Origin of the sequence: Pseudomonas cuatrocienegasensis, assembly GCF_900110925.1 — a bacterium.
GTDB classification, from domain to species: Bacteria; Pseudomonadota; Gammaproteobacteria; order Pseudomonadales; family Pseudomonadaceae; genus Aquipseudomonas; species Aquipseudomonas cuatrocienegasensis.
The window spans coordinates 451,464-508,772 of the sequence record NZ_FOFP01000001.1 but is presented as its reverse complement, the minus strand read 5'-3'; the positions used below and the strand labels follow the sequence as shown (position 1 = coordinate 508,772).

51 protein-coding genes, 1 other RNA gene and 1 pseudogene (2 of these 53 running past the window's edge) are annotated in these 57,309 nt (G+C 62.2%); 33 read left to right on the top strand and 20 right to left on the bottom strand.

The features are described from left to right. Positions 1–566: the 5' portion of an ATP-NAD kinase family protein gene (locus BMW49_RS02415; RefSeq protein ID WP_069516947.1), read on the bottom strand. The gene continues 550 nt to the left of window position 1, outside the view; the window shows 566 of its 1,116 coding nt (coding positions 1–566); it begins with the start codon at positions 564–566; its stop codon lies beyond the left edge, outside the window. Positions 567–716: 150 nt separating this feature from the next. Here BMW49_RS02415 and BMW49_RS24760 point away from each other — a divergent pair, with 150 nt between their 5' ends. Further along, on the top strand, positions 717–884 hold the full coding sequence (locus BMW49_RS24760; protein ID WP_167362771.1) for a PA1571 family protein: 168 nt from the start codon (positions 717–719) through the stop codon (positions 882–884). Positions 885–891: 7 nt separating this feature from the next. Here BMW49_RS24760 and pdxB read toward each other — a convergent pair whose 3' ends face one another. Then, entirely contained in the window at positions 892–2,037 is a 1,146-nt protein-coding gene (pdxB, locus tag BMW49_RS02410; protein ID WP_069516692.1) for a 4-phosphoerythronate dehydrogenase PdxB, read from the bottom strand. A gap of 486 nt (positions 2,038–2,523) precedes the next feature. Between pdxB and BMW49_RS02405 the strand changes: the two genes are divergently transcribed. Continuing rightward, on the top strand, positions 2,524–3,915 hold the full coding sequence (locus BMW49_RS02405) for an MATE family efflux transporter (RefSeq protein WP_069516693.1): 1,392 nt from the start codon (positions 2,524–2,526) through the stop codon (positions 3,913–3,915). A gap of 65 nt (positions 3,916–3,980) precedes the next feature. Beyond that, positions 3,981–5,048: a DUF3080 domain-containing protein gene (locus BMW49_RS02400; protein ID WP_069516694.1), complete on the top strand. Its 1,068-nt coding sequence runs from the start codon at positions 3,981–3,983 to the stop codon at positions 5,046–5,048. A gap of 3 nt (positions 5,049–5,051) precedes the next feature. Here BMW49_RS02400 and tusA read toward each other — a convergent pair whose 3' ends face one another. Together tusA and rlmM are read right to left on the bottom strand one after the other, a co-directional pair. Beyond that, complete coding sequence (tusA, locus tag BMW49_RS02395; RefSeq protein WP_069516695.1) at positions 5,052–5,303, bottom strand: sulfurtransferase TusA; 252 nt, start codon at positions 5,301–5,303, stop codon at positions 5,052–5,054. A 69-nt stretch (positions 5,304–5,372) separates the two neighbouring features. Continuing rightward, complete coding sequence (gene rlmM, locus BMW49_RS02390; RefSeq protein ID WP_069516696.1) at positions 5,373–6,425, bottom strand: 23S rRNA (cytidine(2498)-2'-O)-methyltransferase RlmM; 1,053 nt, start codon at positions 6,423–6,425, stop codon at positions 5,373–5,375. Positions 6,426–6,581: 156 nt separating this feature from the next. Between rlmM and acnA the strand changes: the two genes are divergently transcribed. Both acnA and BMW49_RS02380 read left to right on the top strand, forming a co-directional pair. Continuing rightward, positions 6,582–9,320, top strand: coding sequence for an aconitate hydratase AcnA (acnA, locus tag BMW49_RS02385; protein ID WP_069516697.1), 2,739 nt, complete (start codon positions 6,582–6,584; stop codon positions 9,318–9,320). 175 nt (positions 9,321–9,495) lie between these two features. Next, positions 9,496–11,061, top strand: coding sequence for a methyl-accepting chemotaxis protein (locus BMW49_RS02380; RefSeq protein ID WP_069516698.1), 1,566 nt, complete (start codon positions 9,496–9,498; stop codon positions 11,059–11,061). A 930-nt stretch (positions 11,062–11,991) separates the two neighbouring features. On the opposite strand, the gene BMW49_RS02375 is transcribed toward BMW49_RS02380, so the two are convergent. Then, positions 11,992–12,678, bottom strand: coding sequence for an alpha/beta family hydrolase (locus tag BMW49_RS02375; protein ID WP_083251665.1), 687 nt, complete (start codon positions 12,676–12,678; stop codon positions 11,992–11,994). Between the two features lie 256 nt (positions 12,679–12,934). On the opposite strand from BMW49_RS02375, the gene ccoN (BMW49_RS02370) reads away from it, so the two are divergent. The 14 genes from ccoN (BMW49_RS02370) (at position 12,935) to hemN (ending at position 26,627) form a co-directional block, all read left to right on the top strand. Next, positions 12,935–14,374 carry a cytochrome-c oxidase, cbb3-type subunit I gene (ccoN, locus tag BMW49_RS02370; protein ID WP_069516700.1) on the top strand — a complete coding sequence of 480 codons (1,440 nt, stop codon included), beginning with the start codon at positions 12,935–12,937 and terminating at the stop codon, positions 14,372–14,374. Continuing rightward, positions 14,374–14,982, top strand: coding sequence for a cytochrome-c oxidase, cbb3-type subunit II (gene ccoO / locus BMW49_RS02365; RefSeq protein WP_069516701.1), 609 nt, complete (start codon positions 14,374–14,376; stop codon positions 14,980–14,982). Before ccoN (BMW49_RS02370) ends, ccoO (BMW49_RS02365) begins: the two co-directional genes overlap by 1 nt. 3 nt (positions 14,983–14,985) lie before the next feature. Continuing rightward, positions 14,986–15,171, top strand: coding sequence for a cbb3-type cytochrome oxidase subunit 3 (locus BMW49_RS02360; RefSeq protein WP_069516702.1), 186 nt, complete (start codon positions 14,986–14,988; stop codon positions 15,169–15,171). Then, on the top strand, positions 15,168–16,115 hold the full coding sequence (gene ccoP / locus BMW49_RS02355) for a cytochrome-c oxidase, cbb3-type subunit III (protein WP_069516703.1): 948 nt from the start codon (positions 15,168–15,170) through the stop codon (positions 16,113–16,115). Before BMW49_RS02360 ends, ccoP (BMW49_RS02355) begins: the two co-directional genes overlap by 4 nt. Positions 16,116–16,491: 376 nt before the next feature. Then, on the top strand, positions 16,492–17,934 hold the full coding sequence (ccoN, locus tag BMW49_RS02350; protein ID WP_069516704.1) for a cytochrome-c oxidase, cbb3-type subunit I: 1,443 nt from the start codon (positions 16,492–16,494) through the stop codon (positions 17,932–17,934). Continuing rightward, positions 17,934–18,542, top strand: coding sequence for a cytochrome-c oxidase, cbb3-type subunit II (gene ccoO / locus BMW49_RS02345; RefSeq protein ID WP_069516705.1), 609 nt, complete (start codon positions 17,934–17,936; stop codon positions 18,540–18,542). The genes ccoN (BMW49_RS02350) and ccoO (BMW49_RS02345) overlap by 1 nt, the downstream gene beginning before the upstream one ends. Positions 18,543–18,547: 5 nt before the next feature. Continuing rightward, positions 18,548–18,733, top strand: a complete 186-nt coding sequence (locus BMW49_RS02340) for a CcoQ/FixQ family Cbb3-type cytochrome c oxidase assembly chaperone (RefSeq protein ID WP_069516706.1) — start codon at positions 18,548–18,550, stop codon at positions 18,731–18,733. Continuing rightward, positions 18,730–19,719 carry a cytochrome-c oxidase, cbb3-type subunit III gene (ccoP, locus tag BMW49_RS02335; RefSeq protein WP_069516707.1) on the top strand — a complete coding sequence of 330 codons (990 nt, stop codon included), beginning with the start codon at positions 18,730–18,732 and terminating at the stop codon, positions 19,717–19,719. Before BMW49_RS02340 ends, ccoP (BMW49_RS02335) begins: the two co-directional genes overlap by 4 nt. Before the next feature lie 136 nt (positions 19,720–19,855). Next, positions 19,856–21,268 (top strand): cytochrome c oxidase accessory protein CcoG, encoded by a 1,413-nt coding sequence (ccoG, locus tag BMW49_RS02330; RefSeq protein WP_069516708.1) that lies wholly within the window; start codon positions 19,856–19,858, stop codon positions 21,266–21,268. A 15-nt stretch (positions 21,269–21,283) separates the two neighbouring features. Beyond that, positions 21,284–21,790 (top strand): FixH family protein, encoded by a 507-nt coding sequence (locus BMW49_RS02325; protein WP_069516709.1) that lies wholly within the window; start codon positions 21,284–21,286, stop codon positions 21,788–21,790. A gap of 39 nt (positions 21,791–21,829) precedes the next feature. Beyond that, positions 21,830–24,229: a heavy metal translocating P-type ATPase gene (locus tag BMW49_RS02320; RefSeq protein WP_069516710.1), complete on the top strand. Its 2,400-nt coding sequence runs from the start codon at positions 21,830–21,832 to the stop codon at positions 24,227–24,229. 38 nt (positions 24,230–24,267) lie between these two features. Then, positions 24,268–24,477: a cbb3-type cytochrome oxidase assembly protein CcoS gene (gene ccoS / locus BMW49_RS02315; protein WP_069516711.1), complete on the top strand. Its 210-nt coding sequence runs from the start codon at positions 24,268–24,270 to the stop codon at positions 24,475–24,477. Then, positions 24,470–25,153, top strand: coding sequence for a sulfite exporter TauE/SafE family protein (locus tag BMW49_RS02310; protein ID WP_069516712.1), 684 nt, complete (start codon positions 24,470–24,472; stop codon positions 25,151–25,153). Before ccoS ends, BMW49_RS02310 begins: the two co-directional genes overlap by 8 nt. A gap of 91 nt (positions 25,154–25,244) precedes the next feature. Beyond that, entirely contained in the window at positions 25,245–26,627 is a 1,383-nt protein-coding gene (hemN, locus tag BMW49_RS02305) for an oxygen-independent coproporphyrinogen III oxidase (protein ID WP_069516713.1), read from the top strand. A gap of 57 nt (positions 26,628–26,684) precedes the next feature. Here the strand turns inward: hemN and BMW49_RS02300 are convergent, their stop codons facing one another. After that, on the bottom strand, positions 26,685–27,137 hold the full coding sequence (locus tag BMW49_RS02300) for a hypothetical protein (RefSeq protein ID WP_069516714.1): 453 nt from the start codon (positions 27,135–27,137) through the stop codon (positions 26,685–26,687). A gap of 132 nt (positions 27,138–27,269) precedes the next feature. On the opposite strand from BMW49_RS02300, the gene fnr reads away from it, so the two are divergent. The 6 genes from fnr (at position 27,270) to BMW49_RS02270 (ending at position 31,935) form a co-directional block, all read left to right on the top strand. Next, positions 27,270–28,004, top strand: a complete 735-nt coding sequence (gene fnr / locus BMW49_RS02295; protein ID WP_069516715.1) for a fumarate/nitrate reduction transcriptional regulator Fnr — start codon at positions 27,270–27,272, stop codon at positions 28,002–28,004. Between the two features lie 53 nt (positions 28,005–28,057). Next, entirely contained in the window at positions 28,058–28,606 is a 549-nt protein-coding gene (locus BMW49_RS02290; RefSeq protein ID WP_069516716.1) for an adenine phosphoribosyltransferase, read from the top strand. Positions 28,607–28,608: 2 nt separating this feature from the next. Continuing rightward, positions 28,609–29,424: an ion transporter gene (locus BMW49_RS02285; RefSeq protein WP_069516717.1), complete on the top strand. Its 816-nt coding sequence runs from the start codon at positions 28,609–28,611 to the stop codon at positions 29,422–29,424. A 66-nt stretch (positions 29,425–29,490) separates the two neighbouring features. Next, positions 29,491–29,940, top strand: coding sequence for a MarR family winged helix-turn-helix transcriptional regulator (locus BMW49_RS02280; protein WP_069516718.1), 450 nt, complete (start codon positions 29,491–29,493; stop codon positions 29,938–29,940). 494 nt (positions 29,941–30,434) lie between these two features. Continuing rightward, positions 30,435–30,863, top strand: a complete 429-nt coding sequence (locus tag BMW49_RS02275; protein WP_069516719.1) for an organic hydroperoxide resistance protein — start codon at positions 30,435–30,437, stop codon at positions 30,861–30,863. A 55-nt stretch (positions 30,864–30,918) separates the two neighbouring features. Further along, the gene (locus tag BMW49_RS02270; RefSeq protein WP_069516720.1) at positions 30,919–31,935 is read left to right on the top strand and encodes an alpha/beta hydrolase; all 1,017 of its coding nucleotides are present in this window, start codon (positions 30,919–30,921) and stop codon (positions 31,933–31,935) included. A 157-nt stretch (positions 31,936–32,092) separates the two neighbouring features. Here BMW49_RS02270 and BMW49_RS25475 read toward each other — a convergent pair whose 3' ends face one another. Genes BMW49_RS25475 through BMW49_RS02255 form a run of 3 tightly spaced genes read right to left on the bottom strand, consistent with a single transcriptional unit; the run spans position 32,093 to position 33,584 of the window. After that, the gene (locus tag BMW49_RS25475; protein WP_425272737.1) at positions 32,093–32,362 is read right to left on the bottom strand and encodes a putative quinol monooxygenase; all 270 of its coding nucleotides are present in this window, start codon (positions 32,360–32,362) and stop codon (positions 32,093–32,095) included. A 30-nt stretch (positions 32,363–32,392) separates the two neighbouring features. Beyond that, positions 32,393–32,836, bottom strand: coding sequence for a carboxymuconolactone decarboxylase family protein (locus BMW49_RS02260; protein ID WP_069516722.1), 444 nt, complete (start codon positions 32,834–32,836; stop codon positions 32,393–32,395). Between the two features lie 10 nt (positions 32,837–32,846). Beyond that, positions 32,847–33,584: an SDR family oxidoreductase gene (locus tag BMW49_RS02255; RefSeq protein ID WP_069516948.1), complete on the bottom strand. Its 738-nt coding sequence runs from the start codon at positions 33,582–33,584 to the stop codon at positions 32,847–32,849. A gap of 305 nt (positions 33,585–33,889) precedes the next feature. On the opposite strand from BMW49_RS02255, the gene BMW49_RS02250 reads away from it, so the two are divergent. Both BMW49_RS02250 and BMW49_RS02245 read left to right on the top strand, forming a co-directional pair. Beyond that, positions 33,890–34,798, top strand: a complete 909-nt coding sequence (locus BMW49_RS02250) for an AraC family transcriptional regulator (RefSeq protein ID WP_069516723.1) — start codon at positions 33,890–33,892, stop codon at positions 34,796–34,798. A gap of 369 nt (positions 34,799–35,167) precedes the next feature. Beyond that, entirely contained in the window at positions 35,168–35,380 is a 213-nt protein-coding gene (locus BMW49_RS02245) for a cold-shock protein (protein WP_069516724.1), read from the top strand. Positions 35,381–35,455: 75 nt separating this feature from the next. On the opposite strand, the gene BMW49_RS02240 is transcribed toward BMW49_RS02245, so the two are convergent. The 4 genes from BMW49_RS02240 to dnaX form a co-directional block, all read right to left on the bottom strand. Beyond that, a complete protein-coding gene (locus BMW49_RS02240) occupies positions 35,456–36,604 on the bottom strand; it encodes an acyl-CoA dehydrogenase family protein (protein WP_069516725.1) in 1,149 nt (382 codons plus the stop codon). A gap of 128 nt (positions 36,605–36,732) precedes the next feature. Next, positions 36,733–37,332: a recombination mediator RecR gene (gene recR / locus BMW49_RS02235; protein ID WP_069516726.1), complete on the bottom strand. Its 600-nt coding sequence runs from the start codon at positions 37,330–37,332 to the stop codon at positions 36,733–36,735. 252 nt (positions 37,333–37,584) lie between these two features. Next, positions 37,585–37,911 (bottom strand): YbaB/EbfC family nucleoid-associated protein, encoded by a 327-nt coding sequence (locus BMW49_RS02230; RefSeq protein WP_058762856.1) that lies wholly within the window; start codon positions 37,909–37,911, stop codon positions 37,585–37,587. A gap of 18 nt (positions 37,912–37,929) precedes the next feature. Then, positions 37,930–39,975, bottom strand: a complete 2,046-nt coding sequence (gene dnaX, locus BMW49_RS02225) for a DNA polymerase III subunit gamma/tau (protein ID WP_069516727.1) — start codon at positions 39,973–39,975, stop codon at positions 37,930–37,932. Between the two features lie 445 nt (positions 39,976–40,420). On the opposite strand from dnaX, the gene BMW49_RS02220 reads away from it, so the two are divergent. Then, positions 40,421–40,642, top strand: a complete 222-nt coding sequence (locus BMW49_RS02220; RefSeq protein ID WP_069516728.1) for a hypothetical protein — start codon at positions 40,421–40,423, stop codon at positions 40,640–40,642. A gap of 66 nt (positions 40,643–40,708) precedes the next feature. After that, positions 40,709–40,996, top strand: a complete 288-nt coding sequence (locus BMW49_RS02215) for a DUF3509 domain-containing protein (protein ID WP_069516729.1) — start codon at positions 40,709–40,711, stop codon at positions 40,994–40,996. Between the two features lie 134 nt (positions 40,997–41,130). Here the strand turns inward: BMW49_RS02215 and ffs are convergent. From ffs to BMW49_RS25465, 3 genes and pseudogenes are all read right to left on the bottom strand, one after another. Next, positions 41,131–41,227, bottom strand: an RNA gene (gene ffs, locus BMW49_RS02210) — signal recognition particle sRNA small type. A 395-nt stretch (positions 41,228–41,622) separates the two neighbouring features. Beyond that, positions 41,623–42,357: a methyl-accepting chemotaxis protein gene (locus tag BMW49_RS25470; protein ID WP_425272736.1), complete on the bottom strand. Its 735-nt coding sequence runs from the start codon at positions 42,355–42,357 to the stop codon at positions 41,623–41,625. A gap of 123 nt (positions 42,358–42,480) precedes the next feature. Further along, a pseudogene (locus BMW49_RS25465) lies at positions 42,481–43,257 on the bottom strand (MCP four helix bundle domain-containing protein); the annotation flags it as partial. A gap of 226 nt (positions 43,258–43,483) precedes the next feature. On the opposite strand from BMW49_RS25465, the gene BMW49_RS02200 reads away from it, so the two are divergent. Both BMW49_RS02200 and BMW49_RS02195 read left to right on the top strand, forming a co-directional pair. Beyond that, positions 43,484–43,762, top strand: coding sequence for an HU family DNA-binding protein (locus BMW49_RS02200; protein WP_069516731.1), 279 nt, complete (start codon positions 43,484–43,486; stop codon positions 43,760–43,762). A gap of 120 nt (positions 43,763–43,882) precedes the next feature. Next, positions 43,883–45,598, top strand: a complete 1,716-nt coding sequence (locus BMW49_RS02195) for an OPT/YSL family transporter (protein ID WP_069516732.1) — start codon at positions 43,883–43,885, stop codon at positions 45,596–45,598. Between the two features lie 28 nt (positions 45,599–45,626). Here BMW49_RS02195 and ligA read toward each other — a convergent pair whose 3' ends face one another. The 4 genes from ligA to BMW49_RS02175 form a co-directional block, all read right to left on the bottom strand. Next, positions 45,627–48,056 (bottom strand): NAD-dependent DNA ligase LigA, encoded by a 2,430-nt coding sequence (ligA, locus tag BMW49_RS02190; protein WP_371850852.1) that lies wholly within the window; start codon positions 48,054–48,056, stop codon positions 45,627–45,629. 105 nt (positions 48,057–48,161) lie between these two features. Continuing rightward, positions 48,162–48,986: a cell division protein ZipA gene (gene zipA / locus BMW49_RS02185; protein ID WP_069516733.1), complete on the bottom strand. Its 825-nt coding sequence runs from the start codon at positions 48,984–48,986 to the stop codon at positions 48,162–48,164. A gap of 229 nt (positions 48,987–49,215) precedes the next feature. After that, on the bottom strand, positions 49,216–52,704 hold the full coding sequence (gene smc / locus BMW49_RS02180; RefSeq protein WP_069516734.1) for a chromosome segregation protein SMC: 3,489 nt from the start codon (positions 52,702–52,704) through the stop codon (positions 49,216–49,218). A 2-nt stretch (positions 52,705–52,706) separates the two neighbouring features. Next, positions 52,707–53,372: a GntR family transcriptional regulator gene (locus tag BMW49_RS02175; protein WP_069516735.1), complete on the bottom strand. Its 666-nt coding sequence runs from the start codon at positions 53,370–53,372 to the stop codon at positions 52,707–52,709. A 382-nt stretch (positions 53,373–53,754) separates the two neighbouring features. Between BMW49_RS02175 and xdhA the strand changes: the two genes are divergently transcribed. Both xdhA and xdhB read left to right on the top strand, forming a co-directional pair. Next, positions 53,755–55,200, top strand: a complete 1,446-nt coding sequence (gene xdhA / locus BMW49_RS02170; protein WP_069516736.1) for a xanthine dehydrogenase small subunit — start codon at positions 53,755–53,757, stop codon at positions 55,198–55,200. After that, positions 55,193–57,309 carry the 5' portion of a xanthine dehydrogenase molybdopterin binding subunit gene (xdhB, locus tag BMW49_RS02165; RefSeq protein WP_069516737.1) on the top strand. Its footprint extends 259 nt past the window's final position, so 2,117 of the gene's 2,376 nt are visible here — the first part of the coding sequence; it begins with the start codon at positions 55,193–55,195; the stop codon falls past the right edge of the window. The genes xdhA and xdhB overlap by 8 nt, the downstream gene beginning before the upstream one ends.

The window sequence follows — 57,309 nt, the reverse complement described above, 5'->3', positions numbered from 1 at the left end:
GAGGCGACCCGGCCGTCGCGCAGGGCCGCTTCATCCAGGTCGCGCACCTCACCGCTGGCCAGGCGCACCAGCCCACCCTCGACCAGCCGCCGGGTAAGCTCGCCAGCGGCACGCGGGCTGATGGCGTAGACCCCCGACTGGATCTTCACCCCGGCCGGAATGCCCAGCACCGGCTGACCTTCGCTTACCGCTTCGGCCACATCGCGGGCAGTGCCGTCACCGCCCGCGAACAGCAGCAACGCCACCCCGGCCTCCTGCAAACGCTGCACCGCCAGGCGCGTATCGCTGGCGTGGCTGACCGCACCTGCAGAGATGCCCAGCACCTCATGGGCAAAGCCCATTTCAGTCAGCAACTCCGCGCCCATGGCACCGGCGAAGGTGCGGAACAGCAAACGCTCACGCAGTGGCAGCAAGACCTCCAGCGCCGTGCGCGTACGCTCCGCCGCACGTGGCTCGACACCCGCTGCCAGCGCCGCCTCGGCCATACCGTCACTGCCCTTGAAACCGGCAGGGCCACCCACACCAGCCAGCGGGTTGACGATCAAGCCAATGTGAAACAACGGCATAAGCACCTCATTCGAAATCATCAGCCGTTCTTTTCAAGTCCCGGCTTTTTTTGGCACAGTGGCAAACCAATGCCCACCAGTACGCAGCCACCAGGCGGCTTATACGGGCATACGACATAGCAAAAAACGTCCCCCGCAGAGGATTAGCCCATGACCCCGTCCACTCCACCCACTGATAACTGGACCTCGCCCCTGCCCCCGGATGCCCCACTGGGCGGCGCGATCATCGACGAGCAGGGCCGCGAAATCCCTATCACCGAAGACATGGTGCAACGCGCCTGCAGTGAACTGGAGCAGGACGCGCCCGCAGCCGACTGACAGGCCGTCAATCAGCAATAGTGCACCGAGCGCCGAGAGCTTCAACCAGCGCCTGCAGCTTTGGCGACTGCCCCGCGAGTACCATATTCAGCCCGTCGGTCTCGCGGCGCATCGGGTAGTGCTTGCGCAAACGGTCGAATGCCGCACGCCGCTGCGCGTCATCCCCAACCAGGCTGCGACGAAAATCCGCATCGTCGCGCCGTGGGTCATACACCGCACGACACAGGGTGCTCAGCGCCCAGGCCGGATCAGCATCACCGCTGAGGCCGATCTCGCCGAGCCAGGGCGCAGGTAGCTCCGGCAACACCGGCGCAGGCTCGCCCAGCACCTCACAGTAAGCCTGCAGAATCTGCAATGTGCCGCGCAGCTTGCCGTCCAGGCTGTAGCCGGCAATATGCGGGGTCGCCAGTCGGCAGCGCGCGGCCAACTCAGGATCGGCCAGTGGCTCGCCCTCCCAGACATCCAGCACCGCACGCAGGTCGCTGCGCGCTTGCAGGGTGGCGCAGAGTGCCGGGTTATCGACTACCGCACCGCGGCTGGCATTGATCAGCCAGGCGCCTGGCCGCAGCCTTGCCAGTTGTTCGGCACCCAGCAGATGCCAGGTCGGCCAGGCGCCTTCACGGGTAAGTGGGGTGTGCAGGCTGATCACATCGCAGCTCGTCAGAATTTCCTCCAGCGCGACAAACGCCCCACCCTCAGCCGCCTGACGCGGCGGGTCACAGACCTTGACCGTCCAGCCCAGGCCTCGCAATACCTTGGCCAGGCGACTGCCGACCTGCCCGGCGCCGACAATCCCGTAAGTCCGTTCAGCCAGGTCGAGTCCTTCGTCTTCGGCCAAGACCAGCAAGCTGCCCAGCACATAGTCGACCACCCCCCGGGCGTTGCAGCCCGGCGCACTGGCCCAGGCGATGCCAGCCTGCTCCAGGTAGGCCAGATCCAGATGGTCCGTGCCGATGGTGCAGGTACCGACAAAGCGTACCTGGCTGCCTTCGAGTAGCGCCCGGTCAACCTGCGTCACCGAGCGCACCAGCAACACCTCGGCATCGCCCAGGGCGGCTCGGTCGATGGTACGACCGGGGTGCCGGCTGATACGGCCGAAGCGTGCGAAGCAGGCCTCGAGCAGGGGAATGTTTTCATCGGCGACAATGTGCATGGCAGGCTCCGTAATCCGGGCGATGATTCTAGGGTCTGTTCCCGTTTCGTCGCTAGCCGCGTTGCCGCGAAAAATTTCGCCAGGCCGGGCGGCGCTCCGCTAGGCGGAGGACGCAGGGAATGGACTCGCCGTCCACGTCGTTCCCTTGCCAAGTCCTCCAACAACGCATGGCGAGATTTTGCGCACAACCCATAGGGCCGGGCCCGTTTTAGCGCGATGCTGCGTTTCTCGATGGCTCATTTAGCCCACTACAAAAACGCCAGGAGCGTTTTTGCGCGTAGCCCCGAAGGGGTGAAGCACAGGGATGTGCTGAGCAAACCTCGCATCTCGTGCCTTGCCTCGCGCTAAAACTGGCTCCGGCGCGGCCGCGAACGAAACGGGAACAGACCCTAACGCCGCCAGCTGCGCCCATGGCTGCTTTGCATGCGCCGCTTTCCTGACCGGCGCGTCAGGGCGTAGACTTCGCGGTTTTCCGAGAGCACCCGGATGCCAGCCGCACTCCTCACCCGCCCAGCCCGCGTTCGCCAGGAGCTCAGCAGCCTGCTGCGCCTGGCCACGCCGATCATCATCGCCCAACTGGCCCACACCGCCATGGGCTTTGTCGACACCGTCATGGCCGGCCGTGTCAGCGCCCGCGATCTGGCCGCCGTGGCCCTGGGCAACTCGATCTGGGTGCCGGTGTTTCTGCTGATGACCGGCATCCTGCTGGCCACCACACCCAAGGTCGCGCAGCGCTTTGGCGCCGGCCAGCACGCCGAGATTGGCCCGCTGGTGCGCCAGGCACTGTGGCTGGCCCTGGCGGTCGGCATCGCCGCTGCCGCGTTGCTGTGGAATGCGCAGATCGTCCTGCAGGCAATGAATGTCGATCCCAGCCTGATCGAACCAGCCATGGGCTACCTACGGGCAGTGGCCTGTGGCTTCCCCGCGGTGGCGCTATATCACGTACTGCGCTGTTTCAGTGACGGTCTTGGCCATACCCGGCCGAGCATGGTCCTGGGCCTGTGCGGTTTGCTGCTGAACATCCCGCTCAACTACATCTTCATTTACGGCAAGCTCGGCCTGCCGGCCATGGGCGGTGTGGGTTGCGGCTGGGCGACCAGCCTGGTGATGATCTGCATGTTCCTCGGCATGCTCGGCTGGGTGAAATGGGCGCCGTACTATCGCCCCACGGCGCTGTTCAACCGTTTCGAGCGCCCGCAATGGGCGGTGATCCAGCGCCTGCTGGCGATTGGCGTGCCGATTGGCATCGCGGTATTCGCCGAATCGAGCATTTTCGCGGTGATCGCCCTGCTGATCGGCGGGCTGGGCGCATCGGTGGTGGCCGGTCACCAGATCGCCCTGAACTTCAGCTCCATGGTGTTTATGATCCCCTACTCACTGGGTATGGCGGCCACGGTACGGGTCGGCCAGGCCCTGGGCGCCGGCAACTACCGCCAGGCGCGTTTCGCCGCCGGCGTCAGTATGGGCGCGGCCCTGGGTTATGCCTGCCTGTCGGCCAGCCTGATGCTGCTATTGCGTGAACAGATCGCGCAGATCTACACCGCCGACCCGGTGGTGATCGCGCTGGCTTCCGGGTTGATCGTCTACTCGGCGCTGTTCCAGTTTTCCGACGCCATCCAGGTCACCGCCGCCGGCGCCCTACGCGGCTATCAGGACACCCGCATTACCATGCTTCTGACCCTGTTCGCTTACTGGGGCATCGGCCTGCCGGTGGGCTACGCCCTGGGCTTGTCCGACTGGCTCGGCGAACCGAGCGGCCCGAGCGGGTTATGGCAAGGCTTGGTGGTGGGCCTGACCTGTGCTGCCGTGATGCTCGCTATCCGCCTGGCCCGCAGCGCGAAAAAGCGTATTCGTCGCGGGCAGCGCCAGCCCGGCTGAAGGCGTTGACCAACGCCCAGCGTGCCGCAGTAGACTGGCCAACCCGTCACCTGCCTGGGAGCACCATGACCGCACGCCTGCTTATGCTTTGCGCTCTGCTGAGCCTCACCGCCTGCACGCCGAGTGATGATGGTCTGGCCTTGCAGGCCGACTATCTGCAGCGCCTGGGCAATGTTCTGGATAGCCCCAGCGCCGAAGCCTTCGACCTGACGCACGCGGGTATCTACCGCATGCCGCCACGCCGCGAACGCCTGCTTGAGGTGCCCGAGCTGCGTATCGGCTTGCTCGACCTGCTTATCGATGTGCGCCGCTGCGCCGACTTGCAGCAACTGATCAGCCAGCGCAACAGCCTGTTGGGCAAACAGTTGATGGCCAGCAGCCGCCTGGCCTACGAGGGTGACTTGCTGCGCGCCCTGGACAGCTGCATCGCCCGCCTGGATGGCAGTGACGACGCCGACCTGCGTACCCGCTTGAGCGACCTGGCCACGCAGAAGCGCGCGCAACTGCCGGCGGTGTTCTGGAATGCCTTCAATGGCAGCAACGAGGTCGAGCGCTACCTGCGTTTCAGCGCCCAGGCCTTGCCGGCCACCCCAGGGGAAGACGGTGCAGCACTGGACGCTCTGGAACAGCTCGCGGGCCTCGCACAGCGCTTGCCCGAGCAACTGCCGCCGCCAGCCGAGCAGCTTGAGCCGCTGTTCCAGGCCTTGCATGCCAGCGCCCAGGGCGGCGAACTAATCACCAGCCTGGCCAGCCTGCGCCATACCCTCGACCACGGCACGGCGCTGCTGCGCCAGCGCCTGGCCAATCGCCCACTCTGCCCGCAAGGCCTGCCCACCGAGCGCGGGCGCATCCTGCAGAACATCTTTGTGAAGTACTACGCCGGGCACCTGCAGCCCTACCTGAGCCAGGTGCACCAGCGCGGCGAGCGCTGGCAGCGGGCGGTACAACACCTGGCTGCGCAGGATGCACCGGCCGCGACCCATGACTACCTGCTGCGCCTGGCGGGTACCCAGGACTCGTTATGGCAGGCCTTTGTGACGGCCACCGGCGAGCATGTCAGCGCCTGGCAGGACAGCCTGCGCAGTTGCGGCCTGGCACCGGGCCAGGCCGGCTGGCCAGCGCCACAAGGTTGAGCCTCAATCGGCTTTTTTGCGGATCCAGTACAAATAGGTACCGTCCTGCTCAAGCTGCTCAAGCAACTCATGCCCCAGGAACACGCAGAACTTGGGAATATCGCGGCGGGTCGAGGGATCAGTGGCGATGACCTTGAGCAGGCCACCGGCAGGCAAGTCGCGCACGGTGTTGTGCAGCATCATCACCGGCTCCGGGCAGTTGAGCCCGCTGGCGTCGAGGGTGGCATCAAGGGCCGTGTCAGGGTGCAAAGGCATGGCTGGGCTCCAAAAGGGCCGGCTATTTTCACTCAAAGCCCGCGCCCTGGCCAACGGATCAAAAGGCGTTCAGCGTAAACGGCGCAGGTGACAGGTCACCTCTTCGCGGTCGTGGTAAAGCTGTTTGCAGGCGATCGAGACCTTGATCTTGCGCGCGGCAAAGCCATCTTCAAGGCGTTGCAGCAGGCGCCGCACCTCGGCGTAACGCTGCTTCATCGGCAGTTTCAGGTTGACCACCGCTTCGCGGCACAGCCCCTCGCCGATCCAGGTTTCCAGCAACGCCGCACTGCGCGCGGGCTTCTCGACGATGTCGCAGACCATCCAGTCCACCGGCTGCTTGGGCTTCCAGGTGAAACCATCGACCATCAGGTGCTGCACCAGACCGGTGTCCATCAGGCTTTCGGCCATCGGCCCGTTATCGATCGCGGTGACCAGCATGCCGCGCTTGACCAGTTGATAGGTCCAGCCACCTGGCGCGGCGCCCAGGTCGACGCCGGTCATCTCGCCCGACAGGCGCTCGTCCCACTGCTCACGGGGGATAAAGGTGTGCCAGGCTTCCTCCAGCTTGAGGGTCGAACGGCTCGGCGCCTCGCGGGGGAACTTCAGGCGCGGAATCCCCATCGGCCACAGCGCCGAATTACCGGGCGGCGCCACACCCAGGAACACCTCGCGGCCGCTCTTGAAGGTCAGTAGCAAGCGCAGCTTGGTTGGGTCCTCGACCAGCTTGCCGGCCTTACTCAGGGCATTGCGCAGGGGCGCCTCGAACTTTTTGCAGAAGTTCGACAGCTCCTTGCCCTCGTTGGTGTCCAGCACCTCAAGCCATAGGCTGCCGAATACCGGTGAATCCGCCAGATGAGCGAGCAGCACACTGATACGGTCCAGCTCCGGCAGGTCAATAAAGCCGCCCTGAGCCCACTGCCTGGCAAAAATCAATTGGTTGAAGCGCACCCCGCGCATCAGACGCTCGGCTTCACCGTCTTCGCTGCAGACGAACTCGGCACAGGCACTGGCCGGCCGGGCCTTGGCATAGCCAGAAACCTCAAGGCGCGCAGCGTGTTCGCTGATCTCCGCGCACACTTCATTCTCGAATCCGGGACGGCAATGCAGTAACAAGGTATTCATCAGGCTTCTCCTCAAGGCGCGCATCATAACGGCTTCGGGAACCCGGCGTGCTCTTGACCGGTCCAGACCCTAAGGCCATTACCAATAAGCAGGACTAGAATTACTGATCCTGTCGCCCCATCGGCTCGTACCGTGTGAGCCCCAAGGAGAGAACCCATGCCGTCCACCGACAGCCTGAACTGCCGCCGCACCCTTAACGTTGGCGAACGCACCTACACCTATTTCAGCCTGCCCGAGGCGGCAAAAAACCTCGGCGACCTCGACCGCCTGCCCTTCTCGCTGAAAGTGCTGCTGGAAAACCTGCTGCGCTGGGAGGATGGCAAAACGGTGACGCGTCGCGACCTGCAGGCCATTGCCGACTGGTTGCACACGCGCAGCTCGGACCGCGAAATCCAGTACCGCCCTGCTCGCGTACTGATGCAGGACTTTACCGGCGTACCGGCGGTGGTCGACCTGGCCGCCATGCGCGATGCCATGGCCAAGGCCGGCGGCGACCCGCAGAAGATCAATCCACTGTCGCCCGTGGACCTGGTCATCGACCACTCGGTGATGGTCGACAAATTCGCCACGCCAGAGGCATTCGGCGAAAACGTCGAGATCGAAATGCAGCGCAACGGCGAGCGCTACGCTTTCCTGCGCTGGGGCCAACACGCGTTCGATAATTTCAGCGTGGTGCCGCCAGGCACGGGCATCTGCCACCAGGTCAACCTGGAGTACCTGGGCCGCACAGTCTGGACCAAGGACGAAGACGGTGTGACCTACGCCTTCCCCGACACCCTGGTTGGTACCGACTCGCACACCACCATGATCAATGGCCTCGGCGTGCTCGGCTGGGGCGTCGGCGGCATCGAGGCGGAAGCCGCGATGCTCGGCCAACCGGTGTCGATGCTGATTCCCGAGGTGATCGGCTTCAAACTCAGCGGCAAGCTCAAGGAAGGCATCACCGCCACCGACCTGGTGCTCACCGTCACGCAGATGCTGCGCAAAAAGGGCGTGGTCGGCAAATTCGTCGAGTTTTACGGTGATGGCCTGGCCGAGCTGCCCCTGGCAGACCGCGCCACTCTCGCCAATATGGCCCCGGAGTACGGCGCCACCTGTGGTTTCTTCCCGGTCGACGAAATCACCCTGGGTTACCTGCGCCTGTCCGGGCGGCCCGAAGAGGCCGTCAAGCTGGTCGAGTCCTACTGCAAAGCCCAGGGCCTGTGGCGGCATGCCGGCAGCGAGCCGCTATTCACTGACAGCCTGGAGTTGGACATGGGCCAGGTCGAAGCCAGCCTGGCCGGCCCCAAGCGCCCGCAGGACCGGGTCGCCCTGCCTCAGGTCAGCCAGGCATTCGAGGACTTTCTCGGTCTGCAACTCAACCCCACCGCCAAGGAAGAAGGCCGTCTGGAAAGCGAAGGTGGTGGCGGTGTGGCGGTCGGCAATGCGGCACAAAACGACATCCACTATGAGCTGAACGGCCAGCGCCACCCGCTGCGCGACGGCGCCGTGGTGATTGCCGCCATCACCTCCTGCACCAACACCTCCAACCCCAGCGTGATGATGGCCGCTGGCTTGCTGGCGAAAAAGGCCGTGGAAAAGGGACTGCAACGCAAGCCTTGGGTCAAGAGTTCCCTGGCGCCGGGCTCCAAGGTGGTGACCGAGTACTTCGCTGCGGCTGGGCTGACCGAATACCTCGACACGCTCGGCTTCGACCTGGTCGGCTACGGCTGCACCACCTGTATCGGCAACTCCGGGCCGCTGCCCGATCCTATCGAGAAAGCCATTCAACAAGGCGATCTGACGGTGGCGTCGGTACTGTCCGGCAACCGCAATTTCGAAGGCCGCGTGCACCCATTGGTTAAAACCAACTGGCTGGCCTCGCCGCCCCTGGTGGTTGCCTATGCCCTGGCCGGCAGCGTGCGGATGAATATCGCCGAAGAGCCGCTGGGCGAGGACCGCGACGGCAAGCCGGTGTACCTGCGCGATATCTGGCCGAGCCAGCAGGAAATTGCCGAGGCGGTACAGAAAGTCGATACAGCCATGTTCCGCAAGGAATACGCCGCCGTATTCGAGGGGGACGCGCAGTGGCAGGCGATTGGCGTGCCCGAAAGCAATACCTACGCCTGGCAGGCCGACTCTACCTACATCCAGCACCCACCATTTTTCGAGCAAATCGACCAGGCGCCGCCCCATGTTGGCGATATTCATGAAGCGCGCATTCTCGCCCTGCTCGGCGACTCGGTCACCACCGACCACATCTCGCCAGCCGGTAATATCAAAGCCGACAGCCCGGCGGGGCGCTACCTGCGCGAACAGGGTGTAGCCTCCACGGACTTCAATTCCTACGGCTCACGCCGAGGCAATCATCAGGTAATGATGCGCGGCACCTTCGCCAATATCCGCATCCGCAACGAGATGCTCGATGGCCAGGAAGGCGGCAACACCCTGCACGTGCCAAGTGGCGATCAGCTGTCGATCTACGACGCGGCGATGCGCTATCAGGCCGAAGGCACTCCACTGGTGGTCATTGCCGGCAAGGAATACGGCACCGGCTCAAGCCGTGACTGGGCCGCCAAGGGTACCAACCTGCTCGGGGTCAAGGCGGTACTGGCCGAGAGTTTCGAGCGTATCCACCGCTCCAACCTGGTCGGCATGGGCGTGCTGCCGCTGCAGTTCAAGGATGGTCTGGACCGCCGCACGCTCAAACTGACAGGCCGGGAAACCCTGGCCATTACCGGCCTGGATGGTGTGGAACTGCGCCCACTGATGCCGCTCGGGGTGGAGATCACCCGCGAAAACGGCGCACAGGAACATGTCGAAGTCCTGTGCCGCATCGATACGCTCAACGAAGTCGAGTACTTCAAAGCCGGCGGTATTCTTCACTATGTACTGCGACAGATGATCGCCAACTGACCCGCACACCTGTGCATCAGCATGCAGATAAACCACGCAGAGCCAGGGAAGGCACTGAACATGACGGGAATGTGACGTCAATAGAAAAACGTTTACACTCGGCTAAATGGACTCAGCCCTCAACTTCACGGCCTAGCGGCCGATGAAGGGGCCATAACAACGACGGATACCTGCCATGCGTAACAATCAGCCGGTCACTCAGCGCGAGCGAACGTTCCCTACCCAGCAGCGCCTGATTTCCACCACCGACGCCAAGGGGCAGATCACATACTGCAATGATGCCTTCGTCGAGATCAGTGGTTTCTCTCGCGAAGAACTCCTGCATGCACCGCATAACATCGTGCGCCACCCCGACGTGCCGTCGGCGGTGTTCGAGCATATGTGGACGACCCTGAAGGCCGGCAAGCCCTGGATGGGCGTGGTCAAGAACCGCTGCAAGAGTGGTGACCACTATTGGGTCAACGCCTACGTCACGCCCATGCGCGAGAACAACCAGATCACCGGTTACGAGTCGGTCAGGGTCAAACCAACGCCCGAGCAGGTCCGTCGTGCCGAAGCGCTCTATCAGCGCATCAATGCCGGCAAGTCGGCGGTGCCTGCCAGTGATCGCTGGCTGCCGGTCGTGCAGGCCTGGATGCCGTTCATTCTGGTCAGCCAGATCGGCTTTCTGATCGGTCACTGGATGGGCAGCAGCTGGGGTTTCGCCCTCGCCGCAGTGCTGTCGGTACCGCTGGGGTTGGCCGGCATTGCCTGGCAGACCCGTGGTATCAAGCGTCTACTGCGCCTCGCCGAGCAGACCACTTCCGATGCCCTGATCGCGCAGATGTACACCGACAGCCGGGGCGCCGAGGCACGCCTGGAAATGGCCATGCTCAGCCAGGATGCTCGCCTGAAAACCTGTCTCACGCGACTGCAGGATACCGCCGAGCACCTGACTCAGCAGGCTCGCCAAGCCGACACCCTGGCGCACAACAGCAGCGCCGGCCTCGATCGTCAGCGCCAGGAAACCGAGCAGGTGGCCACGGCCGTCAATGAAATGGCTGCCACCACCCTGGAAGTGGCCAGCAATGTGGCCCGTACCGCCATTGCCACCCAGGAAGCCAATCGCCTGACCGGCGAAGGCCGCACCATCACCGCCGAAACCCGCGAGGCTATCCAGCGCCTGTCCGTGTCGGTAGGCGAAACCGGCGAGACCGTCACCCGCCTGGCCCAGGACAGCAATGAAATCGGCGGCGTGGTCGACGTGATCAAGGGTATTGCCGACCAGACCAACCTGCTTGCCCTCAACGCGGCCATCGAGGCGGCCCGCGCAGGGGAAATGGGTCGAGGCTTCGCCGTGGTTGCCGACGAGGTGCGCTCACTGGCCCAGCGTACTGCCGAGTCCACCGGGCAGATTCACCAGTTGATCGCCAAGCTGCAACGCACGGCCGAAGAAGCCGTGCTGACCATGGAAATCGGCCGCAAACAGGCCGATGAAGGCGTCGAGCGTGTGCTCAAGGCCGATCATGCGCTCTCAGGCATCAGTGATGCGGTGGCCAACATTGCCGGCATGGCCGACCAGATCGCCGCTGCGGCAGAGGAGCAAAGCGCCGTAGCCGACGAGATCAACCGCAACATCACCACCATCGCCCAGTTGGCCGACCAGACATCGGAAGAAGCGCGCAGCACGGCAACCCTGAGCAAAGCCCTGACCCGTACCGCGCAAGGGCAATATGCGCTGGTCGAACGCTTTAACAGCTGACCTCGACTGCAGGCCAGCACCTTCCCCAACCCGCCGCCCGGCGGGTTGTTTTTTGGGTTCTTCGCGTAAATTCTGGGAATCGCTTATTGACACCGGACTGGCAAATAAGTGTGCGTTGCCGATGACGTGGCTCTATCCATTAACGCGCTGTCTGGTCTGGCGGGTTTCGCCCCTTACGGGCGAGTCACTTGATTCGCTGCGCTCACCCTTCGGGCCAGCCTGCGGCTGTTACTCCGCTTCGCTCCGTAGCTCTTGCTTGCCCAAGAGAAAGTAACCAAAGAGAAGGGCACCCCACCATCCGGCCCCGGCTGCGCCGGGGTTCCCTCCTTCCATCACCACTCCAGGGGTCCGCCACGAAGGGCCATCCATGGCCCAGCGTGGCTCTCGGCTCGGGCATCCTGCTTCGCTCTACCTCCTGCATCCATGCAGTCGTCGCGACATCCATGTCGCTCACCCCCTTGCGCGGCGATTCCACTCGGCCTCCTGAAGGGGCTTTGGGCGTCGTCTGCACGATCGCGATTCAAGAACCAGAGCAAAAGACAGACGCCGCCGTACTTGATCCTGTGAAAATCCTGCAAGCTCGCGACCGGGTCCCGTCAGGAGGCCGAGTGTAGGTGTTGCGTAGGGGGACGAGCCGCATGGATGCGGCGAGAGGCGTAATGGGCCAGGGATGGCCCATGTACGCCGGCCCCCGGAGCAGCGCCGGAGCGAGGGAAGTTTCGCGCAGCGAAACCCGGATGTCGGGGTGCCCTTCTTTGGCACACCTTTCTTGGGCAAGCAAGAAAGGTGTGGCGCCCGTGAGGGGCGCAACCCAAACGTTCAGTACACGCGGGAATGGGCCATGCCACGCCATTTGCCGGACCACACACAAACTTGCCAGTCCGGTGTCAAGCCCAGCATCCCCACAGAAATGCGAAGATCCTTTTTTGGCTACGCGAGCCCGCTCAAAAACCCACTCACGGCCTGCGCCGCTGCGGCCAGATGCTGCTCATGGTTGAAGCCTGAGCGCTGTAACGGCTTGAGGTCATGGTCGGCGGCGGCCAGCCAATGCAGGGTGATGGCGGGCGCCAGACAATAGCCAGCGACGCGCTCGCGCCCGCCCATGGGGTCGCGTTCGCCCTGCACGATCAGGGTTGGCGTACGCAGGTCCGCCAGGTGTGCGACCCGTGGCTTGTCGACCTTGCCCACGGCATGGAAGGGATACCCCAGGCACACCAGCGCATCGACGCCCAACTCGTCGGCCAGCAGGCTGGCCATGCGCCCGCCCATAGACTTGCCGCCAATAGCCAGCGGTCCATCGACCTGCTCACGCACCTGCCGATAGCACTGGCGCCATTCCTCCAGCAGACGTGCCTGGGGGGCTGGCGGACGCTTGCGGCCATCGGTGCGCCGTGCTGCCATGTAGGCGAACTCAAAACGCACCACGCTGACACCCAGCGCCGCAAGATTCTCCGCTATCTGCGTCATAAACGGGCTGTCCATCGGCGCACCGGCCCCATGGGCCAAAATCAGTGTGGCCACACCCGCCCCCTCTGGCCGCGCCCAAACCCCGGCAGATTCACCGCCTGCGTGCTGGCATTGACCCGGGTCAATACCTTCGCTCCCTGCTTTGCCCATGCTTGCCTCGCTTTAGCAATTCGCCTGCGCGCGTCTGCCACGCCTGCAGGCAGTAGAGGAGCCTGTCGGACTTAACACTGCTCTACTGCGGAAAAGCCGGACTTGGCCATTTTTGCTGCTTTCCCTCGTTAAATAGCTCGCTATTCGCCTCGGTAAAGCAACAAAACTGTCTCAAGCCGGCTTTCCCTCGCAACGAACGGTCAAGTCCGACAGGCTCCTAGAAATGATCGAATCAACCGTGGATGGAAGCCCAGACATGAACACAACAACCAGTGCCGCCTACAACTACAAGGTGGTCCGCCAATTCGCCATCATGACCGTGGTGTGGGGCATCGTCGGGATGGGGCTCGGCGTCTTCATCGCCGCGCAACTGGTCTGGCCGGAGCTCAACTTCGGGCTACCCTGGACCAGTTTTGGCCGACTGCGCCCCTTGCACACCAACGCGGTGATCTTCGCCTTCGGTGGCTGTGCGCTGTTCGCCACCAGCTACTACGCGGTACAACGCACCTCTCAGGCGACCCTGTTCGCCCCAGGCCTGGCTGCCTTCACCTTCTGGGGTTGGCAACTGGTGATCCTGCTGGCGGCGATCAGTCTGCCACTGGGCTACACCAGCTCCAAGGAATATGCCGAGCTGGAATGGCCGATCGACATTCTGATCACCATCGTCTGGGTTAGCTACGCCATCGTGTTCTTCGGCACCGTGATAAAGCGCCGCGTCAGCCACGTGTATGTCGGCAACTGGTTCTTCGGCGCCTTTATCCTCACGGTGGCGCTGCTGCACCTGGTCAATAACCTGGAAATCCCGGTCACCCTGACCAAGTCCTACTCGGTGTACGCCGGTGCCACCGACGCCATGGTGCAATGGTGGTATGGCCACAACGCCGTGGGCTTCTTCCTGACTGCCGGCTTCCTGGGGATGATGTATTACTTCGTGCCGAAGCAGGCTGGGCGCCCGGTGTATTCCTACCGCCTGTCCATCGTGCACTTCTGGGCGCTGATCGCCGTGTACATCTGGGCCGGCCCACACCACCTGCACTACACCGCGCTGCCGGATTGGGCGCAGAGCCTGGGCATGGTGATGTCGCTGGTCCTGCTGGCACCGAGCTGGGGCGGCATGATCAACGGCATGATGACCCTCTCCGGCGCCTGGCATAAGTTGCGCACCGACCCGATCCTGCGCTTCCTCGTGGTGTCCCTGGCGTTCTACGGCATGTCGACTTTCGAAGGTCCGATGATGGCGATCAAGACCGTCAACGCCCTGTCCCACTACACCGACTGGACCATCGGCCACGTCCACGCCGGCGCCCTCGGCTGGGTCGCCATGGTGTCCATCGGTTCGCTGTATCACCTCCTGCCGAAAGTCTATGGCCGTGAACAGATGCACAGCATCGGTCTGATCAACGCCCACTTCTGGCTCGCCACCATTGGCACCGTGCTGTACATCGCCTCGATGTGGGTCAACGGCATTGCCCAGGGCCTGATGTGGCGTGCAGTCAACGAAGACGGCACCCTCACCTACTCCTTCGTTGAAGCCCTGGAAGCCAGCCATCCCGGCTTCGTCGTGCGGGTCATCGGCGGGGCGATCTTCTTCAGCGGCATGCTGCTGATGGCCTGGAACGTCTGGCAGACCATCCGCGCCAGCCAACCGGCTGAGGCCGAGGCTGCTGCTCGTTATTCGCTGGAAGGAGCCCACTGATGAAACACGAATTACTCGAGAAGAACATTGGCCTGATGGCCCTGATGATGGTCCTGGCCGTGAGTATCGGCGGCCTGACGCAGATCGTCCCGCTGTTCTTCCAGGATGTCACCAACGAGCCGGTCAGCGGCCTCAAACCCTATACCGCCCTGCAGCTCGAAGGCCGTGACATCTACATCCGTGAAGGTTGTGTCGGCTGCCACTCGCAGATGATCCGCCCGTTCCGCGCCGAGACCGAGCGTTACGGCCATTACTCGGTCGCTGGGGAAAGCGTCTACGACCACCCGTTTCTCTGGGGCTCGAAACGTACCGGCCCGGACCTGGCGCGGGTTGGCGGCCGCTACTCCAGCGAATGGCACCGTGCGCACCTGTACAACCCGCGCAACGTGGTACCCGAGTCGAAGATGCCCGCCTATCCCTGGTTGGTTGAGGCAACCCTGGATGGCCAGGACACCCCAGCCAAGATGACCGCCCTGCGTCACGTCGGCGTGCCCTACAGCGACGCCGATATCGCCGGCGCCTCCGAGGCCGTGCGCGGCAAGACCGAGATGGATGCGCTGGTCGATTACCTGCAAGTGCTCGGCACTGCCGTTAAGAATCGGAGGTAAGTCATGACACTCGCCCTTACCGATATCGGCCTGCTGCGTGGCCTGGGCACCGCCCTGGTCCTGCTGGCCTTCGTCGCCATGACGCTGTGGGCATACAGCGGCAAGCGCCATACCGCGTTCAGCGAAGCCGCCAACCTGCCGTTCGCCGATGACCCTCAGCCTGCCGCAACAAGGAGCAACACCCCATGAGCACCTTCTGGAGCTGGTACATTTCGCTGTTGACCATCGGCACCTTGTTGGCGCTGTTCTGGCTGATCTTCGCCACCCGCAAGAGCGAAATTCACAAGAACGAAACCGAGCAGACCATGGGTCACTCCTTCGACGGTATCGAGGAGTACGACAACCCACTGCCAAAATGGTGGTTCATGCTGTTTATCGGCACCATCGTCTTCGCTGTCGGTTATCTGCTGCTGTACCCCGGCCTGGGCAACTGGAAGGGCGTATTGCCCGGCTATGACGATGGCTGGACCCAGGTTGCCCAGTGGCAGCGTGAAGTCGAGCAAGCCGACGGGCTTTACGGGCCGATCTTCGCCAAATATGCAGCCATGCCCCTGGAGCAGGTTGCCCAGGACGAGCAAGCCTTGAAAATGGGCGGGCGTATGTTCGCCACCTATTGCTCGGTCTGCCACGGCTCAGATGCCAAAGGGGCGGTTGGTTTCCCCAACTTGACCGACAAGCACTGGCGCTGGGGCGGCGAGGCCGAAACCATCAAGACCAGTATTCTCAACGGCCGCATGGGCGCCATGCCGGCCTGGGGTGCGATCATCGGTGAAGACGGTGTGCGCCAGGTCGCCACTTATGTGCGCGGCACCCTTGCACGCCTGCCTGTGGCCGCGGATGCAGCTGCCGACCAACAGGCCGGGGCGGCACTCTACTCCAGTAACTGCTCGGCTTGCCACGGCGCTAACGGTACCGGCATGGCGGCCATGGGCGCTCCCGACCTGACCCAGCCTGGCGGCTGGATCTACGGCAGCAGCCTGGTGCAGTTGCAGCAGACCATTCGCCACGGCCGCAACGGTCAGATGCCCGCGCAAGAGCAATACCTGGGTAACGACAAGGTTCACCTGCTGGCCGCCTACGTACTCAGCCTGAGCCGCAAAGCGAAAACTCCAGAGCAAGCCAACAGCAACTGATAAAAAGTATCGCCCTCCATTACGGAGGGCGACTGCTCACCTCCCCCCTCCACCGGGTGACGCCAAGTCAGCCGGTGCGATCTCGTGCGACCCAGCGTCGCACCCGTCGGCCAATGGTCCGTCACGGGTGCATTTGCGCTACTCTAGTGCTCAGTCGCCATCAGTCATAAATCCAAGGCGATTCCTATCTTTGCGCGGCGCCAGACAGGCGCATACAGCACTGTGAAAAACCGGTCAGCGGGCGTCCATCGTCGCTGCCCAAAAGCGTTGGAACCCTGATCGCGCCGGCGTGTGGCGTTGCAATGGCTACCTGCTTTCTCCATACTTGCCGCCGATTTTTGTACCCCTAAAAACTCCATTAACCGTGGAACCCAGCATGAGCACAGCAATCAGTCAGACTGCTTATAACTACAAGGTGGTTCGCCAATTCGCCGTGATGACGGTGATTTGGGGCGTCATCGGCATGGGTCTAGGCGTGTTCATCGCCGCACAACTCGTGTGGCCGGAACTCAACCTGGGCATGGAGTGGACGAGCTTCGGTCGTCTGCGCCCCCTGCACACTAACGCGGTGATCTTCGCCTTTGGCGGCTGCGCACTGTTCGCCACGTCTTACTACGTGGTTCAGCGCACTTGTCAGACGCGCCTGATCTCCGATGGTCTGGCTGCCTTCACCTTCTGGGGCTGGCAAGCGGTCATCGTCCTGGCGGTGATCACGCTGCCGATGGGCTACACCAGCTCCAAGGAATACGCTGAGCTCGAGTGGCCAATCGACATTCTCCTGGGTGTTGTCTGGATCGCTTACGTGGCGGTGTTCTTTGGCACCATCGTGCAGCGCAAGACCAAGCACATCTATGTAGGCAACTGGTTCTACGGTGCCTTCATCCTGGTGACATTGCTGCTGCACGTAGTCAACAGCGCTCAGGTTCCGGTCAGCTTCTTCAAGTCGTACTCCATGTACGCCGGCGCGACCGATGCGATGATCCAGTGGTGGTATGGCCACAACGCCGTGGGCTTCTTCCTGACCACAGGCTTCTTGGGGATGATGTACTACTTCGTGCCCAAACAGGCCGAACGTCCGATCTACTCCTACCGCCTGTCCATCGTGCATTTCTGGGCACTGATCACCCTGTACATCTGGGCCGGTCCGCACCACCTGCACTACACCGCACTGCCGGATTGGGCACAGTCCCTCGGTATGGCGATGTCGATCATCCTCCTGGCGCCAAGCTGGGGCGGCATGATCAACGGCATGATGAGCCTCTCCGGCGCCTGGCATAAGCTGCGCACCGACCCAATCCTGCGCTTCCTGGTCGTGTCCCTGGCGTTCTACGGCATGTCGACCTTCGAAGGCCCGATGATGGCGATCAAGACCGTCAACGCCCTGTCGCACTACACCGACTGGACCATCGGCCACGTACATGCCGGCGCTCTTGGCTGGGTTGCGATGATCTCCATCGGCGCGCTCTACCACCTGATCCCCAAAGTGTTTGGTCGTGAGCAGATGCACAGCATCGGCCTGATCAATGCCCACTTCTGGTTGGCGACCATTGGCACCGTGCTGTACATCGCCTCGATGTGGGTCAACGGCATCACCCAGGGTCTGATGTGGCGCGCAGTCAACGAAGACGGCACCCTCACCTACTCTTTCGTTGAAGCCCTCGAAGCCAGCCACCCTGGCTATGTCGTACGGATGATCGGCGGCGCCTTCTTCGTCACCGGCATGCTGTTGATGGCCTACAACACTTACCGCACCGTGCGTGCCGCCAAGGCTTCCGAATATGAAGCCGCTGCACAGATTCCTGCCGGAGTAGCGCACTGATGAAACACGAAATCATCGAGAAGAATATCGGCCTGATGGCGCTGCTGATGGTGATCGCCGTCAGCATCGGCGGTCTGACCCAGATCGTCCCGCTGTTCTTCCAGGACGTCACCAACGAGCCGGTCGAAGGCCTCAAGCCCTACACCGCGCTGGAGCTCGAAGGTCGCGACGTGTACATCGCCAACGGCTGTGTAGGCTGCCACTCGCAGATGATTCGCCCGTTCCGCGCAGAGACCGAGCGTTATGGTCACTACTCGGTTGCCGGTGAAAGCGTCTGGGATCACCCGTTCCTGTGGGGTTCCAAGCGTACCGGTCCGGACCTGGCGCGCGTCGGTGGTCGTTACTCCAACGAATGGCACCGTGCGCACCTGTACAACCCGCGCAACGTGGTGCCTGAGTCGAAGATGCCGGCTTACCCGTGGCTGGTCGAGCACCGCCTGGATGGCAAGGACACCGCCAAGAAGATGGAAGTCATGCGTGGCTACGGTGTGCCGTATACCGATGAAGACATCGCCGGTGCCCGCGACGCAGTCCGTGGCAAGACCGAAATGGACGCGCTGGTCGCGTACCTGCAGGTTCTCGGCACCTCTATCAAGAACAAACGGTAACGCACATGGACATTGGGACCATTCGCGGCATAGGCACCGCCATCGTATTCATCGCCTTTATCGGCGTCGTGCTGTGGGCCTACAGCAGTAGGCGTAAAGACAGCTTCGATGAGGCGGCGAACCTGCCCTTCGCGGATGATCCCAAACCCAAAGAGCGTGACGAGCAATCTTCCAGGAGCAATAACCAATGACCACGTTCTGGAGTTGGTACGTAACAATCCTGTCGCTGGGCACCATCTTCGCCCTGACATGGCTGATTTTCAGCACCCGTCGCGGCCAGCGCCCTGACACCACCGAAGAAACCGTTGGCCACAGCTTCGACGGCATCGAGGAGTACGACAACCCACTGCCCAAGTGGTGGTTCATGCTGTTCGTTGGCACCATCGTGTTTGCCCTCGGCTACCTCGTCCTGTATCCGGGCCTGGGTAACTGGAAAGGCCTGCTGCCGGGCTACGACTACCTCGATACCGAGGCCAAGACTCCGTTCGCCGCAGACGTTCAGGTCGCCGGTGGCGAAGTGCGCAATGCTGGCTGGACTGGTGTGCACCAGTGGGAAAAAGAGATGGCCCGCGCGGATGCCGAGTACGGTCCGATCTTCGCCAAGTACGCAGCCATGCCCATCGAGCAGGTTGCTCAGGATGAGCAAGCGCTGAAAATGGGCGGTCGACTTTTCGCGTCCAACTGCTCGGTTTGCCATGGTTCGGATGCCAAGGGCGCCTACGGCTTCCCTAATCTGACCGACAACGACTGGCTGTGGGGCGGTGAAGCTGAAACCATCAAGACCACCATCCTCGGTGGACGTCAGGCGGCGATGCCAGCCTGGAAAGACATCATCGGCGAAGACGGTATCAAGCATGTTGCCGGCTATGTGCGCAGCTTCTCGGGCCTGAAAAACCCCGAGGACACGGGCATTGACCTGGCCAAGGGCAAGGAAATCTTCGCCACCAACTGCGCCGTGTGCCACGGTCCGGAAGGCAAGGGCCAGCACGCCATGGGCGCGCCGAACCTGACCGATCGTATCTGGCTTTACGGCTCCAGCTTCGCTCAGGTCCAGCAGACCCTGCGCTATGGCCGCAACGGTCAGATGCCAGCCCAGGAAGCTTTCCTCGGCAACGACAAGGTCCACCTGCTGGCGGCCTATGTGTACAGTCTCTCCCAGCAAACGGAAGAGAAGTGAGGCAACGGGCCGAACGAGCGCGACCCAAGGTCGCACCCGTTCGGCCCTAGTCAGGCGTACCATAGTGCAGTAGTGATTTGATCCTGGTCGGCACGTATCGGCCAGGGCACCCACCAACCGCCGTGGTAACCCACTGATGAGCGCACAGATTCCTGTTAAAGACGTCACCCCTGCCCCGGCTAAAGGCGATTCGGTCGACCTCTACGCCAATCGTGAAAAAATCTATACCCGAGCCTTCACCGGCCTGTTTCGCAACCTGCGCATGGCGGGTGGCGCACTCCTCTTCCTGCTTTACTTCGGCACTGTCTGGCTGACCTGGAATGATCGCCAGGCCGTCTGGTGGAACCTGCCTGAGCGAAAATTCCATATCTTTGGCGCTACCTACTGGCCACAGGATTTCGTGCTGCTCTCGGCACTGTTGATCATTGCCGCCTTTGGCCTGTTCTTCATCACGGTCTTTGCTGGCCGCGTCTGGTGTGGCTATACCTGCCCGCAGAGCGTGTTTACCTGGGTATTCATGTGGGCGGAAAAGGTCACCGAAGGTGACCGCAACCAACGCATGAAACTCGATAAATCGCCGATGACCAGCCGCAAGTTCTTGCGCAAGCTGGCCAAGCACGGCATCTGGCTCGGGGTGTCGCTGGTTACCGCGCTGACTTTCGTCGGCTATTTCACGCCCATTCGCGAACTGATAGCAGGATTTTTCACCCTGGAGGTTGGCGGCTGGGCGCTGTTCTGGGTCGGCTTCTTCACCCTGGCGACCTACGGCAACGCTGGCTGGCTGCGAGAACAGGTGTGCATCTACATGTGCCCCTACGCCCGCTTTCAGAGCGTGATGTTCGATCAGGACACGCTGATCGTCTCCTACGACCCACGCCGTGGCGAAGCCCGTGGTCCGCGCAAGAAAGACGCTGACTACAAAGCCCAGGGCCTGGGCGACTGCATCGATTGCAAGATGTGCGTGCAGGTGTGCCCAACCGGCATCGACATCCGTGACGGGCTGCAGATCGAGTGCATTGGCTGCGCCGCCTGCATTGATGCCTGCGACAACATCATGGAAAAAATGGACTACCCCAAGGGCCTGATCAGCTACACCACCGAGCACAACCTGTCGGGCCAGCAGACCCACCTTGTGCGGCCTCGCCTGATCGGCTATGCCGTGGCGCTGGTGGCCATGATGAGTGTGTTCGCCTGGGCAGTGGCCGATCGCTCGCTGGTTCACCTCGACGTCCTAAAAGACCGCGTGCTCTACCGCGAGAACGAGGAAGGCCGGATCGAAAACGTCTACACCTTGAAGATCATGAACAAGGCCCAACACGATGAGGTTTTCGTGATTGAAGCAGATGGCCTCGATGGCCTGGTCTATGAAGGCCGCAAGGAAATCAAGGCGCGAGCCGGGGAAATTCTCTCGCTACCAGTCGAGTTGTCCATCGACCCAGAGAAGCTGCCTTCGAGCACTAACGAAATTCGTTTCCGCATCCGCGCAACGAGCGATGCGACTATTCAATCCGACGCCGACAGCCGTTTTATCGGCCCCAGCGTCCGCTGAACAGTAAGGTAAAACATGTCTGAAGAAGCTCTGATCAAACCCTGGTACAAGCAATTTTGGCCCTGGTTCCTTATCGGTCTGCTGGCCTACTCGGTGGTCCAGGGTCTTACTCTGCTGACCATCGCAACAAAAAACCCGCCCGGCCTGATTTCCGATGACTACTACGACGTCGGCAAAGGCATCAACCAGTCGCTGGAGCGGGAAAACTTTGCCGAACGCCTGCAGCTGCATGCCCAGCTCGAGCTGAATGACGACACCGGCGTTGCCGAACTGCGCCTGCAGGGCAACAGCGGCCCCGCACAACTGGTGCTCAATCTGATCTCGCCGACCCAGCCCGAGCGCGACCGCCGTATCGTCATGCAACCCCAGGGCGAAGGCGTTTACCGCGGCCAGATGCAGGACAGCGTCAGTGGCCGGCGTTTTGTCGAACTGCTCGGCGAGGAAGGCGGCAAACAATGGCGTCTGTTCGAAGAGGAAACCATTGCCGCTGGCACACCGATCAAACTCGGTGACGAGTACTGATCCGCCCCGCCCCTGCCCTTAGGTAATCGACGCCTGTCCATGGCTACTCCCCTCCCTTGCTATCACTGCGGTCTGCCGGTACCCGCCGGCAGCACCTGGCATGCCCAGGTGCTGGGCGAAACGCGCGCGCTCTGCTGTCCGGGCTGTCAGGCGGTGGCCGAAGCGATAGTTGCAGGCGGGCTCGAACACTATTACAAGCACCGTAGCGAAACAGCGGCCAACCCACAGGATCTGCCGCAGATCCTGCCGGACGAACTGGCCCTGTATGACCGCGCCGACGTGCAGCAGCCATTCGTTCAGCAGCAGGGCGAGCTGAGTGAAACCTGCCTGCTGATCGAAGGCATCAGTTGCGCGGCCTGTGGCTGGCTGATTGAAAAGCACCTGCGCGCCACACCCGGGGTGGAAAGCGCCCACCTCAACCTCTCCAACCACCGCCTGCAAGTACGCTGGGCCGACAGTCAGGTACCCTTGAGCAGCCTGCTCACCAGCCTGCGGCGGATTGGCTATGCCGCGCATCCCTGGCAGGCCGATGCCGCTGCTGAACAGTTGACCCAGGAGAATCGCCGCGCCATGCGCCAGCTCGGCGTGGCCGGTTTGCTGTGGATGCAGGTGATGATGGCCTCGATGGCCACCTGGCCAGAATTCAACGTTGACCTGACGCCTGAACTGGACAGCATCCTGCGCTGGACCAGCCTGTTTCTTACCACACCGATTATCTTTTATTGCTGCGGCCAGTTCTTCCGCGGCGCCCTGCGCGACCTACGCACCCGTCACCTGACCATGGACGTTTCAGTATCCCTGGCGATTGGCGGCGCCTATGCGGCCGGTATCTGGTCCACCGTCACCGGCGTGGGTGAGCTGTATTTCGACGCGGCCGGCATGTTCGCCCTGTTCCTGTTGGCGGGTCGTTACCTGGAACGCCGCGCCCGTGAACGTACGGCGGCGGCCACGGCACAACTGGTCAACCTGCTGCCGGCCTCCTGCCTGCGCCTGGCGGCCGACGGCCAGAGCCAGCGCATCCTGCTCAGCGAGCTGCGCACCGGTGAGCACGTGCTGGTGCCGCCCGGGGCCCTGCTGCCGGCGGATGGCCTTATTCTCAGCGGTCAGTCGAGTGTGGATGAATCGGTACTGACCGGCGAATACCTGCCGCAACCGCGCGGCGTGGGCGATACGGTCACCGCTGGCACGCTCAATGTCGAAGGCCCGCTGACGGTAGAGGTGCAGGCGCTGGGTGATGCTACCCGGCTGTCGGCCATCGTGCGCCTGCTCGAACGCGCGCAAAGCGACAAGCCGCGCCTGGCCGAGATCGCCGACCGTGTTTCGCAGTGGTTTCTGTTTATCGTGCTGATTGCCGCTGCGGTGGTCGGCGCCGTGTGGTGGCAGATCGATAGCGAACGGGCCTTCTGGGTGGTTCTCGCGCTTTTGGTCGCCACTTGCCCCTGTGCACTGGCCCTGGCCACGCCCACGGCACTGACCACCGCCACTGGCAGTCTGCACCGCCTCGGCCTGCTGCTGACCCGCGGCCACGTACTCGAAGGCCTCAACCAGATCGACACGCTGATTGTCGACAAGACCGGCACCCTGACCGAAGGCCGCCTGACCCTTAGCGCCATTCATCCGCTGCGCGAACTCGACAGCGACACCTGCCTGGCACTCGCGGCGGCCCTGGAAAATCGCTCCGAACATCCGATTGCCAAAGCCTTCGGCCGCGCCGCACGGGCAGCGGACAAGGTCGACAGTCAACCCGGCCTGGGCCTGCAAGGCAGTGTGGACGGACGCACCCTGCGCATTGGCCAGGCGGCATTCGTCTGCGCCCTGAGCGGCCAAGAAACCCTGCAGATTCCCGGTGAACACGGCCAATGGTTGTTGCTGGGCGATACCCAGGGGCCGCTGGCCTGGCTGGTACTCGACGACCGTCTGCGCGACGATGCGCCGGCCTTGATTGCGGCCTGCCATGCGCGGGGCCTGGACGTGCAGCTGCTGTCTGGCGATAGCTCACCGATGGTCGCCGAAGTGGCCCGCCAGCTCGGCATCAAGCAGGCTTATGGCGGTATGACCCCAGACGACAAGCTCGCCCACCTGCGTAACCTGCATGCTCAGGGCAGGCGGGTGCTGATGCTCGGCGACGGGGTCAACGATGTGCCTGTGCTGGCCGGCGCTGATATCAGCGTGGCCATGGGCAGCGCCACCGACCTGGCCAAGACCAGCGCCGATGCGGTGTTACTGTCCAATCGCCTGGACAGCCTGGTGCAAGCCTTCGCCATGGCGCGCCGTACACGCCGCATCATCATCGAGAACCTGGCCTGGGCCAGTCTGTACAATGGCCTGGTGCTGCCCTTTGCCGCGCTGGGCTGGATCACTCCAATCTGGGCCGCGTTCGGCATGTCGGTCAGCTCTTTGCTGGTAGTGCTCAATGCCCTGCGCCTGACGCGCAACTGACGCGGACTGCCGCCACCTCGTTCGATACCGGAGTCTTCATGTCCGCCATCTACATTCTGATTCCCGTGGCCATCGTGCTGGTCGGCTTTGCCATCTGGCTGTTCTTCTGGGCCGTCGACAGCGGCCAGTACGACGACCTCGACAGCCCAGCGCACAGCATCCTGTTCGACGACGAAGATCCGTTGCACAAGGCCGGCGTGGAGCAGGTCAACCCGGGGCACGACGAGCAGAGCCCTCCCCGTGCTTGAACTGGCGCCGCTTTTGCTCTCAGCGCTGATCCTCGGTGTACTCGGTGGCGGCCATTGCCTGGGCATGTGCGGCGGGCTTATGGGCGCTCTGACCCTGGCCATCCCAGCGGAGCATCGTGGGCGGCGCCTACAACTGCTGCTGGCCTACAACCTGGGGCGTATCTGCAGCTATGCACTGGCGGGGCTTTTGCTTGGACTGGCCGGCTGGGCGCTGGCCAGCAGCCCGGCGGCTCTGGCCCTGCGCGTGGTCGCCGGCCTGCTGATGATCGTCATGGGCCTGTACCTGGCCGGCTGGTGGAGCGGCCTGACCCGTATCGAGGCACTGGGCCGTGGCCTCTGGCGCTTTATCCAGCCACTCACCCGGCGCTTTATGCCGGTCACCAGCCTGCCCCGGGCACTGGTCCTCGGCGGCCTCTGGGGCTGGTTGCCCTGCGGCCTGGTCTACAGCACCCTGCTATGGGCTGCCAGCCAGGGCAACGCCCTGCACAGCGCTGCGCTGATGTTCACCTTTGGCCTGGGCACCCTGCCCGTGCTGATCGCCACCGGGCTTGCTGCCGAACGGCTGACTGCCCTCCTGCGTCGCCGCGGCGTACGCATGGCGGGCGGCATGCTGGTGATTCTGTTTGGCCTGTGGACCCTGCCAGGGCCCCATCAACACTGGCTGATGGGCCACTGAGCCCAAAGCAGTGCGGCAACTTGATGCAGATCAAGGCGTCGCTGCGACAGTTCCCTAGACTCGCGCCAACGCCTTTCCGGGGACAGTCGCCATGCACGACACCATCCAGTGGGACGCCGCCCTGATCAATCGCTACGACCAGGCCGGCCCACGCTACACCTCCTACCCAACCGCCATGCAGTTCCATGGTGAAATCGGCCAGTTTGACCTGCTGCACGCCCTGCGCGACAGCCGCAAAGCTCAGCGGCCGCTGTCGCTGTATGTACACGTGCCGTTCTGCGCGAACATCTGCTACTACTGCGCCTGCAACAAGGTGATCACCAAGGACCGCGGCCGCGCCCAGGCTTACCTGGAGCAACTCAATGCCGAGATGCAACTGATCGGTCATCACCTGGACGGCCAGCAGCGCGTGGAGCAGTTGCACCTGGGCGGCGGTACACCGACCTTCCTCAGCCATACCGAACTGCGACAGTTGATGGCGCACCTGCGCGAGCACTTCCACTTACTGGACGATGACTCCGGCGACTACAGCATCGAGATCGACCCGCGCGAAGCGGACTGGTCGACCATGGGCCTGTTGCGCGAGCTGGGTTTCAACCGGGTCAGCCTCGGCGTGCAGGACCTCGATCCAGCCGTGCAGCGTGCTATCAACCGTCTGCAGAGCCTCGAGGAAACCCGCGCCATCGTCGAGGCGGCGCGCACCCTGCAGTTTCGCTCGGTCAACATCGATTTGATCTATGGCCTGCCGCTGCAAACAGCCGAGAACTTCGCCCGCACGGTTGACCAGGTCATCGCCCTGCAGCCGGATCGCCTGTCGCTGTTCAACTACGCGCACCTGCCAGAGCGCTTTATGCCGCAACGGCGGATCAACACCAGTGATCTACCCACCCCGGCCGTCAAACTCGCCATGCTTCAGGCCAGCATCGAACAACTGACAGCGGCCGGCTATCGCTACATCGGCATGGACCACTTCGCCCTGCCTGACGACGAACTGGCCAGCGCCCAGGAGGACGGCACCCTACAGCGCAATTTCCAGGGCTATACGACCCACGGGCACTGCGACCTGATCGGCCTCGGCGTCTCTGCAATCAGCCAGATTGGTGACCTCTACAGCCAGAACAGCAGTGACCTGAGCAATTACCAACACAGTCTGGGCAACGGTCAACTCGCCACCCAGCGCGGCCTACACTGCACCGGTGAAGACCGTTTGCGTCGGGCGGTGATCCAGCAGTTGATCTGTCACTTCCAGTTGAGCTTCGCCGACATCGAAACGCGCTTTTCCATCGATTTCCGCAAGCACTTTGCAGCTAATTGGCCGGCCTTGCAGCAGATGGCGCGCGACGGGCTGATCGAACTGTCGGACCAGGGTATCACCGTAAAACCAGCCGGGCGCCTGCTAGTTCGGGCCCTGTGCATGGTCTTCGACCAGTACCTGTGCGAGCAGAGCCGCCCACGGTTCTCTCGGGTAATCTGAGAGCTAGGATCTCTTGCTGGGTCACCTCAGGCGCGCGGCTGGATCGGCCCTGTCATATCAGGCCGACAGGGTTGCAATGCTTTGCATTTGCTCGCTGGTCAGGTTCTGCTCGCGCATCTGTTTGATCAATTGCGCGTTGGCACCTGACAAGGCACTGCTGAGCGACGCAATCTCAGTGCGCAACGCATCGGCCTTGACCTGGCGCGCCTCATCATCAAGGCTACCGTCGGTCATTACCGCACGTAACTCAGCCTGGCGCTCAGCCAGTTGCGCCTTCAACTCACGGATACGCTTGAGCAGATCCTTGATGGCATCGGGCAGATTGCTTTCCTCGATATCACTGTTCTTGCGTGCGGCCTCCGAGGCGGCACGCCCCTGCTCCGACAAGGTCACCCGAATGCCATCGCGCAGCTTCTGGGAATCGCTCGGCGCAGGATTATCAAGCGCGGCATCACGGCGCTCAACAGATTGGCCGATACGACCTACGAGTGTGGCGGCTTCAACACGCATGTGCAGTCCCAGGCTCAACGAAGGATGTCAGCGTGGTCATCGGCTGCCCATACATTTTCTTTAGGCGCTGGTCGGCACAATCGCGCTGCGGTAACCTTACGAACTTCGCGTGTTCACCAGGAAGCGCCGCTGATGTCAGGAAGCCTCAAGTTGCACAGCCCCCATCAAGCCCACTGCAAGGATTGCAGCCTTGCGCCTCTGTGCCTGCCGCTGTCGCTCAATCTTGAGGACATGGATGCGCTGGACGAAATCGTCAAGCGTGGTCGGCCATTGAAGAAAGGCGAATTCCTTTTCCGCCAGGGTGACACCTTCGACTCCGTCTTCGCTGTGCGCTCAGGCGCCCTTAAAACCTTTACCTTGAGTGACGGTGGCGCCGAGCAGATCACCGGCTTCCATCTCCCTAGCGAACTGGTAGGCCTGTCGGGCATGGACACCGAGGTTTACCCGGTATCTGCGCAGGCCCTGGAGACCACGTCGGTCTGTGAAATCCCCTTTGAACGCCTCGACGAGCTGTCGGTGCAGCTACCGCAGTTGCGACGTCAGCTGATGCGGGTAATGAGCCGGGAAATCCGTGACGACCAGCAAATGATGCTGCTGCTGTCGAAAAAGACCGCCGACGAGCGTATCGCCACCTTCCTGGTCAACCTCTCCGCGCGCTTCCGCGCCCGCGGCTTTTCCCCCAGCCAATTCCGCCTGGCCATGTCGCGCAACGAAATTGGAAACTATTTGGGCCTTGCGGTGGAAACCGTGTCTCGCGTATTTACCCGCTTCCAGCAGAACAAGCTGCTTGAAGCCGACGGCAAGGAAGTGCACATTCTCGACCCCATCGAGTTGTGCGCCCTGGCGGGCGGCAACCTCGACGGCTGAGAGCGCATAGCGCCTGCTCGGCCTTCCACACTAAGCCGCAGGACCATTGCGCCATGATTTTCGACGAATTCAGTATCAAGACCCTTATCCGCCCGGTGGAAAACTTTCCCAAACCGGGCGTGGTGTTTCGTGACATCACCCCCCTGTTCCAGTCACCACGCGCGCTGCGCATGGTCATCGACAGCTTTATCCAACGCTACGTAGAGGCCGAGTTCAGCCATATCGGCGCCATGGATGCGCGTGGCTTTCTGATCGGCTCGATCATCGCCTATGAGCTGAACAAGCCCCTGGTGTTGTTTCGCAAACAGGGCAAGCTGCCAGCCGACGTGCTCAGCGCAGGCTATGCAACCGAATATGGCGAAGCCTTCCTCGAGGTGCACGCCGACAGCCTGTGCGAAGGCGACCAGGTGCTGCTGTTCGATGACCTGATCGCCACGGGCGGCACCCTGTTGGCCGCGGCACAGCTGGTCAGGCGCATGGGCGCTAATCTGTTCGAGGCCGCCGCAATCATTGACCTGCCGGAACTTGGCGGCTCGCAGAAACTGCAGGATGCCGGCATCCCGACCTTCACCCTGACCGCCTTCAGCCTCGACGACCACTGATCATGACCGCATTCACCACACCCACGCTCCCCGCACCGTGGCGCCAGCGCCTGGGCGCCTACATGGACAGCACAGCCGTCACCCGTAGCGTGATGCTGCTGATCCTGATCAACGCGGCAATTCTTGGCCTGGAAACGTCATCAACGCTAATGGCCACTTGGGGCGGCGTGCTGACCAACCTGGATCGCCTGATACTTGGCCTGTTCATTCTTGAACTAAGCCTGCGCTTCATCGCACGCGGCTGGGCACTGCTACGCGATCCCTGGGCGGTGTTCGACTGCCTGGTGATTGGCATCGCCCTGGTTCCAGCCAGCGGGCCATTCGCCGTACTGCGCGCCCTACGGGTACTGCGGGTACTGCGCCTGATCTCGATCAATCCCAATATGCGCCGGGTGGTTCAGGCCCTGCTCTCCTCCCTGCCGGGCATGGGCAGCATCGCCATGTTGCTGGGGCTGGTGTTCTATGTCGCGGCGGTTATGGCCACCCAGTTGTTCGGCGAAGCCTTTCCGGAGTGGTTCGGTAGCCTGGGAGCCAGTCTCTATACGCTGTTTCAGGTGATGACCCTGGAAAGCTGGTCGATGGGCATCGTCCGCCCGGTGATGGAACAATTCCCTCTGGCGTGGCTGTATTTTCTGCCGTTCATCCTGATTGCCACCTTCATGATGCTCAACCTGTTCATCGCCGTGATCGTCAATGCCATGCAGAGCACTCACGAGCAAGAAGCACGGGAAGCAGCGCCTACGCCCAACGAACAACGCATACTGGATGAACTCAAGGCCCTGCGAAGCGAGCTGGCAGCGTTACGCGAACGCCCTTGAGGCCTTGGCAGCGCAAAGCTTAGCGCGATAACTTGTTGCACATACCCCTGTAGTTCGGAGCCGTTCATGACCACCGAAGCCCCCTGCGCCGATCTGTTGCTCGACAATCAGCTGTGTTTCGCCCTGTACTCCACCTCGTTGCTGATGACCAAGGTCTACAAACCGCTGCTGCAGGCGCTACACCTCACCTACCCGCAATACCTGGCCATGCTGGTGCTCTGGGAAGGCGATGGCATCACCGTAGGTGACATCAGCAACCGCTTGCTGACCGACCCTGGCTCCGTCACCCCGCTGCTCAAGCGCCTGGAAAGCGAAGGCCTGCTCAAACGCACCCGCAGCAGTGCCGATGAACGCGTAGTCGAGTTGTTCCTGACCGAAAAAGGTCGCGCCCTGCATGCACAAGCCAGGAGCATTCCAAGCTGCATCCTCACTGCCACCCAGCAATCCTCAGCAGAACTCGGCGAGCTGAAGGCTGAGCTGGTCGCCTTGCGCAGCAGCCTGCAACAGGCCGTTTAAACTCAGGGCGACAGGCCTCTAAGCGGCCTCATCGCCCACTCCGTACCCCTCTTACCCGCTAACTCCCTGCACGGCTCAACGATTTCGCCTACCGTCGCCCTCGAAAACCTCGCCCCGCCCCCAAATTCTCGCTTATGCCTGAACAAGTCAGTACTTATCGCTAAATATTCAAAAATATATCTTGCGCGCTAAATTAATGGGCGATAGAGTTCGCGCCATGAAATTGATTAGCGCGCAAAACATTAGCGCGAAAAACTGACAACAGCAGCTCTCTTCACCACCCCAACTGCACTGGCATTCGCGGAGAGCCTTTATGAAAACCCTGATCAGCATCACCGTTCTTCTTGCTCTTTCTGCTCCTGCTCTGGCTGACGACAGCCAGGCACATGGCAAGGGCCTTTACCCGAACTGGTTGATCAGCCACGACGGCTGATCGCCGCAACACCGCAACGCTTTGCACAACCCAACCCCACTAGCTCCAGAGGATTATCAGCATGTCGATTGAAACCATTGCTTACCGTGCCTACGCAGAAGCCACCGGCGGCCGTGACGGCCGTGCCATCTCTTCCGACGGCATACTCGACGTCGCCCTGACCACCCCGAAAGAACTCGGCGGTGCCGGCGGCCAAGGCACCAACCCAGAGCAACTGTTCGCGGCCGGCTACTCGGCCTGCTTTATCGGTGCGATGAAGTTCGTTGCCGGTCGCGACAAGCTAGCTATGCCGGCGGACGCATCGATTGAAGGTGTGGTGGGCATCGGCGCCATCCCTAACGGCTTTGGCATCGAAGTCGAATTGCGTATCAGCCTGCCCGGCCTGGATCGTGAGCAAGCACAGACCCTGATCGACCGCGCCCACATCGTCTGCCCCTACTCCAACGCGACCCGCGGCAATATCGACGTCACCCTGACGCTGATCGACTAACCCATCACCACTCAACCGGCCGCTGCCCGCCAGCGGCCAGGCCCGGAGGCTGCACATGAACATCAAACAGAGTTTGTCGATCGCCGTTCTCGCCCTTGCCGTCAACAACGCTTTTGCCGCTGGCAGCCCTGGAGTGGAACGCAACACCCAAGACTTCCTTAATGCCCTCGCCGCTGGCGGTGGCAAGCCACTGGAACAGATGACACCAAAAGATGCCCGCGCCGTATTGGTCGGTGCCCAGGCTGGGGTCAAGGTCGATGTATCCGGGATCAAGGTGACCGACAAGACCATCGAGGCCGACGGCCAGACGATCCAGCTCAAAATCGTACGCCCCGCCAACGCGAGCGGCACCCTGCCGGTTTTCATGTTCTTCCACGGTGGCGGCTGGGTGCTGGGCGACTACCCGACCCATGAACGCTTGATCCATGACCTGGTCGTGGGCTCTGGCGCGGCAGCTGTGTATGTCGATTACACGCCTTCACCGGAAGCCAAGTACCCGACCGCGATCAACCAAGCCTACGCCGCGACCCAGTGGGTGGCGCAGAACGGCGCACAGATTGGTGTCGACGGCACGCGCCTGGCGGTAGCCGGCAACAGCGTGGGCGGCAATATGGCGGCAGTCGTCAGCCTGATGGCCAAGGACAAAGGCACCCCGGCGCTCAAGTTCCAGCTGCTGATGTGGCCGGTGACCGACGCCAACTTCAACAATGCGTCCTATAACCAGTTCGCCGACGGCCACTTCCTCAGCAAAAGCCTGATGCAGTGGTTCTGGGACAACTACACCAACGACCCGAAACAACGTACCGAGGTCTATGCCGCGCCCCTGCAGGCACCGGTCGAGCGACTCAAGGGCCTACCGACCGCACTGGTGCAGACCGCCGAGTTCGATGTGCTGCGCGATGAAGGCGAAGCCTATGCACGCAAGCTGGATGCCGCTGGGGTCAAGGTCACCGCCGTGCGCTACAACGGCATGATCCACGACTTCGGCCTGCTCAATGTACTCAGCCCATTGCCCGGCACCCAGAGCGCCCTGCAGCAGGCCGCGAGCGCGCTGAAAGCCAATCTCCAGTAACACCACCCATACAAACGCCTCGCCGCCCCCGCGCCGAGGCGTTTTTACGCTAGCTGTCGGCTCCCCTTTCGTAGTCTGGGTCGAGCGAAGCGACACCCGGAAACAGACGCTTGCTTCACCGCAAGCCGCGTTACTGCGAACGAAACGGCAACAGACCCTAGCACTCCACGCTGGCGAGTAGACAGTGACGGATAGCCTGATCAAATACCTGTTGCAACCGAGGCGCCGCAAAAAAATCATGCAGGGCTGCGTCAGACTGCCAGCGCCCCTGCAACTGCCACACCGCTGGATCTTCCTTTACCTGCGCTACCTCAAAGCCCAGGCACCCGACCATCTGCTGCATGGGTTCCTGCAGTGTATGCAGGCACTGGCCCAACTGCTCAGAGCGCCCACGAACGGCGCGCACCACTGTCGTGTGGGTGACCATCATCGCTACTCCCTCTATCAGTGAAAGTACTTACGGCTGCGCAGCCAAAACCTCGCGCAGCGCCTGAGCGGCATCCAGGGCACGGGGGAAACCGGCGGTGACCGTTGTCAGGTAAATCATTTCCTTGAGTTCGGCTGGCAACACCCCGGCGCGCAATGCGTAACCGGCATGGATTTTCATCTGGGGTAAATTGCCTTGGGCGGCAAACACGGCCACCGTCGCCAATTGCCGCGTGCGCGCATCCAGCTCACTGCGCCCCCAGACCTCACCCAACGCATAGTCGGTAGTGGCGCTGGCCAGAAAAGGAAAATCCTTATGCAGGGCTTGCAACACCGGTTGCCCAGCGCCACCACTCAGCTCGGCTATTACTGCCTCACCTTTACTTCTGCGGCTGTCCTCAGTTGCACGGGCATCCAGGCAAGCTGTCGCAAGAAACACCAGCACTAATGGTGTCAGTAGCCATTTACTGTTCATCCGCACGTCCTCAGTAAGGGCTGGCAGTTGGCCGCACGATCAGCTCGCTGACATCGACATCCGCCGGCTGCTCGACGGCATAGGCAATGGCCCGGGCAATGGCGTCCGGGGTAATAGCGACCTTGCGAAATGCCTTCATCGCCTCACGGCTCTGCGCATCGGAAATGCTTTCGGCCAGCTCCGACTCGACCACACCTGGGGACACCAGGGTCACCCGAATATCGCCACCCACCTCCTGACGCAAGCCTTCGGAAATAGCCCGCACCGCATATTTGGTGGCGCAATACACCGCGCCCGTCGGCACCACGCTGTAGGCACCAATGGACGCGATATTGATGAACTGGCCGCTGCGCTGACGCTGCATCACCGGCAATGCGGCAGCAATACCGTGCAGGACACCGCGAATATTCACGTCGATCATGCGGTTCCACTCATCGACCTTCAGGACATCCAAACGCGACAGCGGCATGATCCCGGCATTGTTGATCAGCACATCGACCCGGCCGTACTGCGCCAGGGCCGCATCGACAAACGCCTGGGTGTCGTCCTGGCTGGTCACATCCAGGCGACGATAATCAGCGTGGCCACCCGCTGCACGGATCTCGTCAACCAATTGCTGCAGACGCTCGGTACGCCGGGCACCGAGCAACAGCCGCGCGCCCTTCTCGGCCAGCAAGCGCGCGCAAGCCTCACCGATGCCACTGCTGGCGCCGGTGATCAGAATGACTTTGTCGTGAATATTCATCAGGGCAAAACCTCTGCGGGTAAGCGGCAAACGCTGCCGCGACACCAACAGATTCCCCCAGATGACGGGAAATGGGTTAGACGATTCCTGGCTAATTATTGCCTAAAGCTGCAAGCAGTCTTATGAAGACTGGGCATGTGCAACGTCGAGGCATTCGTTGGCATTCATTACCAAGTCCAGCAAAAGCAGTGCATTTGCCTATTTGAAGCGAATAGTTGCCTGATCCTGCAAAACCCTGTGCGCCGCCAAGACTTGCCTGAAAAGCCGCGATAGCCTGTAAGCATGCAAAATCCAGGAGCGCTTCTTGAATGACACCCCTCGACAGTGACGTGACCTCGCTCCAGGCAGAACTGGCTGCCTTGATCCAGCGTCAGTGCCCGACCGATGGTCTGCATGCCAGCGCCATAGCCGGCCTTGATCTAGCCTGCACCACCCAACCCAGCCTGCCCACGCCGACCCTTTACCGGCCCTGCCTGTGCATCATTGCCCAGGGCAGAAAAACCGTATGTCTCGGCGATGAGCAGTACATCTACGACCCACTGAACTACCTGGTCGCCTCGGTTACCCTGCCGGTGACAGGCCAGGTGATAGACGCGACACCGGAGCACCCTTATCTAAGCCTGCGCCTGGAGATTGATCCGGCACTGATCACCAGCCTGATTGCCGACATCGGCCCTATCGGCGTGCCCAATCCCAGCCCACGTAGGGCGCTGTATATGGATCGTCTGGGTAGTTCGTTGCTCGACGCCGTGGTGCGCCTGCTTCGCCTTCTGGAAACACCGCGCGATATCGCCATGCTCGCGCCGTTGGCCTTGCGCGAGATTTTTTATCGGCTGCTGCACAGCCCTCAAGGCCACCGTCTACACGCAATCGCTATCGCCGACAGTCAGGGCCAGCGCATCAACCGGGCGATTGAATGGCTGAATCTGCATTTCGACCAACCGCTGCGCATCGAAGACCTTGCCCGCGAGGTCAACCTCAGTACCTCGACCCTGCACCACCGCTTCAAGGCCGTCACCGCGCTCAGTCCTTTGCAGTATCAGAAGCAGCTACGCCTGCAGGAGGCTCGACGCCTGATGCTCTGCGAAGGCCTGGAAGCAGCGGCTGCCAGCTATCGAGTGGGTTACGAAAGCCCGTCGCAATTCAGCCGGGAATACAGTCGTCTATTCGGCGCGCCGCCGCTGCGCGACCTGGCCCGCTTGAGAAGCTCGGCCTAGAACCTGCTGCTTCATGCGTGGCTTGACAGGCCACAAGGGGTTGAAAATGGCCCTCTGAAAGGCAAACGCCTCGCCTCTGATCACGTGCAACAGGGCGCTTCACAAAGGCCTGAATAAGGGCTCAACCGGCAAAAACCACCAGAACCTGCCACTTTCAAGAATATTCCGCAGATTGCCAAAAGCCCTGCAGCCCAGTTAAATCGGGGCCTGAGCCAATTGGGGCAGATAAAAATATGAATAATTAACGTTAAACCCAACACTCTCCGTAAAAACGGCCTATTATGGCTTCGCTGGTTCCTAATCAGCAAAAACGCATAGGTGCTATGAACATACTGGCACCGCACTTCGTATCGATTTAAGAGACACACCATGGCAAATCGCGAAACTGGCACCGTCAAATGGTTCAACGATGAGAAAGGCTTCGGCTTCATTACCCCGACTAACGGCGGCGATGATCTCTTCGTTCACTTTAAAGCCATCCAAAGCGACGGTTTCAAAAGCCTGAAAGAAGGCCAGACTGTTACCTACGTGGCCGCTCGCGGTCAGAAAGGTATGCAAGCTGAAGAGGTACAGGTGGCCTAAGCCCCTGTCCTGTTTCAAAACAAACCCCGCGCTCGCGGGGTTTGTTTTGTCTGCTATTTGTCGCTTACGGCAACCTTATAAGCCCATCTGCTTGCTGATAATCTCGTTCATGATTTCACGCGAGCCACCGCCAATCGACAGAATGCGGTTGTCGCGATAGAGCCGCTCCACCAGGCTTTCACGCATATAACCCATGCCTCCCATGATCTGCACCGCATCGTATGTCAGACGGTCAGCCACATCAGTGGCGAAATTCTTGGCCATGGATATTTCCTTGATCACACTTTTGCCGGCCGCCATCTGCGCCGCCTGGCGATAAGTGAACTCGCGCGACACTTCCAGCTGGGTCGCCATTTCTGCAAGCCGATGCTTGAGCACCTGGAACTTGCCAATGGGCTTACCAAAGGCTTCGCGCTCCCTGGCCCATCTCAAGGCCTCTTCGAGCGCCAGTTGCGCCGTCATATTGGCCATGATCGCCAGCGACAGGCGCTCGCTCTGGAAGTTGGCCATGATCCCGGCAAAACCCATGTTCTCCACGCCGATCAGATTGTCTAGCGGCACGCGGCAGTCATCGAAGAACAGCTCGGCCGTATCCGACGCCCACCAGCCCATTTTTTTCAGTTGCCGGCCGACGCTGAAACCGGGCGTGCCCTTCTCGATCAGCAACAGGCTGACGCCGCCGAAACCTTCGCCGCCCGTACGCACCGCGACCGTGTAGTAGTCCGCTCGCACACCGCTGGTGATAAAGGTCTTGCTACCGCTTACCCGGTAGAACTCACCTTCGCGTACGGCACGCGTCTTGAGATTGGCCACATCCGAACCGCCAGAGGGCTCGGTGACAGCCAGCGCCATGATCTTCTTGCCCGCCAGGACCTGCGGCACCACCTGATCGCGCAACGCAGGCTTGGCCCACTTGAGCACCGGCGGCAAACCGATATCCAGCGAGCCCAGCCCTGCCACCAATCCACCCGAGCCACTGCGCATCAGCTCCTCGCTGGCCGCGACCTTGGCGAACAGATCACCCTCATGACTGCCGCCATACTGTTCGGGATAACCGATACCGAGAATGCCAGCAGCACCGGCCTTGCGATACAGCTCAGGGGGAAACGACTCGGCCTCTTCCCACTCATCGATGTGCGGCAGGATCTCGCGCTCGACAAAGCGTCGCACCGAATCACGCACCAGCTGGTGGGTCTCGTCGAAGTAATCGGGCAAGGCAGGCATGGGCGACTCCATTAGCGGATAGACCCACAAGCTAACCGAGCGCTTGCTTGGTTAGCAAGACAGGAGATCAGCCAGAAAGAACGCCAGATACGCCCAGCACTCACGTACCTGCCACAGCGCTGATTGAGTCAGATGACGATCGGCCGTCGCCCGGCAATCGAATGAGCCAAGGTACCGCCATCGACCAGCTCCAGCTCGCCGCCCAGGGGCATACCATGGGCAATGCGCGAGGCGATCAGGCCCTTGTTGGCCAACAGCTGGGCGATGTAATGCGCGGTGGCTTCACCTTCGACGGTTGGGTTGGTCGCCAGAATAACCTCACTGAACGCACCCGCCTCGATACGTGCGAGCAAATCGGGGATGCCGATAGCCTCGGGACCAAGGCCATCGAGGGGCGACAGGTGCCCCTTGAGCACGAAGTAACGCCCGCGAAAACCGGTGTGCTCGACGGCGTAAACATCCATCGGCCCTTCGACCACACACAGCAGGCTGTCGTCGCGGCGCGGGTCCAGGCATAGATGACACACCTCGTCCTCGCTCAGGCTGCGACACTGGCGACAATGCCCTACCCCTTCCATCGCCTGGGTGAGCGCTTGCGCCAGGCGCAATGCGCCACTGCGATCGCGCTCGAGCATCTGCAGGGCCATGCGCTGCGCAGTCTTCTGGCCAACACCGGGAAGAATACGCAGGGAATCGATCAGTTGACGGATCAGCGGGCTGAAACTCATGGTGTTCCTACAGATTGGTAGCCCGGATGCAATCCGGGGCAACAAGACATACAACACGCCCGGATTGCATCCGGGCTACGCACTCGCTTAATCCAGCTCGTGCGGCATTAATACCACCCGATCAAAGGGGGCGATCAGACGGTATGCAGTACAAGGCGCGAAAGGCCTCGAGCACCGGAGTTTACGTCTGTAAATGAGGATGCTCGGGGCCTTTCGCAACGCAGTAATGCGTGCCGGCTGGGCGTCACATGCTCAGAAGGGCATTTTGAAGCCGGGGGGCAGCTGCATCCCTGCCGTCATCCCGGACATTTTGTCCTGGCTGTTCTGCTCGATCTTGCGTACGGCATCGTTGACTGCAGCAGCGATGAGGTCTTCGAGGATTTCCTTGTCTTCCTGCATCAGGCTGTCATCCAGACTGACGCGCTTGACGTCATGACGACCGGTCATCACCACGCTGACCAGGCCGGCACCGGATTGCCCGGTAACCTCGGCATTGGCCAACTCTTCCTGCATCTTCTGCATTTTTTCCTGCATTTGCTGAGCCTGCTTCATCAGGCCGGCCATTCCACCTTTCATCATGGTGCGAGTTCCTCGTAATCAGGGGTTAACGACGGGATCAAAGGGTTCGATGCTGTCCGCGCGAATCACGGCACCGAATTGCTGAATCATCTGTTGTACCAGCGGATCGCTCTGGATCGAGGTCTCGGCGTCACGCTGGCGGTTGGCTCGGCGGCGTGCTGCCGCCTGCGCCGGGGTTTCCTGCTCAGGAGTGCGCAGCTCGATCTGCAGATCGATCGTGCGCCCCAGGTGTTGGTTCAAGGCGTCGTTGAGGCGGCGCTGCTGGGTCGGGTTGAACAGCGCACTGTGCCCCGGATCGAGGTGCAGCGACCAACGATCACCTTCAACCGCGACCAGGGTGCAATTGGCGCCAATGCTGCCGGTCATGCCCGACAAGCCCAGAGCGGGGAACAGCTCCAACCAGTCGGCCGCCAGGCCTGTAGCGGGCTGCGCAGCCGGGGCCGGTTCCGCTTCCTGCTCAGGCGCGACCGCCTCGAAATCGTAGTCGAGTGCCTCGGCACTCATCTCCACATAATCATAATCGCCGGGTGGCGGCTCATCATCGGCGAACGGGGCCTCCTCGCTCGCCGCAGCTACAACCGGCACTTCGTCAGCCTGGGGGGCGGTTACAGAAGCAGCTGCCACCTCAGGCGCAGACACGACCGGTGCGGCTGGTTCTTCCCAGGGCAGATCAGTCACGGGGGCTGGTGCTGGCGCCTCGACTTCTGGCTCAGGTGTCGCCGGCGCAGCGTGCGCCAGGGGCGCCTCAGCAGCAGGTTCAGCAGCAGCGCTGAGCTCGGCTTCAGGCACAGCGGCAGGTGCGTCCTCTATTACAGCAGGCGAAGGCTCCGGAATGGCAGCAGGCAAGGTCTCTGCCACAGCGGCAACAGGAGCAACCGGCGGGCTCGTTACCGCGCCGGCCACCGGTTTGTCCGTGGGATCAGCAGTGGCCTGGCTGATCCCCAGCGGCTTTAGCACCACCCTCGGTGCATCACCCGTGTCTGCCGGGCGGAACGCCAACATGCGCAGCAGCACCATCTCGAAGCCACTGCGCGGGTCCGGCGCCAGGGGCAGGTCACGGCGGCCGATCAGACCCATCTGGTAGTAGAACTGCACATCTTCGGCGGGCAGCAACTCGGCCAGCCCAAGCACCCGCTCACGATCGCCCTGGCCATTGTCCACAGCATCTGGCAACGCCTGAGCGATGGCTACGCGGTGCAATACGTTGAGTATTTCGGCGAGCACACCGTTCCAGTCCGGGCCCTGCTCGGCCAAGTGGCGAACCGCCTCGATCAGCCCGCGAGCGTCACCCTCAAGCAACGCCTGCAACACACCGTAGACCTGACCGTGATCAAGGGTGCCGAGCATTGCCCGCACGTCCGCCGCCAGTACCTTGCCCTCACCGAAGGCAATCGCCTGATCAGTCAGGCTCATGGCGTCGCGCATCGAACCATCAGCAGCGCGACCCAGCAGCCATAACGCATCATTCTCGAACGGAATGTTCTCGGCAGTCAGGACATGATCCAGGTGCTCGACCACCCGCTCGGGCGGCATGTTCTTCAGCGAGAACTGCAAGCAGCGCGACAGTACCGTGACCGGCAGCTTCTGTGGGTCCGTGGTGGCCAGCAGAAACTTCACATGGGGCGGTGGCTCTTCCAGGGTTTTGAGCAGCGCGTTGAACGAGCTGGTGGAGAGCATGTGCACTTCGTCAATCAGGTAGACCTTGAAGCGCCCGCGGCTCGGCGAGTACTGCACGTTATCGAGCAGTTCCCGGGTGTCCTCGACCTTGGTGCGGCTCGCCGCGTCCACCTCGATCAGGTCGACAAAACGCCCCTCGTCGATCTCCCGGCACACCGAGCAGACGCCACAGGGCGTCGAGCTGATACCGGTCTCACAGTTCAGGCACTTGGCGATAATGCGTGCAATAGTCGTCTTGCCCACACCCCGTGTACCGGTGAACAGGTAGGCATGGTGCAGACGCTGGCTGTCCAGCGCATTGATCAATGCCTTGAGCACATGGGTCTGGCCGACCATTTCGCGGAACGAACGCGGACGCCATTTACGTGCAAGAACCTGATAACTCATTGAAAACCGTCACGAGAGGAAAGCAAAAGTGGGCTAATCCTAGCGGAGCAACGGGCAAATTGCATCCGCAGCCGCCTACGGGAGCCAGACTGATGAATGGGCTGGTTATTATCCGGACTTAAGCGTATGCTGCGCCCCGTTCGTACCACGCTGTAAGTCACCGAGCACCTAGTGCCCTCCTCGCTGGATTCCAAGCCTGCCCGCCCAGATCGATTCGACCTGACCCTGCGGCAACCGCTTCAGACCCCAACCTGCTGACTGATCTGGCCCTGCGCATTTGCGCCGACTCAGGCCCGCCTCCGACGTACCGACCGCGCCCAGGTTTCGCAACCGGAACTTTTGCGTGCAGTCCAGCTCCCATTGAATTAACGCCCTCGAGCTTTTTCGAGTGTTGGAGCTTTATCCGGCGCACTGATGCGCCTGCTTGTTTCAGGAACACAACACAATGACTACTCAACACCAAATCCAGGCTGCCATGCGCACCCTCACCCAAGCCTTTTCGCCATTCGATTGCCACATCATGGCCGCACGCAAAGGCAGCTTCAGCTTCACCATCGTCAACCAGGCAGGCATCGCCCGCCACAGTCAGCGCCTCTACCCCGGCCAGTACAGCGATGAATCGCTGCAGCAGGTCATCGAGCGCGCGCGTCAGTCGCTAACTGCCTGAGCAAAAAGGAACTTTATCCATCCACCGACGTCGAAGGGGATCACCCTTACAGGATGGAGTACGGTCATGGATAACACGAACCAGCAGTTCGTCGAACAGTTGTTCGCCCCGCTACGCGCCACCTTCAGCAAACCTCGCCCGGATGGCAGCATTGTGCTGTCACTGCTCGGCGAGGCCGACACAACCGCTTACAGCCGCGTACTGAGTGTCACCCAGCTCAACGATGCGCAGGCATTTGCCCAGAGCCTGGAAGATATCCGCCTGGAGCTGGCCGTGCGCTCAGGCAGCATACCTGCCGAAATGCGCAAAGCGCTCAAGGAGCAGGACAGCGTACTCAACTACCACGCCGCCTGACGTAGTACGCACAACCTAAGCCTCGCTTTCATGCGGGGCTTTTTTATGCGCGCACGCTTGATCAGCCGCGAGCTGTGACAGGGGATAAGCTGAGATTTTCGATTAGCTACCCGAACGGGCGAAGATGGAGGCGGACCTACCAGCCACACCCCGGCACACAATGTTCCCGCTGTGGCTGCTTCCTTCCGGATCTGACCAGGTTCACGGGTAATCGTTGCGGGGGGACCGGCAGGCCCACCATAACGCAGCTCGCCAAGCAGCGAGTCGCGCCATTGTACCGGCTTGGCCTGAACTTACAACCGCTTCAAGCACTTAGGGTCTGTTAACGTTTCGTTCGCGGCCGCGCCGGAGCCAGTTTTAGCGCGAGGCAAGGCACGAGATGCGAAGTTTAGCCGGCTAAATGAGCCATCGAGAAACGCGGCATCGCGCTAAAACTGGCCCGACCCTTCGGGTGGGGCCGCCTAGGTTGCGCGCAAAATCTCGCCATGCGGTGTTGGAGGACTTGGCAAGGGAACAACCATTACCGGCGTCCTCCGCCTAGCGGAACGCCGCCCGGCCTGGCGAGATTTTTCGCGGCAACGCGGCTTGCGACGAAACGTCAACAGACCCTAACACTCTAAACAGATCTACACACGAAAACGCCCGACTAACTGTGCCAGCCCCGTGGACAACTCTGACAGGTGCTGGCTAGCCCGCGAACTGCGTTCGGAGGTGGACGCCGCCTCGTTGGACAGTTCGCGAATATCGCTGATATTGCGAGCGATCTCCTCGGTCACGCTGCTTTGCTCTTCACAGGCCGTCGCGATCTGGGCAGCCATATCGTTGATCCGCTGCACCGAGTCGCCGGTAACCGCCAGAGCCTGGTCTACCCCGGCCGCCTGCTCGACACTTTCCCGCGCTCGATTGCTGCCCGAGTGAGTCGCCTTGACGGCATTCTGTACACCAACCTGCAGGCGCTGGATCATCTCCTGAATGTCCTTGGTCGATTCCTGGGTGCGCGCTGCCAAGGCCCTGACCTCGTCGGCCACCACGGCAAAACCACGCCCTTGCTCACCGGCTCGCGCCGCCTCGATAGCCGCATTGAGCGCCAGCAGATTGGTCTGCTCGGCAATCCCCTTGATCACCGCCAGCACCGCACCGATATTGGCGGCTTCCTGCTCCAGGGTCTGAATGCTGCTCGATGCACTCTCGACCTCGACGGCCAACTGGCGAATCGAGTGAATGGTGGCACCTACTACCCGCGCACCCTCGCGTGATTGCGTTTCTGCTTGTCGCGCAGCATCCGCAGCACTCTGGGCATTGCGCGCCACCTCATGCACCGCAGCCGTCATTTCGGTGGCCGCGGTACTAACCTGATCCACGGCTGCGTGCTCACTGCTGATCAACTTATCGTTGGCAGCCGCCAAGCCAGCCAGGTTCTGCGCTGAATCGGCGACCTCGTCGGTCACCCGCCCGACTTCCTTGATCAGCGGCTGCAGCTTGTCCAGAAAACGGTTGAACGCCAGGCTCAGCTGCCCTAGCTCATCCCGCGAGCTGACATCCAGACGCACGCGCAGGTCGCCATCGCCATCGGCAATCTGCTCGATGCGGTGCAACAGCAACTGCAGTGGGCGCGTCACCAAAATCGGGAAGCCAATCACCAGCACCAGGCAAAACAGCAGGCCGCCGCCAATGATCAGGCCCTGCTGCCAGCGCAAGGAGTCGCCCAAGGCAATCGCCGAGGCGCCTTCCTGCTGAGCCAAGGCATCCTCCATTTCACCCAGCTTGTCGATGGCATCGCGCATGCCCTCGAACTGCTCCTCGCTGGCGCCGAAGCTCAGCGCACTGGCTGCTGCGGAGTCGCTGTCGCGCAGGGTCAGAACCTGAGACGAGGTCGCCTTCCAGCGCTCGAAGCCGCGATCGAACTGTGCCACCAGTTGCAAGGCTTCGGCCGAAGGTTGCATGGCCGCGAACGCATGTACCCGGTCGTAAGCCTGCTGCAGGTTCTCAGCATGTGACGCCTTGAGTGCAGCAACATGCTCACCCGCATCAGAATCCAGACTGCTGCGCTCTGCCACAAAGGCTTGATAGAGATCCCGGTCGGCATTGAGCAACAGGCTGATCCCTGGCAGAAAACGCTGCGTCAGCAAGGTGCTGGACTCGGCGACCTGGCCGATGCCTCGCATGCCCAGCACCCCCATGCTGACCAGCAATACCGCCAGTAGCAGAATGGGTAAGGCTATCTTCCAACGAAACCCCAGATCAGCGAAGGCGCTCGGCATGACTGCTCTCCAATAATGGCCCGATACCACCAGCGTAGTTCAGGGTCGGCCGCTACGCGTCGCCACTTTTGCATGACTGCCATGCCCTGTTGAATTTCTGCGCGCACTTGCAGTCACAACCTGGCCCAACAGCGCCGCACCCGTACACAGGGTGCGTCAGCGGCAGAATCCCGCTACCCTGCGCGGGCTTTTTCAGCGCCTTTCCCATTACCCAAGGAGCATCCGCATGGCCATGACCAAAGACCAACTGATCAGTGATATCGCCGAAGCCATCGACACCCCGAAAGCGACCGTGCGCGCAGCTCTCGAGCAGCTCAGCGAAATCGTCAGCGATGCGCTGGAGAACGGCGACGAGATTACCCTGCCGGGTATCGGCAAACTGAAAGTCAGCGAGCGCCCGGCCCGCACCGGCCGTAACCCGCAAACCGGTAAAGCCATCGAAATCGCGGCCAAGAAAGTCGTCAAGTACGTACCGGCCAAAGCCCTGAGCGACGCGATCAACTGATTGACCGACGGGGCGTCGCACGACGCTCCGCTCTCCCCGCAACACGTCCCCTCTCGATCCAACTGAACCCCAGCCGTTCTGTCGCCTCAAACGACCACACCCGTCAAACGCAGGTTGGCCATGGCCACTGACCGCGAACTTACCGTCCGCGCACTGCTGTTAGGCATGCTGCTCGGCGCCTTGCTCACGCCCTCGAATATCTATTCCGGCTTGAAGATCGGCTGGTCGTTCAATATGTCGATCATTGCCCTGCTGATCAGCTATGGCATCTGGCAGAGCCTGCTGCGCTGGCGCCTGAGCACAGCCTGGAGCATGCGCGAAAGCAATATCAACCAGACCACCACTTCGGCTGCTGCCTCGATTATCTCCGGCGGCTTGGTGGCGCCTATTCCGGCCTATACCCTGTTGACCGGACAGCAGGTGCCGACGCTGCCGCTGATAGCCTGGGTATTCTCGGTGAGCTTTCTCGGTATCTGGGTGGCCTGGTACCTGCGCCGCAGCATGGTCGAGGACACGCGCCTGCGCTTTCCTGAAGCAGTCGCCACCCTGGAAACCATGCAGCAGGTCTACAACCATGGCCGCGACGCCCTGCAGCGCCTATATGTGCTGGGCGCCGCCGCCGTGCTCGGCGGGCTGGTGAAGTGGGCCGACACCTTTGCCCTGACGATACCGCGCTGGTCGCCATCCGCGAGCCTGGAGCGGCTGACATTCAGCCTCGATCCCTCGCCGCTGCTGATCGGTTTTGGCGGCATTATCGGTATTCGCGTCGGTCTATCCCTGCTGCTCGGCGCGCTGATCGCCTGGGGTGGCTTGGCGCCCTGGCTGATCAGTAGCCGCCTGGTGCCGCTACCCGAAGGGGCCAGCGGCCCGCAGTTCGGCGTACTGGTGGAATGGCTGCTATGGCCGGGGGTGACCCTGCTGGTGTGCGCGACGCTAACCGCACTGGCCATACGCTACTGGTCCAGCCGCCTGACCCAAGCTTCCCCAGCAGACAACGCATGGCAACCCCCGGCGAAGCTGCCACTGGCCATGCTCGCCCTGGCCTCGTTGCTGGTGGTCACGCTGCAGGTGCTGCTGTTCGATATCGACCCGCTGATGGCAGCGCTGAGCGTGCCACTGGCCGTCGCGCTCGCCTGCATGGCGGCCCGAGTGGTCGGCGCCACGGGCATCCCGCCGATTGGCGCCACCGGCCAACTGTCGCAACTGACGTTCGGCCTGATCGCGCCCGGACAGGTCAGCGTCAACCTGATGGCCGCCAACACGGCCGGCGGCGCGGCCGGGCAATGCACGGATCTGCTGAATGATTTTCGAGTCGGCCACGCCATCGGCGCCAACCCCTACAACCAGTTGATCGCCCAGTGCCTGGGCATCTTCGTCGGCAGCATCGTTGGCGTGCTGGTCTACCAGATCCTGATTCCCGATCCGCAGACCATGCTGATCACCGAGCAGTGGCCCGCTCCAGCCGTCGCCACCTGGAAAGCCGTGGCTGAAGTATTGGGCTACGGTCTCGACTCGATCGACAGCAGCATCCGCTGGGCCATGTTGGTTGGCGCTTTGTGCGGCGCGCTGTTTGGCGTACTGGAAGCCAGCCTGCCTGAGCAATCGACATTCGCGCGCCTGCTACCCAGTTCGGCGGCATTCGGTCTGGCCTTTATCATCCCCGCCTCGATCTCGCTGATGATGGCCCTCGGCGCGTTGCTCGCCTGGGTTATCCAGTCACGCTGGAGGAGCCTGGGCGAACGCTTCACCATTGCCGCAGCGGCCGGGCTGGTAGCCGGAGAAAGTATCGTCGGCGTCGGCGCTTCGTTCTGGATGATGTTTGCGGGCGGGTCATGAGCGAGCCGCCACTGCGCCCCCCCCTTTTTTACTCGGCGCTGATACCGTAATCAGCCAAGCGGGCGATAAAGGCCTGCTCATCCAGCACGGGAACATTCAGCTCGGTGGCCTTGGCCAGTTTTGAGCCGGCGCCGGGGCCAGCGACCACACAGGTGGTCTTGGCGGACACCGAACCGGCGACTTTGGCCCCAAGCGCTTCCAGCTTGTCCTTGGCAACATCGCGGCTCATTACCTCCAGGCTGCCGGTGAGCACCCAGGTCTGACCGGCCAGCGGCAGGCCTTCGAGCACTTTCTTTTCAGCGCTCCAATGCATGCCGAAATCGATCAGTTGCTGCTCGATTTCCTTGGCCTTATTGAATCGCCCATCATCGTTAAAGAAATCACGCAGCGCCTGCTTGGCCTTTTCATTAACGCCTTTTAATACCGAGAAACTTAACCAGTCTTTGCACAGCTCAGCTACGTGCTGCACACGCACAGCCTGTTCCGGCTTGCCCTCGCCAGACGCCGCAAGACGCTTGATGGTCTCGTCTGCCACTTTCTTCGCGCCTGTGGCGGCGACCGAGGTAATGTTCAGCTTGTCGAGCAGGCCATCCAGGGTGGTGCTGGCGGCGAACTCGGCGCCTAGCTCGCCCTGGTCCTGCAATTGCAGGCCGCGCTCCAGCAGGTGTTGAATCACCGTCTGGTTATGTTCGTCCTCAAAGAAACTGTGAATCTCGTGGGCGACTTCCAGGCCAACATCCGGCAGGTAGGTCAGCACCTCAGGCAACGCCTGGGTCACGCGCTGCAGCGAGCCCAGGGAACGGGCCAGTACCTTGGCGGTTTCCTCACCCACATCAGGAATACCAAGCGCGTAGATAAAGCGTGCAAGGGTCGGACGTTTGCTGTCGGCGATGGCCTCAAGCAGCTTGCGACTGGAGACTTCGGCAAAGCCTTCGAGGCCGACAATCTGCTCGAACTGCAAGGTATAGAGATCAGCCGGCGAGCCCACCAGGCCTTCATCCACCAATTGCTCGACGCTCTTTTCGCCAAGGCCCTCAATGTCCATGGCGCGCCGCGAAACAAAATGGATGATCGCCTGCTTGAGTTGAGCCGCGCAGGCCAAACGGCCGACACAGCGGTACACCGCGCCCTCGCTGACCGTTTCACGGCCCTTGCTGCGTTTGATCAACTGGGTGCGCTCCACGGCCGAGCCGCACACCGGGCATTGCTGCGGCACATCTACAGGCCGGGCATCGGCAGGTCGACGCTCACTGACCACCTGCATCACCTGCGGAATCACATCGCCGGCCCGGCGGATGATCACCGTATCGCCGATCATCACACCCAGCCGCGCGACTTCATCCATGTTGTGCAGCGTTGCATTGGACACCGTCACACCCGCCACCTTGACCGGTTTGAGCCGTGCCACTGGGGTTACCGCGCCAGTGCGGCCGACCTGGAATTCCACGTCGAGCAGCTCGGTCAGCTCCTCCATCGCGGGAAACTTGTGGGCGATGGCCCAGTGCGGAGTCCGCGCGCGAAAGCCCAGTTGCTGCTGATCCTCAATGTTGTTGACCTTGAACACCACGCCATCGATATCGTAGGCCAGGCCCATGCGCCGCTCGCCAATATCGCGGTAATACGCCAGACAGTCTTCGATGCCCTTGGCCAGCTTCAACTCCTGGCTGATAGGAATGCCCCAGGTTTTCAAGCGTTCGAGCATGCCGACCTGAGTCGCTGCCGGCTCGGCGCTGTGTTGGCCAAGGCCATAGCAACAGAACTCCAGCGGGCGACTGGCAGTGATCTTCGAGTCCAACTGGCGCAAGCTGCCGGCGGCGGCGTTACGCGGATTGGCGAAGGTCTTGCCGCCCACCTCGGCCTGAGAGGCATTGAGTCGCTCGAAGCCGGCGCGGGACATGAATACTTCGCCGCGCACTTCCAGCACATCGGGCCAGCCACTGCCCTGCAATTTAAGCGGCACATTGCGGATGGTGCGCACGTTGACGCTGATGTCCTCCCCGGTGGTGCCATCCCCGCGGGTGGCACCGCGCACCAGCTTGCCATCGCGATACAACAGGCTCACTGCTAAGCCGTCGAGCTTGGGCTCGCAGCTGTATTCGACCTCGACGCCACCGCCAAACAGATCCCCGCCCTGCAGCCCCAGCCCATTGCGCACGCTGCGGTCAAAGGCCCGCAGATCCTCCTCCTCGAACGCATTGCCGAGGCTGAGCATTGGCACCTCATGACGCACTTCACCGAAGGCGCTGAGTGCTTCGCCGCCAACCCGTTGAGTGGGCGAGTCCGGTGTCACCAGCTCGGGATGCTCTGCTTCGAGCGCCTGCAACTCGCGGAACAGGCGATCGTATTCGGCATCGGGGATGCTGGGCTCGTCGAGTACGTAGTAGCGGTAATTGTGCGCATCCAGCTCGGTGCGCAGTTCGAGGATGCGTTGGGCGGCGGCAGTCAGGGTGTCAGTCATGGCAGTGTCTCGGAAACGAAAAGAGCAGCCGCGGCTGCTCTCTTGCTGGAAGGCTGTAGCATCGGCCGACCCGCCGATGAGCAGGTCATGGCGAGGCGCAGGGGCTCAGCGCTTGTTGGTCAACTGGCGGCGCTCGTACTCGACGATGCGCTGGCGATAGTGCTCGATAGTTTGCGCGGTCATCACGCTGCGCTGATCGTCCTTGAGTTCACCATTGAGCTCATGGGCCAGCTTGCGTGCCGCAGCGACCATGACATCGAACGCCTGTTTCGGATGACGCGGCCCCGGCAGACCGAGGAAGAAGCTCACCGCACGGGTGCTGAAACCTTCGATGTCATCCAGGTCGAACGTACCTGGCTTGAGCGCGTTGGCCATGGAAAACAGCACCTCGCCGTTCCCCGCCATACTTTCGTGGCGGTGGAAGATATCCATCTCGCCAAAGCGCAGGCCGCTTTCAAGAATGTTCTGCAGCAGTGCAGGGCCTTTGAAGCCGATTTCGTCGCGGGCGATGACGTTGATCACCAGCACCTCTTCGACCGGCGGCAGCTCCTTGCTCGGCTTGGCTGGCGCGTCCGCGCTCTGCGCCTGATCGACCGGGCTGAGCAGCGTGGGCACGGGCTCATCAAGGCCCAGGTTAAGGTCACCCTGTTGCGGCTCGCCATGGCGTCGGCGGTTCAATTCACGCGCGCTCATGGACGGCAGGTCGTGCTCATCCAACGACGGTTCATGATGCTCACCGCGCTCGATGACACGCGGCGGGCTGAGCAGATCGGGATCGCTGTCATCATCCGGCAAATTGGAGAAAGTCCGATCAAGCCGGAACTTCAACTTGCCTTTACCGCCCCGCATCCGCCGCCAGCCATCGAACAAGATGCCGGCAATCACGATGATACCGATGACGATCAGCCATTCGCGCAGACCGAATTCCATGAAATACCTTGACCCCTAAAAAATTAGATAAGAAAGAGCATCCCGCTCTGTACCAACACTTGATAAACCTGACGCCAACTCCATGTTCTGACAGGCGTTTTCTGCACATTACAAAAGTGGGCGTAAAGCTAGCACGACGAAAGACAACTTTACACCGGCAAACCTCGCTTAAAAAACTGCTCTGCGCTGACAAAGGTACGAGCAAATGCGTCGAACGACCTGGGCCTGCTCAACTTTCGACCATCGCCAGGGCCTCTTCCACATCCACCGCCACCAGGCGCGAACAGCCCGGCTCGTGCATGGTCACGCCCATCAACTGGTCGGCCATTTCCATGGCGATCTTGTTGTGGGTGATGTAAATGAACTGCACTTTCTCGGACATTTCCTTGACCAGTCGCGCATAGCGGCCAACGTTGGCATCGTCCAGCGGTGCATCCACCTCATCGAGCATGCAGAACGGCGCCGGGTTGAGCTGGAATATTGCAAATACCAGGGCCAGCGCTGTCAGGGCCTTCTCGCCACCCGACAACAAATGAATGGTGCTGTTCTTCTTACCTGGTGGGCGCGCCATGATGGTTACCCCGGTATCGAGTAAATCTTCGCCCGTGAGTTCCAAATAGGCGTTGCCGCCACCGAAAACTTTTGGGAACAGCGCCTGCAAACCACCATTGATCTGGTCGAACGTTTCCTTGAAGCGGTTGCGCGTCTCCTTGTCGATCTTGCGGATAACGTTTTCCAAGGTATCCAGCGCCTCGACCAGGTCGGCATTTTGCGCATCCAGGTAGCGCTTGCGCTCGGACTGCTGCTGGTACTCGTCGATCGCCGCCAGGTTGATCGGCCCCAGGCGCTGGATACGCGCACCCAGGCGCTCCAACTCCTCTTCCCAGGCCGTCTCGCTGGCATCGGCCGGCAGGGTCGCCAGCACCCCATGCAGGTCGTAGTTGTCTTCCAGCAGTTGGTCCTGCAGGGCTTTACGCCGCACATTCAGCGACTGCCACTCCAGGCGCTGCTGCTCCAATTGGCCCCGTAACAGTTGAGCCTGCTGCTCGGCCTGGGTACGGCGCTTTTCCGCCTCGCGCAGGTCACGGTCAGCGTCATCCAGGGCCAGGCGCGCCTGCTTGAGTTCTTCCTCCACGCCCATACGGCGTTCGAGCAGCTCTTCGAGTTTGAGGCGCAGCTCTTCCAGCGGCGCTTCGCCCTCCTCCAGATTCAGGCTCAGTTGTTCGCGTTTCTCGTGCAGGCGTTCGGCCTGCAGCTCCAGGCGCTCCAGGGCCTGACGGGTGGAGTCGTGCTGGGCGCGCAGGGAGCCGAGGCGAACCGCCAACTGATGAGCGTGATCCTTGTGCTGGCGAGCTTCCTGGCGGACTCGGTCGAGCTGTTCGCGCAAGGCATCGCGACTGGCCAGCAGGGTTTCGCGCTGCTCGGTGTCCAGGGCCATGGCATCCAGAGCGTCTTGCAGCAGCAGGCGCGACTCACCGAGTTGCTCCTGCTCCAGCTCACGCTGCTCGTTCAATTCGAGCAGTTCGCGGTCCAGGCGCTGGCGGCGCAGCAACAGTTGTTCGACCTTGGCTTCACCGGCCGACAGCTGGGCCTTGAGCTCACCCAGTTCGCGAGCCTGTACGCTCAGTTCGCGGCGCTGCTGCTCGCGCTGCTGCTCCTGCTGCTCCTGGGTCTCGCGCAGCTGTTGCAGGCGTTCGTCGAGCAGCGCCAGGGCAGCCTCGCGCTCTTCACGTTCGAGCTGCAGCTGGTCAATTTCTTGCCCGCGCGCCAACACGCCACCCTGGGCCTCGTTGCCACGGCAGACACGCAGGAAATGCCGGCCGACCCAATAGCCATCCTGACTGATCAGGCTCTCGCCCTCGGCCAAGCTGGCACGGCCTGCCAAGGCCGCTTCCAGGCTGCCGACCGGCTTGACCCGGCCCAGCCAGGGCGCCAAGTCCAGCGCGGACTCGACCTTGTCCAGCAGGCTGCCAGCCACCCGCGCCCCGCCTTTAGCCGGGCTGGCCAGGCGCAGATCGCCCTGGGCCAGGCCGGTGAAATCCAGGTTATTGAAATCATCCAGCAACACCGCTTGCAGGTCGGCGCCCAGTACGGTCTCCACCGCCAGTTCCCAGCCCGCCTCAACACGCAGACCTTCGGCCAGGCGTGGCCGCGCTTGCAGGTGCTGCGCCTGCAGCCAGTCGCCGACGCCGCTGTCGGGGTCGAGGGCGGCTTGCTGCAGGGCTTCCAATGAGGCCAGACGGCCATTCAGGCGTTGCAGCTCGCCCTGGGCCTGCTGCTGAGCCTGGCCGGCCTGCTGCAGCTCGCCGCGAAGTTGCTGCAGGCGCTCGGCCTGCTCGGCTTCGGCGGCATGCAGGTCGTCCAGGCTCAGTTCGCGGGCGGCAATCTGCTCGCTCAGTTCCAGGATGGCAGCGTCCTGCGGGTCAGCCGCCAGCTGTTGCAACTCCTCAGCCAGACGTCGCTGGCGCTCGCCCAGGCGCTCCAGGCTCTGCTCCAGCTGGGCGATGCGCGACTGCTGGACCTCGGCCTGACGACGCGGCTCGGCGCTGCGCTGGTTAAAACCGTCCCACTGTTCTTGCCAGCCCTGCATGGCCTCTTCGCAGGTTTCCAGCACCGCGGCGGATTCTTCTGCCGCAGCGGCGGTCAGCTCCTGCTCGGGTTCGAGCATGGCCAGCTCTTCGCCCAGGGTTGCCAGCAAGGTGCGGTCGTGGCCCAGGTGCGATTCGGTTTCCAGGCGCGCGCGCTCGGCTTCGCGCAGGTCGTCCTGCAACTGGCGCAAGCGCTGCTGGCCGTGCTGGATGCTCTGCTCGACCCGGGCAATGTCACCGCCCACCGAATAGAAGCGCCCCTGGACCAGATTGAAGCGCTCGGAGAGGTCATGATGGCCATCACGCAGCCGCTCGATGCTCGCATCGGCATTGCGCTGCTCGGCCACCAGCGCCTCGAAGCTGACCTCCTGGTTGCCAATGACCGCCTCGCGCTGGCCCACCTGCTCGTTCAGGGCTTGCCAGCGCAGGGCCGTCAATTGCGCCCGCAGTTGGCGCTCCTCGGCTTTGTATTCCTGGTACTTCTCGGCCGCCTGGGCCTGGCGGTGCAGGCGTTCGAGCTGGCGTTCGAGCTCTTCGCGCAGGTCGGTCAGGCGCGCCAGGTTCTCGTGCGTGCGGCGAATACGGTTCTCGGTCTCGCGGCGGCGCTCCTTGTACTTGGAGATGCCGGCCGCTTCCTCGATAAAGTTACGCAGGTCTTCCGGCTTGGCTTCGATCAGTTTGCTGATCATGCCCTGCTCAATGATCGAGTAACTGCGCGGTCCCAGACCGGTGCCGAGGAAGATATCGGTGATGTCGCGGCGCCGACATTTGGTGCCGTTGAGGAAATAGGTGTTCTGGCTGTCGCGGGTCACCCGGCGGCGGATGGAAATCTCGTTGTAGCCCGCGTATTCACCGGTCAGGGTGCCGTCGGAGTTATCGAAAATCAGCTCGATGGACGCCTGGGTCACCGGCTTGCGCGTGTTGGAGCCGTTGAAGATGACGTCGGTCATCGACTCGCCGCGCAGGTTCTTCGCCGAGCTCTCGCCCATCACCCAGCGCACGGCGTCGATGATGTTGGATTTGCCGCAGCCATTAGGCCCGACCACCGCCGCCATATTGCTGGGGAAGCTCACCGTAGTGGGGTCGACAAAGGACTTGAAGCCGGCCAGTTTGATGCTCTTGAGGCGCATATTCAGCCCTGCCCTTCGGCCAGTGCGGCCAATACCAACTGGCAGTTGTGCTCGCCATACGCCAACAGAACCTGTCGCGCACGCTCATGGTCGCGCGCCATCACCGCCAACAGCAGTTGGTTGAACATCTCGAGGAACTGGGCCATTTCACCTTTGCGTTGCTCCAGCGCCAGGTAATAGGTGCGACTGATTGCCGGCTGCAAGTTCTCCACGGTTTCACGCAGGTAGGGGTTATTGGCGAACGGGAACGCCGTGCGCATTACCGCGAAGCTGTGTTCGACGAAGCCGTGAATGTCGCCCTGTTGCTGGCTGTGCAACAGGCGCTGCTGAACCACCAGAAACGGCGCCAAGTCAGCCTCGGTCCGCCAGCCATCGGCCACCGCACGGGCCAGCAAGATGTACAACTCGATGACCAGCGCGTAGAGACTGCGCACATTGTGTGGCGTCAGCTCGGCCACCTGGGCGCCCCGCCGCGGCGGGATGACGACCAAGTGACGTCGCTCGAGTATCAGCAGCGCCTCGCGCACCGAGCCTCGGCTGACGTTCAATGCCTGGGTGACTTTTTGTTCCTGGATGCGCTCGCGCGCCTTGAGTTCGCCACGGATAATACGGTCTGCCAGATGCTGGGCAATTTGCTCGGCGAGGCTGTCCGGGGCCTTGAACGTCATGACTTTCCTTAATCCTGCGAGCGGTGGGCGAAAAGCGGCGTAATGCCCGGATGATGGGTGCCGGAGCGGCGCGCAGTGTAGCACAGGGCATGCTACGGCCAAGGCCCGGCGACCTGCAGTGGCGCACGTTTCAGGGGCTCCGCTGCGCCATCGCGGCGCATCATTGCGCAAGCAAGAGCAGCTAAAGCGCCCGACATTGCCGTGCGATTCCTGGCACGGATTACGCTAGGCGAGATGATGCGGGGCAATAGCTGACCAAAAGGTCAAATATTTATTGACCCAAAAGTCAGAAATACCTAGATTTGCGCCATGGCCGACCCGCCGGGCGCCGCAGCGGCGCATGACCTGTTATGCACATTACGACACTGCCCGGAGGCCGTCCTTGATCCAGTTTCTTCTTAATCGCGAGCTGCGCAGCGAGCACGCCCTGGACCCCAACCTGACGGTGCTCGACTACCTGCGCGAACACCGCGGCAAAACCGGCACCAAGGAAGGCTGCGCCTCCGGCGATTGTGGCGCCTGCACAGTGGTGGTCGGCGAGCTGGAGGGCGAGCGCCTGCGCTATCGCACGCTCAATTCGTGCCTGACCTTCGTCGCCAGCCTGCACGGCAAACAACTGATCAGCGTCGAGGACCTCAAGCACCAGGGCCGCCTGCACAGCGTGCAACAGGCCATGGTCGACTGCCACGGCTCGCAATGCGGCTTCTGCACCCCCGGCTTCGTTATGTCGCTGTTCGCCCTGCAGAAGAATGCCAGCGGCCAGGCGCCCGACAAGGCGCAGACCCTCGAGGCCCTGGCCGGCAACCTGTGCCGCTGCACCGGCTACCGACCGATTCTCGACGCGGCTGCCCAGGCCTGCCAGCAGGCGCAGCCTGACCATTTCGACCAGGCCGAGGCCGCCACGGTCGAGCAGCTCAAGGCCATCGCCCCACGCACCACAGCCAGCCTGGAACACAACGGCAAACACTGCCTGCTGCCGCTGACCATCGGTGAGCTGGCCGAGCTGTACCGGGCCAACCCCGAGGCACGTCTGCTGGCCGGTGGCACCGACCTGGCGCTGGAGGTCACCCAGCAACACCGCAGCCTGCCGGCGATGATCTACGTCGGCCATATCGCGGCGCTGAAACGTATCGAGGTGACGGACGACACCCTAGTGATCGGCGCCGCCGCGCCGCTGACGGATTGCTACACCGCCCTGGCCGACGATTACCCGGACTTCGGCGAGTTGCTGCATCGCTTCGCCTCATTGCAAATCCGCAACCAAGGCACCTTGGGCGGCAATATCGGCAACGCTTCGCCGATTGGCGACGCGCCGCCGCTGCTGATCGCCCTGGGCGCCACACTGGTGCTGCGCCAGGGCAATCGGACGCGCCGCCTGGCCCTGGAAGATTACTTTATCGATTACAAGGTCACCGCCCGCCAGGAGGCCGAGTTTATCGAGGCGATCCATGTGCCGCGCCCGCGCGCTGGCCAGAGTCTGCGGGCCTACAAGGTCTCCAAGCGCCTGGACGATGACATCTCCGCCGTCTGCGCGGCCTTCAACCTGACCCTGGTCGACGGCGTGCTGCGTGAAGCCCGCGTGGCCTTTGGCGGCATGGCCGCCATCGCCAAACGCGCCCGCGCCTGCGAGGCGGTGCTGCAAGGCGCCCCGCTTGGCGCCGAGCTGATTGAGCGCGCCTGCGCCGCCCTGGCCCACGACTTCACCCCGCTCAGCGACTTTCGCGCCAGCCAGGCGTATCGCCTGCTGACGGCGCAGAATCTACTGCGCAAGTGCTTCCTTGAACTGACCGCCCCAGGCGTCGCAACCCGGGTGACCGACTATGTCTAAGCAGCATGCCGCAAAAACCCAGGCAGAACTGGCCGCCCTGTTCAGCGCCGGCATCACCACAGGCGTTGGTCGTAGCGTCAAGCACGAGAGTGCTGACAAACACGTCACCGGCGAGGCCGTCTATGTCGATGACCGCCTGGAGTTTCCCAATCAGCTGCACGTCTATGCCCGCCTGAGCGACCGTGCCCATGCGCGCATCCTGCGCATCGACACCACGCCCTGCTACGCCATCCCTGGTGTGGCCATCGCCATCACCAGCCAGGACGTGCCCGGCGAGCTGGACATCGGCCCGCTGGTCCCCGGCGACCCTCTGCTGGCCGACGGCAAGGTCGAATACGTCGGCCAGGTGGTACTCGCGGTAGCCGCCGACAGCCTGGCCGCTGCGCGTGAAGCGGCCATGGCGGCGATCATCGAATACGAGGACCTGGAGCCGGTGCTGGATGTGGTCGACGCCCTGCGCAAGCGGCACTTCGTGCTCGACAGTCACCAGCAGCGCATTGGCGATGCCCCGGCCGCATTGGCCCAGGCGCCCCACCGCCTGCAAGGCAGCTTGCACATCGGCGGCCAGGAGCACTTCTACCTGGAAACCCAGATCTCCTCGGTAATGCCCACCGAAGACGGCGGCATGATCGTCTACACCTCCACGCAAAACGCCACCGAAGTGCAAAAACTGGTGGCCGAGGTGCTCGGCGTGGCGATGAACAAAGTGGTCATCGACATGCGTCGCATGGGCGGCGGCTTTGGCGGCAAGGAAACCCAGGCGGCCGGCCCGGCTTGCCTGTGCGCGGTGATCGCCTGCCTCACCGGGCGACCGACCAAGATGCGTTTGCCGCGCAACGAAGATATGCAGATGACCGGCAAGCGCCATCCGTTTTATGTCGAGTACGACGTCGGTTTCGATGATGACGGCCTGCTGCACGGCATCCAGATCGAGCTGGCCGGCAACTGTGGCTACTCGCCCGACTTGTCCAACTCCATCGTCGACCGGGCGATGTTCCATGCCGACAACGCCTACTTCCTCGGCAACGCCACCATCAACGGCCACCGCTGCAAGACCAACACCGCGTCCAACACCGCCTACCGCGGCTTTGGCGGCCCACAGGGCATGCTCGCCATCGAGGAGATCATGGACGTGATCGCCCGCCACCTCGGCAAAGACCCACTGGCGGTGCGCACGCTCAACTACTACGGCCAGGACAGCCGCAACGTCACCCATTACCACCAGACCGTCGAACAGAACCTGCTGCCGGAAATGACCGCGGAACTGGCCGCCAGCGCCGAGTACGCCGAACGCCGCGAAGCGATCCGCGCCTTCAATAGCGCCAATCCGGTGTTGAAGAAGGGCCTGGCCATGACCCCGGTGAAATTCGGCATCAGCTTTACCGCCAGCTTTCTTAACCAGGCCGGCGCGCTGATCCACATCTACACCGACGGCAGCATTCACCTCAACCACGGCGGCACCGAAATGGGCCAGGGCCTCAACACCAAGGTCGCCCAGGTGGTTGCCGAGGTGTTCCAGGTTGAGATCGCGCGCATCCAGATCACCGCGACCAACACCGAAAAAGTGCCGAACACCTCGCCCACTGCTGCCAGCAGCGGCGCCGACCTCAACGGCATGGCCGCCAAAAATGCCGCTCTCACGCTCAAGCAGCGCCTGGTGGACTTCCTCGCCGGGCAATATTCCGTGGAGAGCACCGCAATCGAGTTCAGCAACGGCCAGGTGCGCGTGGGCGAGCAATACCTGTCGTTCGAGGAGGTGGTGCAGAAGGCCTATGTGGGCCAGATTTCCCTGTCCTCAACCGGCTTCTACCGCACGCCGAAGATCTTCTACGACCGCGACAAAGCCGCCGGCCACCCGTTCTATTACTTCGCCTACGGCCTGGCCTGCGTCGAGGTGATCGTCGACACCCTGACCGGCGAGTACAAGATGCTGCGCGCCGACATCCTGCATGACGTCGGCGCCTCGCTGAACCCGGCGCTGGACATCGGCCAGGTCGAAGGCGCCTTTATCCAGGGCATGGGCTGGCTGACCACCGAGGAACTGGTATGGAGCGCCAAAGGCAAGCTGCTGACCAGTGGCCCGGCCAGCTACAAGATTCCCGCCGTCGC

Excerpts from the sequence above, each read along its gene's own strand:
- BMW49_RS02220 (WP_069516728.1), top strand. The coding sequence starts at position 40,421 with ATGACTACTCAACACCAAATCCAGGCTGCCATGCGCACCCTCACCCAA.
- dnaX (WP_069516727.1), bottom strand. The coding sequence starts at position 39,975 with ATGAGTTATCAGGTTCTTGCACGTAAATGGCGTCCGCGTTCGTTCCGC.
- BMW49_RS02380 (WP_069516698.1), top strand. The coding sequence starts at position 9,496 with ATGCGTAACAATCAGCCGGTCACTCAGCGCGAGCGAACGTTCCCTACC.
- ccoO (WP_069516701.1), top strand. The coding sequence starts at position 14,374 with ATGAAACACGAATTACTCGAGAAGAACATTGGCCTGATGGCCCTGATG.
- BMW49_RS02320 (WP_069516710.1), top strand. The coding sequence starts at position 21,830 with ATGGCTACTCCCCTCCCTTGCTATCACTGCGGTCTGCCGGTACCCGCC.
- BMW49_RS02245 (WP_069516724.1), top strand. The coding sequence starts at position 35,168 with ATGGCAAATCGCGAAACTGGCACCGTCAAATGGTTCAACGATGAGAAA.
- BMW49_RS02250 (WP_069516723.1), top strand. The coding sequence starts at position 33,890 with ATGACACCCCTCGACAGTGACGTGACCTCGCTCCAGGCAGAACTGGCT.
- BMW49_RS02260 (WP_069516722.1), bottom strand. The coding sequence starts at position 32,836 with ATGAACAGTAAATGGCTACTGACACCATTAGTGCTGGTGTTTCTTGCG.
- ccoG (WP_069516708.1), top strand. The coding sequence starts at position 19,856 with ATGAGCGCACAGATTCCTGTTAAAGACGTCACCCCTGCCCCGGCTAAA.
- BMW49_RS02400 (WP_069516694.1), top strand. The coding sequence starts at position 3,981 with ATGACCGCACGCCTGCTTATGCTTTGCGCTCTGCTGAGCCTCACCGCC.
- ccoS (WP_069516711.1), top strand. The coding sequence starts at position 24,268 with ATGTCCGCCATCTACATTCTGATTCCCGTGGCCATCGTGCTGGTCGGC.
- BMW49_RS02325 (WP_069516709.1), top strand. The coding sequence starts at position 21,284 with ATGTCTGAAGAAGCTCTGATCAAACCCTGGTACAAGCAATTTTGGCCC.
- ccoO (WP_069516705.1), top strand. The coding sequence starts at position 17,934 with ATGAAACACGAAATCATCGAGAAGAATATCGGCCTGATGGCGCTGCTG.
- ccoN (WP_069516704.1), top strand. The coding sequence starts at position 16,492 with ATGAGCACAGCAATCAGTCAGACTGCTTATAACTACAAGGTGGTTCGC.
- BMW49_RS02285 (WP_069516717.1), top strand. The coding sequence starts at position 28,609 with ATGACCGCATTCACCACACCCACGCTCCCCGCACCGTGGCGCCAGCGC.
- BMW49_RS02360 (WP_069516702.1), top strand. The coding sequence starts at position 14,986 with ATGACACTCGCCCTTACCGATATCGGCCTGCTGCGTGGCCTGGGCACC.
- BMW49_RS02290 (WP_069516716.1), top strand. The coding sequence starts at position 28,058 with ATGATTTTCGACGAATTCAGTATCAAGACCCTTATCCGCCCGGTGGAA.
- BMW49_RS24760 (WP_167362771.1), top strand. The coding sequence starts at position 717 with ATGACCCCGTCCACTCCACCCACTGATAACTGGACCTCGCCCCTGCCC.
- recR (WP_069516726.1), bottom strand. The coding sequence starts at position 37,332 with ATGAGTTTCAGCCCGCTGATCCGTCAACTGATCGATTCCCTGCGTATT.
- pdxB (WP_069516692.1), bottom strand. The coding sequence starts at position 2,037 with ATGCACATTGTCGCCGATGAAAACATTCCCCTGCTCGAGGCCTGCTTC.
- BMW49_RS02340 (WP_069516706.1), top strand. The coding sequence starts at position 18,548 with ATGGACATTGGGACCATTCGCGGCATAGGCACCGCCATCGTATTCATC.
- hemN (WP_069516713.1), top strand. The coding sequence starts at position 25,245 with ATGCACGACACCATCCAGTGGGACGCCGCCCTGATCAATCGCTACGAC.
- BMW49_RS02195 (WP_069516732.1), top strand. The coding sequence starts at position 43,883 with ATGGCCACTGACCGCGAACTTACCGTCCGCGCACTGCTGTTAGGCATG.
- ccoN (WP_069516700.1), top strand. The coding sequence starts at position 12,935 with ATGAACACAACAACCAGTGCCGCCTACAACTACAAGGTGGTCCGCCAA.
- ligA (WP_371850852.1), bottom strand. The coding sequence starts at position 48,056 with ATGACTGACACCCTGACTGCCGCCGCCCAACGCATCCTCGAACTGCGC.
- tusA (WP_069516695.1), bottom strand. The coding sequence starts at position 5,303 with ATGCCTTTGCACCCTGACACGGCCCTTGATGCCACCCTCGACGCCAGC.
- fnr (WP_069516715.1), top strand. The coding sequence starts at position 27,270 with ATGTCAGGAAGCCTCAAGTTGCACAGCCCCCATCAAGCCCACTGCAAG.
- BMW49_RS02240 (WP_069516725.1), bottom strand. The coding sequence starts at position 36,604 with ATGCCTGCCTTGCCCGATTACTTCGACGAGACCCACCAGCTGGTGCGT.
- BMW49_RS02275 (WP_069516719.1), top strand. The coding sequence starts at position 30,435 with ATGTCGATTGAAACCATTGCTTACCGTGCCTACGCAGAAGCCACCGGC.
- BMW49_RS02375 (WP_083251665.1), bottom strand. The coding sequence starts at position 12,678 with ATGGGCAAAGCAGGGAGCGAAGGTATTGACCCGGGTCAATGCCAGCAC.
- BMW49_RS02300 (WP_069516714.1), bottom strand. The coding sequence starts at position 27,137 with ATGCGTGTTGAAGCCGCCACACTCGTAGGTCGTATCGGCCAATCTGTT.
- zipA (WP_069516733.1), bottom strand. The coding sequence starts at position 48,986 with ATGGAATTCGGTCTGCGCGAATGGCTGATCGTCATCGGTATCATCGTG.
- ccoP (WP_069516703.1), top strand. The coding sequence starts at position 15,168 with ATGAGCACCTTCTGGAGCTGGTACATTTCGCTGTTGACCATCGGCACC.
- BMW49_RS02215 (WP_069516729.1), top strand. The coding sequence starts at position 40,709 with ATGGATAACACGAACCAGCAGTTCGTCGAACAGTTGTTCGCCCCGCTA.
- ccoP (WP_069516707.1), top strand. The coding sequence starts at position 18,730 with ATGACCACGTTCTGGAGTTGGTACGTAACAATCCTGTCGCTGGGCACC.
- BMW49_RS02175 (WP_069516735.1), bottom strand. The coding sequence starts at position 53,372 with ATGACGTTCAAGGCCCCGGACAGCCTCGCCGAGCAAATTGCCCAGCAT.
- rlmM (WP_069516696.1), bottom strand. The coding sequence starts at position 6,425 with ATGAATACCTTGTTACTGCATTGCCGTCCCGGATTCGAGAATGAAGTG.
- BMW49_RS25475 (WP_425272737.1), bottom strand. The coding sequence starts at position 32,362 with ATGGTCACCCACACGACAGTGGTGCGCGCCGTTCGTGGGCGCTCTGAG.
- BMW49_RS02230 (WP_058762856.1), bottom strand. The coding sequence starts at position 37,911 with ATGATGAAAGGTGGAATGGCCGGCCTGATGAAGCAGGCTCAGCAAATG.
- BMW49_RS02200 (WP_069516731.1), top strand. The coding sequence starts at position 43,484 with ATGGCCATGACCAAAGACCAACTGATCAGTGATATCGCCGAAGCCATC.
- smc (WP_069516734.1), bottom strand. The coding sequence starts at position 52,704 with ATGCGCCTCAAGAGCATCAAACTGGCCGGCTTCAAGTCCTTTGTCGAC.
- acnA (WP_069516697.1), top strand. The coding sequence starts at position 6,582 with ATGCCGTCCACCGACAGCCTGAACTGCCGCCGCACCCTTAACGTTGGC.
- BMW49_RS02280 (WP_069516718.1), top strand. The coding sequence starts at position 29,491 with ATGACCACCGAAGCCCCCTGCGCCGATCTGTTGCTCGACAATCAGCTG.
- BMW49_RS02270 (WP_069516720.1), top strand. The coding sequence starts at position 30,919 with ATGAACATCAAACAGAGTTTGTCGATCGCCGTTCTCGCCCTTGCCGTC.
- BMW49_RS02405 (WP_069516693.1), top strand. The coding sequence starts at position 2,524 with ATGCCAGCCGCACTCCTCACCCGCCCAGCCCGCGTTCGCCAGGAGCTC.